The organism is Streptomyces sp. NBC_01190 (assembly GCF_045039895.1).
In the GTDB taxonomy this organism is placed as follows: domain Bacteria; phylum Actinomycetota; class Actinomycetes; order Streptomycetales; family Streptomycetaceae; genus Actinacidiphila.
The window spans coordinates 977660-1035330 of sequence record NZ_CP108580.1 but is presented as its reverse complement, the minus strand read 5'-3'; the positions used below and the strand labels follow the sequence as shown (position 1 = coordinate 1035330).

Here is a 57671-nt window from a genome sequence, read left to right as displayed (position 1 = left end):
CCTCGACGGTATGGTGGTGCCGCATCCAGAACCGCAACTCCGGCAAGGTGCTCGCGGTCTCCGGCATGTCGCTCGCCGACTCCGCCGAGGTCACCCAGTACACCGACAACGGCACCCCCGACCACGTGTGGACGCTGCTCGACAACGGCGACGGCACCGTCCGGATCGTCAACCGCAACAGCGGCAAGGTGCTGGCCGTGCACGACCAGAGCCTGGACGACGGCGCCCATGTCCAGCAGTACCAGGACAACGGGACCCCCGACCACCTCTGGCGGCTGGTGGACAACGGCGACGGCTGGTCCAAGATCGTCAATGTCCGCTCGGGCAAACTGCTCGCCGTGGACGGCGCCTCCCAGAGCGACGGGGCGCAGGCCACCCAGTGGAGCGACAACGGGACGAGCGATCATCTCTGGCGACTGATCTGATCCCGCTCCCGGCCGGACCCCGGAGGTACGGGCGAGCTGTCAGCCGGTCCTGGCGGCGGCCCGCTCCGGGGCGGCGGCCGCCGCGCGCCACAGCGCGATGAGCGCCTCGTGCAGGGTGCGGGCCGGCCGCCAGCCGAGGGTCCGGGCGGCGAGGGAGATGTCGGCCCGCTGCCAGTCGAGGGCGGCCGACCGGGCGGCCGGCGCGCCTGATTCCTCGATCCGGCCGCTGAATCCGGCGACCACGGCGAGCGCTTCGGCGAGCGTACGGGCCCGGGTCGCCCGCCCCGAGCCGACGTTGACGACCGGCGGGAGCGGGCCCGGCGTGGTGGCGGCCAGGGCCACCGCCTCGGCCACATCGGTGACATGGACGAAGTCCCGGTAGGCGGTGAGGCCGCCGGTCCGTACCGCGCCGTGCGGCGGTGTCTCACGGAGCGCCGCCGCGAGCCGCCCCGGCAGCCCGGTCGGCGGGGCTCCCGCGCCCACCGGGTTGAACACCCGCAGCACCACCGCGTCCAGCCCCGAGCCGGTGACCGCCAGCGTGCCCGCCAGCTTGGCGGCGCCGTAGAGCCCGGTGGGCCGGGCCGGCGCGTCCTCGGAGAGCGTTGTCCCCGGGGCGGCCGAGCCGTATTCGGCCGCCGACCCGAGGTGCACCAGCCGGGCCCAGGGCGCGGCCAGGGCCATCGCCTCGACGAGCACGGCGGGACCGCGAGCGTCGGCCCCGGACACCTCACTGGCCGGACCCGCGAGCGCGCCGGCGCAGTTGACCACCGCGTCGGGCGCGAGCCGGTCCAGCCCACGGGCGAGGGCGTCGACCGAGGTGCGCGCGAGATCCACGGTGAGGTCGTATCCGGTGGAGCGCTCTCCCCGCAGCACCCGGAACTCCATCGGGCAGTCCGACCGGCCCGGCCCGGCCGGTACCGCCTCCGCCCAGCCGGTCACCGCACTGCCGGACAGCCGAGTCCGTACCGCCGTGCCGAGGAAACCGCCCCCGCCCAGCACCAGAATCCGCCGCACCTCGGTCACGCCCCCGTAAGCGGGGGCGCTGCGTAACACCGGGTCCATCACTGCTGTCCTCCCCCGGAAGCGCCGCGTTCTCGGCGCGCGCGCTTCCCGACCTCCGGCCCGGACGGGCCGCCTTTTCCGGGGACCATCGTGGGCTATTCCGGACAGGTGCGAGGACCGGTGCGCGGCGGAACGGGACGGGTCTCCTCGCCGGGGCGGGGGTCGGGAGAGCGCTCCACCAGCGGCTTTGTCCGCTCGATGGATGATCGGTGCGAGATGATCATCGACCTGAATGATGAAAGATCGCCCGAAGGTACGGATACGAAGGTACGGACATGGAGTGACCCCACCGGCCCGCCGGACCGCTGTCCGGTCCGGCGGGCGCCGGGACGCGCCGGTCTCAGTCGATCGGCGGCGTGGGAAGCGGGGCGGGTCCCGGTGTGGGCGGGACGGGATCCGGAGCCGGTGAGGGCGGTGTGGGCTCGGGCCCGGGCGTCGGCGGTACCGGATCGGGTGCGGGGCCCGGCACCGGTCGCGGCTCGGGCGTCGGCAGGGGCGGACCCGGTGCCGGTTCCCCGGGGCGCGGCGGCGGCGTCGGCGCGGGGAACGGGTCCGGGTAGGGCTGGGTCATCGGACACTCCCGTGATCGTCGGTGCGGGGACTCGGACAGCCCCCGGCTGAGCACCGCGCCTACCCCCTCGGCCGGTGCCCATGCGTCGCGCCCGGGCAGCTTTCCCGATTTTCCCGCGTTTCCCGGGTTCCCGGGTTTCCCGATCCCAACGCCGCCGCTGCCGGGCCTCCCTTGGGTGCCGCGCGCCACCCTCCATCGCGCTGTGTGACGGATGATTTCCCACCGTGCCCGCTTCGGACGGGATGGTCCACGAATCGGAGTAATGGCGCACAGGGGCGATAATGGAAGTGATGTGCGTCGGTATCGCGTGGCGGCGCATGTGTCCATGACCGCAGATCCGAACCTCCGGAGACCGCGCATGGCAACTCGCAATCGGCCGGTAAGCGGTCGTCCCCACGAGCCCCGGGTGAGTCTGCCCGCAGGTGCCCGCCCGGTCGCCCCGGCCCCGGCCGACCTGGCCGAACGGCTGGCGATCAACAGCGTCGGCAGCTTTGACTGGGATCTCGACCAGGGGCGTTTCGACCTGGACCGGACCGGCCTCGACGTCTTCGACTTCCGGCCGGGGGAGTTCGACGGCCGCCCCGAGTCCCTGGTGCTCCGGATCGCCCCCGAGGAGAGCGCCCGGATCGGCGCCGCCCTGCGCCGGGCCCTGGAATCCGGTGAGCCCGGCTACGGCGGCTACTTCCAGGTCACCCGGCGTGACGGCGCCAAGCAACTGACCCATACCCAGGGCACGATCCTGCGGGACCGGCGGGGCAACGCCTACCGGGTCGTCGGCATCGTCAGGGACGCCAGCCGGGAGCTGGTCGATCTGCCCCCGCTCAGCTGGCCGGGCGACGACACGACGGGGCGGCGCACCCTCGCCTCCGTCCTGCGCAGCACCACCGAGGCGGTGTCGAGCGCGCTCACCGTCGAGGACGTCAAGGCGGTGCTCACCGGCGCCGGCGGGCTGGAGCGGTTCGGCGCCGACGGCCTCGCCCTCGGCCTGGTGGAGAGCGGCAGCCTGAAGTTCGTGGCGGCCGGCGGTCCGTCGGTGGAGACCATCGAGGGAGTCGCGCCCAGCAGCCTGCTCGAATCGCTGCCGCTGGCCGAGTCGGTACTCACCCAGCAGCCGCGCTACTCCAGCGACTACCCGGATCTCGAAGAGCGCTTTCCGCTGCTGGTCTCCTATCTGCGCGGGATCGGCATGGCGTCGGTCGCCTTCCTGCCGCTGATCGCGCAGGCCAGAAGCATCGGCGGCCTCGCGCTCTTCTACCGGGAGCACAAGACCTTCGGCCAGGAGGACCGTGAACTGGCCGGCGCGCTGGCCGGCATCCTCGCCCAGTCGCTCCAGCGGGCGATCCTCTTCGACCAGGAACGTGAGTTCGCCACCGCGCTCCAGGCGTCGATGCTGCCCCGGCACCTGCCCCGGTTCGAGAGCGCCGACATCGCGGTGCGCTACCACGCCGCGCGGAGCGGCCGGGAGGTCGGCGGCGACTGGTACGACGTGGTGGCGCTGCCCCGGAACCGGGTCGGCCTGGTGATCGGGGACGTCCAGGGACACGACACGCATGCCGCCGCCATCATGGGCCAGCTCCGGATAGCACTGCGGGCCTACGCCGCCGAGGGCCATCCGCCGGCCACCGTGCTGGCCCGGGCCTCCCGCTTCCTCGCCGAACTCGACACCGACCGCTTCGCCACCTGTGCCTACGCCCAACTCGACCTGGAGAGCGGCACGGTGTGGGCGGCGCGGGCCGGACACCTCGGCCCGCTCGTCCGGCACACCGACGGCCGCACCGGCTGGCCGCATGTCCGGGGCGGTGTGCCGCTCGGGGTGGCCACCACCTTCGAGCAACTCGGCTTCCCCGAGACCCGGGTCGACCTGGTACCGGGCGAGAGCTTCGTGTTCTGCACCGACGGCCTGGTCGAGGAGCGGGGACTGGACATCACCATCGGCATGGAGTCGCTCGCCGAGACGGTCGGGCACGGTCCGCCGGGCGCCGAGGAGTTGGCCGATCACATCGCCGAGAGCCTCTGGACCCGCTGGGGTTCGGAGGACGACGTGGCGCTGCTGGTGCTGCGCCGGGCGCCCGACAACGGCTCGGCCTGCGTGCCGCGCATCCATCAGTACGTCCATCAGGCCGACCCCGAGGGACTGGTGGAGGCGCGGGTCGCGCTGCGGCAGGCGCTGGACGACTGGGGCCTTTCCACCCTCGCCGACGATGTCGAGGCCGCGGCCGGCGAGCTGCTGGTGAACGTGCTGCTGCACACCGACGGCGGCGCGGTGCTCACCCTTGAGGTGGTGCCCGCGTCGGCCGGCCGGGTACGGCTGTCCGTGCAGGACCGCTCCAGCGTCCCGCTGCGCCGCAGGTCGCCGGGCGAGGCGGCCACCTCCGGCCGGGGACTGATGATGATCGACGCGATGGCGGCGCGCTGGGGCGTCGAGCCGCGCGGTGACGGCAAGGCGGTCTGGTGCGAGTTCGGCTCCGCGACCGGTGAGACCGACCGAGCCGGCGAGGCCGCCAGAGCCGGGAAAGCCGCCGAAGCCGCCGAACCTGACGAGGCCGGCGAAGAAGCGGCCGGCCCGGCGTGACGCCGGACCGGCCGCGAGGTCACGCGGTCCGCGCTCAGGTCACGTTGAGCGCGGTGTCGTCCAGGACGAACGACGTCTGGAGCTTGCTGCCCTCGACACCGGTGAACTTGATCGTCACCGTCTGCCCGGCGTACGCGGACAGGTCGAAGCTGCGCTGGGTGTACCCGGAGGCGGCGTTGACGTTGGAGTACGTCGCCAAGGTGCTCAGTACGGTGCCCGAGGAGTTCAGCACCTGCGCCTTGAGGGTGTCGTACGCCGTCGAGCCGGTCTCCGCGGTGTCGACGTGCAGATAGAAGCTGAGGCTCGCCGCGCAGCCGGACGGGATGGCGACCGACTGGGAGACGGTGTCGGTGGTGGCGGTGCCGTATCCGTCGAGCCACGCCTTGTAGGAGCCGCTGTGCGCCGCCTCCGAGGAGGAGCTGTTGATCACGCCGCTGCTCGCGGTCCACGACGAACTGCCCGACTCGAAGCCGGGGTTGGCGAGCAACTGCCGGTCGGTGCAGGAGCCGCCACCGCCGCCGGTGGTGGTGCCGCCCGTGGTCGTACCACCGGTCGTCGTGCCACCGGTGGTGGTGCCGCCCGTGGTCGTACCGCCGGAGCCGCCGCTGCCGGCCAGCCACGCGCTGGCGTTGAGCGCGAGCGCGGCGTCGGTGCCCGCCGGGTCGTTCCAGCCGTCGTAGAGGGTGTTGCCCGACTGGCCGGTGCCGTCGTCGACCGGTGAGCTGTCGCCCCATATGGCCACCCGGCCGGTGCCGAAGGTGCTGGTGACGAAGAACGCCCCGGTGTTGCCGGAGGCACCGGCCTTGTACAGCAGGCCCTTGACGTTGGGGTTGTCGTTGGGCTTCAGGGTGAAGGTGGTGCCGTCCCGCAGGATGCTGCCGGTGACGGTGCCGAACGGGCCGTGCAGCACCGGGTCCGAACCGCTGCTGATCGCGCGGGGGTTGTCGGTGCTGATGTCGAGCAGGTCGACGGAGAAGCCGAACGGGTCGGTGTTGTCGACCCCGTTGCTGGTCAGCAGATCGTTGATGACGGCCGGTGAGTCGTAACCGTCGTTGTTGCGGTCGCTGTTGTCGTGGTCGGAGATGAGGAACAGACCGCCGCCGTTCTGCACGAACTTCAGCACCGCGGTCTTCTCCGCCGTGCTCAGCCGCACATTGGGCTCGTCCAGCACGAACTCGTCGAAGTTGCCGAGGTCCTGGGCGTTGGAGGTGTTGCCGTAGGTGATCGTCTTGCCCGAGGGCAGGGTGTCGAGCTGGTAGCCGCCGGCCTTCTGGAGCGCCACTCCCCAGGACGAGAGCGCGCCGGTCCAGTCGGTCTCCGAGTTGGGGGTGGAGTCCTGGCCGAGCGGGTCGGGCTGGCTGGTGCTGATGATCCAGTCGGCGTTGCCCGCTGTCTCGGCCTTGGTGTTGTCGAAGAGGATCCGGTGGGTCGCGGCGGCGGCCGGGGCCGCCTTCGCGGCGGGCGCGGCCTGCGCGCTGCCGGTGGCGATACCGGCGGCGCCCAGGGCGAGAGTGCCCAGTGCGGCGACCGAGCCGATCAGTACACGACTTCTGGGCATACGGGGACGAAGCATCCGTCAACCTCCTGGTGGGGGCGGTCAGTGGGGGACTGCGTCGGGAGAACCACGGAAGGGCGGGGACAGTCTGCGCGCGTAGAATCGGGGATTTATGTGCCTCGGGTTACCTTCTGGTGAACGCTGCCGGTCGGATCCGTTGCCGGTGTTACCGGGCCTGCCGCCCACCGGGCGGCGGGACCCACCGCCGGGGTGTCCCGGCGGAGTCGGGGGGCCGGTCCGGGAGCGGACCGGCCGGTGACCGGCCGCCGCCCCGCGGCGACCCGCATGGGGGGCGTGCTGTCGCGGGCCCATGGCGCCGGGCGCAGGATGGGCCTGGAGCCGCATGGACCGGTGGGGTGCGGGTAGGCGGCCTGGTCGGACCACCCGTGCGGACGCCGGGCCGGCGTCCGGTGCCGCCCTCCGGGTGGCTGCGGCCGCCGGGCTCCGGTACGAGGAGGAGCAGAGCATGCCCATCGCCACCGTGAACCCCGCCACCGGGGAGACCCTGCGGACCTTCGAGGCGCTCGGGGCGGACGAGATCGAGGAACGGATCGCCCGGGCCGCGCGCACCTTCCGCGAGTACCGCACCACCGACTTCGCCACCCGGGCCGCGCTGCTCACCGGCGCCGCGGACCTGCTGGACAAGGAGCGGGACGAGATCGCCCGCGTCATGACGGTCGAGATGGGCAAGACGCTGGCCGCCGCCAAGGCGGAGGCCGCCAAGTGCGCCAAGGCGATGCGCTGGTATGCCGCCCGTGCCGAGCGGCTGCTCGCCGACGAGCACCCCGACGAGGCCGACGTGGCGGACAGCGGGGCGCACCGGGCGTATGTCCGCTACCGGCCGTTGGGCGTGGTGCTGGCCGTCATGCCGTGGAACTTCCCGCTGTGGCAGGTGGTCAGGTTCGCCGCCCCGGCGCTGATGGCCGGCAACGTCGGGCTGCTCAAGCACGCCTCCAACGTCCCGCAGACCGCCCTCTATCTCGGCGACCTCTTCCACCGGGCCGGTTTTCCCGAAGGCTGCTTCCAGACCCTGCTGGTCGGCTCGGACGCCATCGAGCGGGTGCTGCGCGACCCCCGCGTGGCCGCCGCCACCCTCACCGGCAGCGAGGGCGCCGGGCGCGCGGTCGCCTCGGTGGCCGGCGCGGAGATCAAGCCGACCGTGCTTGAACTCGGCGGCAGCGACCCCTTCGTGGTGATGCCCTCCGCCCGGGACGAACTGGACCACGCGGTGCACACCGCGGTCACCGCCCGGGTGCAGAACAACGGCCAGTCCTGCATCGCCGCCAAGCGCTTCATCGTGCACGAGGAGGTCTACCAGGCCTTCGCCGACGCCTTCGGCCGGGCGATGAGCGCCCTGAACGTCGGGGACCCGCTGGACGACGCCACCGACATCGGCCCGCTCGCCACCGAGCAGGGCCGCGCCGATCTGGAGGAGCTGGTCGAGGACGCGGTGGCGCGCGGCGCCCGGGTGCTGTGCGGCGGGCGCCGGCCGCCGGCCCGCGGCGCCGGCTGGTTCTACGAGCCGACCGTGCTGACCGGCGTCACCGAGGAGGTGCGGATCCACCGCGAGGAGGCGTTCGGCCCGGTCGCCACCCTGTACCGGGTGCCGGACCTGGACGCGGCCGTGGCGCTCGCCAACGACACGCCCTTCGGCCTGAGTTCCAACGTGTGGACCCGTGACGCGGCGGAACAGGGGCGCTTCGTCCGCGACCTGGAGGCCGGAGGTGTCTACTTCAACGGCATGACCGCCTCGCACCCGGCACTCCCCTTCGGCGGCGTCAAGAACTCCGGCTACGGTCGCGAGCTCTCCGCCCAGGGTATCCGTGCTTTCTGCAACGCCACCACTGTCTGGTACGGCCGCTGAGCGTCCGGCCGCCGATTTCAGCGCGCCGCCCTCGGCGGCGCCGGCGACCGCCGGCCGAAGCCGCCGCCCGCCGCCGTTCACCGCCGCGCACCGCCACCCCGTGTCGCCGGTTGTGGCCAGACGGTGGCGGGTGAAGCTAGTGTGATCCGCGCTGTGCGTCGACGCGGATCACCATGGGGGCCTCACACCGTATGAACGACTCTCCCGAGGTCTCGGGCGCCGTGCTCCCGGGATACCCGGAGCCCTTGTGGATCCAGGCGGTCAACGTCATCCGCGGTGAGATCGACCGGGGCGTGCTGCGGCCCGGCGGCCGGCTGCCGCCCGAGCGCGAGCTCTGCCGCCAACTGGGCATCAGCCGGGTGACGCTGCGCAAGGCGCTGGGCAGCCTGGTCGAGGCGGGTGTGCTCAGCCCCTCGCACGGCCGCGGCTGGTACGTCGCCCAGACCGTGCAGCAGAAGGAGTGGCCCAACAGCCTGGAGTCGTTCAGCGAGACGGCGTCCCGGATGGGTCTGACACCGCACTCGAAGGTGCTGCGGGCCGAGGCGAACCCGGCCACCATCGACGAGGCGGAGCGGCTGGGCATCGCCCCGGGGACACCGCTGTTCCGCCTGGAGCGGGTGCGGCTGCTCGAAGGCGTACCGATAGCGCTGGACCTGACCCGGCTGAGGCTGGCGCTCGTCCCGGAGATCGAGCGGGTCGACTTCAGCACCAGGTCGCTCTACTCGACGCTCGCCGACGCCGGGGTCGAACCGGTGCGCGCCGACAGCACCATCGAGGCCACCAAGGCCGACGGGCAGGCGGCCGAGCACCTCGGTCTCGCGCCCGGCGACCCGGTCCTGGTCATGCGCCAGCTCGCCCTGAGCGCCCAGCAGGAGCCGCTCTTCGTCTCGACCATCCAGTACGCGGGGGACCGCTACCGGCTGCGTACGTCGTTCGCGCGCTCGTACGGCTGAGGGTCAGAGCAGCAGCACGCCCTTGACGAAGTCCGGGCCGCCCGCCGTCATGGCGCCGAACGCCTCGTCCACCTGGTCGAGTCCGAACCGGTGGGTGATCAGCGGCGCGTAGCTGAACCGCCGGTCGGCGACGAGGCCGAGCGCCTCGCGCATCGCGACCATCAGCCGGGTCCGGTCCGGGCAGAAGCCGTTGACGACGGTGACCGCCTTGTACCAGAGGTCCATGTCCATCATCGCGTCGCCGGTGTGGTGGTAGCCCACCACACACAGGGTGCCGAACGGCCGGACCAGGCTGCCGGCCGTCTTCAGGCCGCCCGTCGTCCCGGTCGCCTCCAGTACGATGGCGAGCCGCGCGTCCGTGGTCCGGCTGGTCTCGGCGCGGTACTCCTCGGGCAGTTCGTCGGGGGCGAAGACCAGGTCGGCGCCGAGCGCCAGGGCCCGCCCCCTGCGGGCCGGGTCGGGATCCACGCCCACCAGCAGCCCGGGCGCGTGCCGCTTGGCCAGTTGGACGAGTCCGAGCCCCATGAAGCCGAGTCCCACCACCGCGACCCGGTCGCCCGCGCGTATGCCCGTACGGGACAGCGCCTCCTCCAGGTCGGCGACCGGTTCGCCGATGGCGTGGGCCGGCTCCACGCCCGCCGGTACCGGCAGTATGGCGTTGGCGTCCAGCACCGCGAGGGTCGCGAACCCCTCGCCGCCCAGCCCGGTCACCAGGTCGCCCGGCAGCCAGCGCCCGGCGTCCCGCCCGGTGGCGACGACCCGCCCCACCATCTCGTGGCCGAGCCGCAGCGGCGGCTTCGCCGGATCGTGGCCGAGCCAGGGCCCGACATCCGAGGTGCACACCCCGGACGCCACCACTTCCACCAGCACCTGGTCGTCGCCCGGGACCGGATCGTCCGCCGTGACGACTTCGGAGGTACGCGGGCCGACAAGCTGACTGATCTTCATACGAGTCTCCTGTCTCAGTGGTGCGGGTCAGTGTAGTCATGTGGTTCTAAGTGGTAAGTAGTGGTAGGCGGTGAGCCATCTGTGATGGTGATGGACCACTGGCTGAATCTGCGCCACGAGTGTCCTATTTTGTAACGAAAATGGCTGATGGAGGGGCGAATTTCCGCCGCGTTCTCTGCTTCTCCACCTCTAGACAGGATCGCTGTTCGTATTAAGATGTCGGCAAGTGGTATGCGTTTGGCACACCATCAGATGAGGCCGGGGAGGAGACCGCCATGGAGGGTGCTACCGGAAACCCCGCCGAGAACCTTTCGGCCGCGGTCGTCGGAGCGGGTTCGCAGGGCCGGGTCCACGGCCTCGGCTACCTCGCGGCTCCAGGGGTGACGCTCACCGCGCTCGCCGACGTGAACCGGGAGTCCGCCGAGGATCTCGCCGGTGAACTGAACGTGCCGGGGGTCTACCGCGACTACCGCGAGATGCTCGCCGACCGGCGCCCCGACATCGTCAGCGTCTGCACCCCGCCCGCGCTCCACCCCGAAGTGGTACGGGCGGCCATCGCCGCCGGTGCCCGCGCGGTCCACTGCGAGAAGCCGATCGCGCTCAGCTACGGCGAGGCCCGGGAGATGGCGGCCATCGCCGCGCAAGCCGGGGTCCAGCTCACCTTCAACCTCCAGCGCCGCTTCGACCCCGTGCAGCGCCAGGCCAGGGAGTGGACGGCTCAAGGTGAGATCGGTGAGGTGACCACCATCGAGGGCTACTGTCCCAACCTCTTCGACTGGGGCACCCACATCCTCGACCTCATCCTCTTCCACCGGCAGGACGCCGCTCCGCAGTGGGTGTTCGGCCAGATCGACGCCTCGGTGGACCGCTATGTCTACGGAGTGTTCACCGAGACCGCCTCACTCACCCAGTTCGGCTGGCCGGACGGGGTGCGGGCGGTCGTCTCCACCGGGCGCGAACCGCACACCCCGGTGCTCAACCTGGAGAACAACCTCGGCCTGATCGTCCAGGGCACCCGGGGACGGGTCGACGTGCGCGGCGCCCGCTGCCGGGTGCGCCGCTTCGGCAAGTCCGATCTGGTGCTGGAGTCGCCGTACGACACCGACCCGGAGCACTGGGACCGAGGAGTGGACCCGGCGATCACGGCCGGGACCGCGGCGGCCATCGGCGACCTGGCCGACGCGCTGCGCACCGGCCGGCGGCCGCGGTCGCACGCGGAGCACGGAGTGCGGGGCGCCGAACTGGTCTTCGCCACCTACGAGAGCAGCCGGTCCCGGCGGCGGGTGCCGCTGCCGCTCGACCGATTGGACAACGCCCTGATCAGCGGGCTAGCGGAGGGCTACTGGAGCCCTTCCGGTGAACTGCGCTCCACCTACTGAATCGAGCCGCCGCATGCCGATATCCCAGCACCGCCATGTCCTCGAAGCGCCCGAAGCCCCCGCCGCGTACGCCGCAAACCGCGTCGCACCGGCCGCCCGCGGCCGCGCCGGCCGGTCCGCCGCCACCCGGGCCACCGCCCTCGCGGTGATCAGCGGCGACGACGTCTACGAGGACCTCTTCACCGCCGCCTCCGCGATGCAGAGCGCGCTGACCGAGGAGGGCTTCGCGACCCGCACCAGCCTGGGCACCGCCCCGCTGGACGGCGCCGCCGACGCCGATGTGATCGTGCTCTACACCGCGCTCGGCCGGTTCACCACCGAACAGCGCGAGCGGCTGGCGGCGGCGGTCCGCGGCGGCTGCGGCCTGGTCGCCCTGCACTCCACCACCGTACTGGCCTCGCCCCCGGACCAGCTCGACGAGGCCGACCGGCTGCTCGCCGAACTGATCGGCAGCCGCTACGTCTCGCACGGACCGCCGCCGCACGAGAGCCGCTTCGAGGTGCGGCTCGACCCCGACCACGAAGTGACCGCGGGCATCGCGTCCTTCGAGGTGACCCACGAGCACTACCGGCTCGCGACGGCGTCCGATGTGCGGGTCGTCGGCTGGCGCGACACGGAGTCGGGCACCGAACCGCTCGTCCATGTGCGGCAGTACGGCGACGGCCGGGTCTGCTACCTCCAGTTGGGCCACGACCTGCGGATCTGGGGCGAGCCCGCCATGCGGCTGCTCGTCCGGCGCGCGGCCCGCTGGGCGTGCCGCCCCGACCACGAAGGGGCCTGACCGGTGCGCGTACTCCTCAGGAAGATCGCTTTCTACCTGCTCACCGCCTGGGCGGCGATCAGCCTCAACTTCGTCATCCCGCGCATCATGCCGGGCAACCCCGCGGACAACCTGATCAACCAGTTCCACGGGAAGATCAGCCCGGCCGCGGTGCACGCGCTGCGGGTGCTCTTCGGCGGGTCCGACCAGAACCTCTGGCAGCAGTACGTCAGTTACTGGCACAGCGTCTTCACCGGCGACTTCGGCATCTCCTACGCCTACTACCCGTCCAAGGTGAGCACCGTCCTCGGCCAGAGCATGTACTGGACGCTGATCCTGGTCACCATCTGCACCGTGCTCGGCTTTGTGATCGGCACCTCGCTCGGCATGCTGGCCGGCTGGAAACGCGGTTCCTGGTTCGACTCCTGGCTGGTGCCGATCACCACCTTCCTGTCGTCCATCCCGTACTTCTGGTTCGCGATCATCATCGTCTACGTCTTCGCGATCAGCCTGAAGTGGTTCCCGCTGTCCGGCGGTTACGCGATCGACCAGTCGATCGGCCTCAACTCCGGCTTCATCGGCAGCGCGGTCAACTACGCGATCCTGCCCGCCGCGACCATCACCGTCGCCTCCATCGGCGGCTGGCTGATCGGCATGCGCAACATGATGGTCACCACCCTCAGCGAGGACTACGTCCGGCTCGCCGAGGCGAAGGGGCTCCCCAAGCGCCGGGTGATGTACACCTACGCCGCCCGCAACGCGATGCTGCCCTCCCTGTCGGGCTTCGCGATGTCGCTCGGCTTCGTCGTCGGCGGCTCCATCGTCACCGAGGTGGTCTTCAACTACCCGGGCATCGGGTCCGTCCTGTTCAAGGCCGCCCAGGCCGCCGACTACCCGCTGATGTCGGCGATCTTCCTGCTCATCACCGTTCTGGTGCTGCTGGCCAACCTGGTCGCGGACATCGCGTACGTGTTCCTCGACCCGAGGACAAGGGAGAGCTGATCCATGGCCCTGCAAGCCACCGTCCTCGCCGAGCCGGACACCGTACCGGAGAGCTCCGAGCGGCCGGCCCGCCTCTGGCGCCGCCTGCTGCGCTCGCCGCTGACCCTCACCGGCCTGGTGATCACCCTCGTCTTCATCGTCCTCGCGGTGATCGCGCCGTGGATCTCGCCGTACGACCCCTCGGCCGTCAGCGACGCGGCCCTGGTCGGGCCGTCCGGCGCGCACTGGCTCGGCACCACCCAGAACGGGCAGGACGTCCTCTCCCAGATGCTCTACGGAGCGCGGGCCTCGATGCTCGTCGGCATCGGCGCCGCCGTCCTCACCACCGCGCTCTCGGTCCTGGTCGGCGTCACGGCCGGCTACATCGGCGGGATCGGCGACGAACTGCTGTCACTGCTCGCCAACGTCTTCCTGGTGCTGCCCAGCCTGCCGCTGACCATCATCCTGGCCGCTTACCTGCCGCACAGCGGCTCCTGGGGCATCATCCTCGTCATCACCGTCACCGGCTGGGCGTGGGGCGCCCGGGTGCTGCGGGCGCAGACCCTCTCGCTGCGCAAACGGGACTTCGTGGAAGCGGCGCGGGCCACCGGCGACACCACCTGGCGGATCATCCTCAAGGACATCCTGCCGAACCAGCTCGCGGTGATCGCCGCCTCCTTCCTCGGCACCGTCATCTTCGCCATCCTCACCCAGGCGAGCCTGGCGTTCCTCGGCCTCGCCGACGTCACCCAGTGGTCCTGGGGGACGATCCTGTACTGGGCGCAGACCGGCAGCGCCCTGCTCACCGGCGCCTGGTGGTGGTTCGTGCCCGCCGGCCTGGCGATCGCCGTGCTCGGCACCGCGCTGTCGCTGGTCAACTTCGGCATCGACGAGTTCATCAACCCGCGGCTGCGGCAGGCCGGCATCGGCACCAAGAAGGCCCAGCGCGGCCAGGTCAGCGCGCGCCGCGGGGCACGGGCGCCGAGGAGGCGCGGCCCGGCGGCCGAGCGCCCGGCGACCGTCCCCTTCACCCAGGAGAGTACCGACGTCATCCTCGACGTGCGGAACCTCAAGGTGGACTACGTCAGCGGCGGCGGACGCACCCCGGCGGTCAGCGACGTGTCGTTCACCCTGCGCCGCGGCGAAGTGCTCGGCATCGCCGGTGAGTCCGGCTCGGGCAAGTCCACCCTGGCGTACGCCATCACCCGGCTGCACAAGCCGCCCGCCGAGATCTCGCAAGGGCAGATCCGCTACACCCGGCCGGACGGCAGCACCGTCGACGTACTCGGCCTCGACGAGCACGAACTGCGCGCCTTCCGCTGGGAGGAGCTCTCCATCGTCTTCCAGTCGGCGATGCACGCGCTCAACCCGATCCTGCGGATCGGCGCCCAGATCGAGGACGTCATCGTCGCCCACCGGCCGCAGATGAACGCCCAGCAGCGGGCCGCCCGGGTGATCGAACTGCTCGGCATCGTCGGCATCCCGGCCGACCGGGCGGGCTCCTACCCGCACGAGCTGTCCGGCGGTATGCGGCAGCGCGCGATGATCGCGGTCGGCCTCGCCCTCGACCCCGAGATCATCGTCATGGACGAGCCGACCACCGCCCTCGACGTGGTGATCCAGCGCCAGATCATCGAGAAGATCATGGAGCTGAAGGACCGGCTCGGCTTCTCGGTGGTCTTCATCACCCACGACCTGTCGCTGCTGATCGAACTCTCCGACACCATCGCCGTGATGTACGGCGGCAAGATCGTCGAGCAGGGCTCGGCGGACGACTTCTACCGCCGGCCGCAGCACCCCTACAGCCGGGGACTGCTCTCCTCGTTCCCGACCCTCGGCGGCCCCAAGCGGGAGCTGACCGGCATCGTCGGCTCCCCGCCCGACCTGCGCAAGCTGCCCAGCGGCTGCTCCTTCCGGCCGCGCTGCCCGCTCGCCTTCGACGAGTGCGCGACGAAGGTGCCACCGCTCTACCGGATCCAGGCGCCCGGCGGTGGCGTCTCGCAGGCGGCCTGCCTGCTGCACGAGAAGGCCGACGCGGCGGCCGGGACCAGCACCGACCAACTGGCGACAGGTGAGACCCGATGAGTGACGAGACGACGGGCGGCGCGGCCGCCGGAGCCGAACCGGTGCTCCAGGCCGTGCACGTGACCAAGCACTTCGCGGTACGCGGCGGACTGCCCCGGCGCGGCGCCACCAAGCGGGTGGTGCACGCGGTGGAGGACGTCTCGCTCGACCTCTACGCGGGCCGGATCACCGCGCTGGTCGGCGAGTCGGGATCCGGCAAGTCGACGCTGGCCAGGCTGCTGGCGCAGCTCCACCCGCTCACCGGCGGGGAGATCCGGCTGCACGGCAAGCCGGTGCGGGCGCTGCGCGGCAAGGCGTTCCGTGAACACGTCCGCACCGTCCAGCTCATCCTCCAGGACCCGTTCTCCTCCTTCAACCCGGTCGCTTCCATCGCCGGCACCCTCGGGCGGGCCGTCGCCCTGCACCACCGGGGCAAGAGCGGCAAGGAGCGGGCCGCCGTCATCGACGACCTGCTGACGCAGATCAACCTGGTGCCGCCCCGGCAGTTCACCGAGAAGTTCCCGCACGAGCTCTCCGGCGGACAGTTGCAGCGGCTCTCGATCGCCCGCGCGCTCGCCGCCGACCCCGAGGTCTTCCTCGCCGACGAACCCGTCTCCAGCCTCGACGTCTCCATCCGGCTCGGCATCCTCAACCTGCTGCGCCACCTCACCGAGGACCGCAACGCGGCGATGCTCTACGTCACCCACGACATCGCCTCCGCCCGGTACTTCGCGGCCGACACCGCGGTGATGTACGCCGGCCAGGTGGTGGAGCAGGGCCCGTCGGAAGCGGTCACCCAGCAGGCCGCCCACCCGTACACCCAACTGCTGATCGCCTCCGCGCCCGACCCGTCCCGGGCCGGCGCCGACCGGGTTCGGGACATCGGGCAGCCGCCCAGCCTCATCGACCCGCCGGCCGGCTGCCGCTTCCACCCGCGCTGTCCGTTCGCCATGGAACGGTGCCGCACCGAGGGGCCGCGGAGCTTCGAGATCTCCGTCGGCCACACCGCCCGGTGCTGGCTGTACGCCGACGACCCGGAGGCCCGCGCCCGGCGGGCCGAGAACGCCGCGGCCGTGGAGGACCTGACCGCCCCGGCCTCCTGATTCCCCGCCCTTCCTTCTCTCCCAAGGAGCAGACGCCCGTGACCACATCGCAGTCGCCCATCGCGTCAGGCATGACGAGACGCGGCCTCCTCGCCGGCGCCCTCGCGGGCGCGGGCACCCTCGCCCTCTACGGCTGCGGGCCGTCCGGCGGCGCCGCCTCCGGCGGCGGCAGCGGCACCCTCACCGTGGCCGGCCAGTCCGACAACCTGACCAAGGTCTTCAACCCCTTCCTCGCCAACACCGCGCAGGGGCTGACCTACACCTCCCAGGGGTCCGGCGGCTTCATCTACGAGCCGCTCGTCCAGATCAACACCGTGAACATCGGGCACGACATCCCGTGGCTGGCCAAGGCGTGGCGCTGGTCGGACGGCAACAAGACGCTCACCCTCGACCTCCAGTCCGGGGTGAAGTGGACCGACGGCCAGCCGTTCTCCGCCGACGACGTGGTGTTCACCTACACCATGCTCAAGAAGAACGCCGGACTGAACCTGCTGGGCGTGGAGTTCACCGGCGTCACCGCCCCCACCCCCACCCAGGTGGTCTTCAGCTTCCCGCAGCCGTCCGAGCAGTTCTTCACCAACATCGTCTCGGCGCCGATCGTGTCGCAGCACATCTGGTCCAAGGTCAAGGACCCGACCAAGTACACCGACGACGACCCGATCGGCACCGGCCCCTTCAAGCTCTCCCAGTTCTCCGCGCAGAGCTTCCTGCTGGTCCGCAACGAGGAGTACTGGCAGCCGATGGCGCAGATCAAGGCGCTGCGGTTCGTCGCGTACAAGGACAACGAGAGCATGACCAACGCGCTCGTGCAGGGCCAGGCGGACTGGGGCGGGACGTACATCGCCAACGCCGACAAGACCTATCTCAGCCGCAGCAAGAACAACAACTACTGGGCCCCGCTGGCGGGCACCGACGGACTGATCCCCAACCTGGAGCGCTGGCCGCTCAGCGACATCGCGGTGCGCCGCGCGATCAGCCTCGGGGTCAACCGCAAGCAGGTCGGCGCGGCCACCGACTCCCCGCCGGCCACCAGCGTGACCGGGCTGCCGATGCCCGCCTACACCTCCTCGATAGCCCCGGCCTACCAGGGCGCCGACTTCGAGCAGGACGTGACCAAGGCCCACCAGACGCTGACCGACGCCGGCTACACCAAGGCCGGCGACGGCTATTACCACAAGGGCGGCAAGCGGGTGGAGTTCTCCATCAGCTTCCCGTCCGCGTACACCGACATCGCCTCGCGCGTGCAGGTGCTGGTGTCACAGCTCAAGGACATCGGCATCAAGCTGAACATCGACACCACCACCGTCAACGACATCAACGGGATCACCGCCAAGGGCGACTTCGACTCGACGATGGGCTACCCGGTCAACTCGGCGCCGCGCGCTTTCTCGTACTACAACGACACGATCAACCCCAATCTGTACTACCCGATCGGCAAGGCGACGCCGACCTTCCAGAACATCGAGCGCTTCCAGAACGCGGAGGCGGCGCAGCTCTTCAAGGAGTACCCGAACGCCACCACGGACGCCCAGCGGCAGCAGATCCTCGACGGCATCGAGAAGATCTTCGTCGACAACCTGCCGTGGATCCCGATGTTCTACTGGGGCAGCTACGGCAACTGGAGCACCGCGAAGGCCACCGGGTTCCCCACGCCGCAGAACCCCTACTTCAGCCCGGTGCCCAACCCCGTGGTCGCGCTGCGGCTCAAGCCGGTGTGATCCCCCTTTTGACCCCGCAGACCCCTGGTCCCGTTGGTCCGGTCGGGCCTGTTCATCGCGTTTGTCCCGTTGCCACGCCACCCCCGTGAGGAGAGCCATGCCACACCTCCCGACGCCGAGAGCCATGGTCGTCGTGAACGGCGACGACATCCACCACGACCTGCTCAGCGCCGCCGGCGTCTTCCAGCAACTGGGCGTCGAGGCCGGATTCGCCACCCGCAAGGCGATGGGCACCAGCCGCTTCAGCGACCCGCGGCCCGAGACGGCCGAGGCGGACGTCTACCTCTTCTACACCGCGGGCGGGCACTTCGCGACGGACCAGCAGCAGGCGCTGGCCGACGCGGTACGGGCCGGCAAGGGGCTGGTGGGGGTGCACGGCGCCAACATCATGGGCTGGCATGGGGACGGACTCGACCCCGCCGACCGCCCGCTCTTCGAACTGCTCGGCAACCGCTATCTCTCGCACGGCCCCGGCCACCACGAGGGGCGGCACACCATCGAGATCGTCGCCGACCACCCGATCACCCGCGGGCTGACCGACTTCGAACTCTTCGACGAGTACTACGAGTTCGAGACGGCGGACGAGAACATCCAGGTGCTCGCCCAGCGGCACCGGGTGGACGGCGTCGTCATCCCGGTGCTCTACGCCCGCGAGGTGGGCGCGGGCCGGGTGGTGTATCTGGCCCTCGGCCACGACATGCGCTCGTGGGGCGAGCCACCGGTCCGGAGCCTGGTCCGGCAGGCCCTGCTCTGGGCGGCCGGCCGTGACTGATCCGACGAGTGCCGGCCCGCAGGGGCCGGCTGGAGGAGAAGAGATGACAGCCGGCCTCGGCGTCATGATGTACACCGTGCTCGACCAGGCACGGGCCGATCTCGAAGGCACCCTGGCCCGGCTCGCCGGGCTCGGCTACCTCGGCATCGAGACCTACGGCCTGGTCGAGCACTTCGGCCCGGCCCGGGTCAGGGACGCCATCGCCTCGGCCGGGCTCACCCTGACCAGCGCGCACACCCCCTTCCCGGCGGGGCCCGACGCCGAGGCGCTGCTCGACCAGAACGAGGAACTCGGCGCCGAGATCCTGGTGTGGAGCATGGAGCGCGAGGAGTTCGACTCGCCGGACGCGATCCGGCGGGGCGTGGCGCGGGTCAACGAGGCCGCCGAGCGGGCCGCCGGACGCGGCATGCGGATCGCCTACCACAACCACTTCGCCGAGTTCTCGCAGGAGTTCGGCGGGCGGCAGGCCTACGACCTGCTGCTCGAACGGCTCGATGACCGGGTGGTCGTCGAACTCGACGCCTACTGGGCGCAGCTGGGCGGCGCCGACCCGGCCGAGGTGCTGACCCGGCTCGGCGACCGGGTGCGCCTCGTGCACGTCAAGGACGGACCCGCGGTCGACTACGAGCAGGACGTCATGGTGCCGATCGGCGAGGGCACGATCGACTGGGCCCGCACCCTGACCACACCGTCCGGTCTGCGCTGGCACATCGTCGAGCTGGAGCGGCTGCACATCGACACCTTCGAGGCGCTGCGGCGCTCGTACGACCATCTGGTCGGCCGCGGACTGTCCCGCGGCGCACACGTCCCGGCGCCGAGCGAGGAGCGGTCATGAGGGTGCTGTTTCTCGGCGGTGCCGGGATGATCGGTTCGACGGCGGCGGCCGAGGCGGCCGCCCGGGGCCACGACGTCACCGTGGTGACCCGGTCGGCGCCCGCCCGGCCCCTTGCCGACGGGGTCCGGCCGCTGCGCGCCGACGTCCGCGACCCGGCGGCGCTCCGGACCGCGCTCGGCGGCGAGGAGTTCGACGCGGTCGTCAACTGGGTCGGCTACACCCCGGACGACGTCCGCGAACACGCCGCGCTCTTCGGCGGCAGGACCGGGCAGTACGTCTTCATCAGCACCTGCTCGGTCTTCGCCCGGCCGGTGCCCAGCCTGCCCATCACCGAGTCCAGTCCCCGCCGCCAGCCGGTCTTCGGCTACGCGCGGGACAAGGTCGCCTGTGAGCTGTTCCTGGAGGACGCCTACCGCACCGGCGACTTCCCGCTCACCATCGCCCGTCCCTCCCATGTCTACGACCGCACGGTGATCCCGGTCCTCGCCGGGTGGACCGCGATCGACCGGATGCGGGCGGGGCGGCCGGTGGTGGTGCACGGGGACGGCACCTCGCTGTGGTCGCTGACGCACGCGCGGGACTTCGCCCGCGCCTTCGTCCCGTTGCTCGGCCTGGACCACGCGGTGGGCGAGAGCGTCAATGTGACCAGCGGCGACATCCTGACCTGGGACCAGATCCATCTGACGCTGGCCGCCGCGGCCGGGGTCCGCGCGCCCCTGCTGCGGCACCGGGCCAGCGAGTCGATCGCCGAGCAGGTACCCGGCTGGGCCGAGGTGCTGGAACACGACTTCCGGCACACGATGCTCTTCGACACGTCCAAACTGCGGGCACTGGTGCCCGGTTTCGCGCCCGAGGTGTCCTTCGCCGAGGGGGCCCGCGAGGTGCTGGCCCACTACGACGCCCATCCGGAGCTGCGGTCGGTCGACGAGGACCTCTCCCGCGCTTTCGACGCGCTGCTGGCGAACTGATGGCCGGCTGCCGGCGGCGGGCAGTGGTCTGATGTGGTCTTTGTTACCTGTACCTATCTAATACCAATGCATAACCACCTTGCTATCATGGGAGATCCGGACCGGACCCGGTCAGCGGGGCGCCCGGAGAAGTCGGCGGTCAGCAGAAAGCCGACGCGACAGAGAGATGGGGAACGAGTGATCGGCGTCGGTCTCATGGGTTCGGGGTTCATCGGCGACACGTACGCGGACGCACTCCAGGACGTACGGAACGCGACGCTGGTCGCCACCTGTTCGCGCGACCTCGCCCGGGCCGAGGCACTGGCCCGTAGGTGGGCGCCGCAGGCGCGCGGCTACGACGACATGGCGGCGCTGTGCGCCGACCCGGCCGTCGACCTGGTGGTGGTCGCCGTCCCCAACGAGGCCCATCTGGCCGCGGTCCGGGCGGTCGCCGCGGCCGGCAAGGGCGTGGTGTGCACCAAGCCGCTGGCCAGGACCGGCGCCGAGGCGGAGCGGATCCTCCAGGTGGTGACGGAGGCCGGCATCTGGCACGGCTACGCCGAGAGCTCGGTCTTCTCGCCGAACATCGCCAAGGCGTACGAGATGGTCGCGGCCGGCGCCATCGGCGACCTGCTCACCATGCGGGCGCGCGAGGCCCACTCGGGACCGCACGCCCCGCACTTCTGGGACGCGGAGACGGCCGGCGGCGGCGCCCTGCTCGACATGGGCTGCCACACCGTGGAATCCGCCCGGCACTTCTTCGGCAAGGACAACCCGATCACCGAGGTCTTCGCCTGGGGCGCCACCCTCGCCCACGCCGACCGCACCACCGGCGAGGACACCGCCATCGCCCTGCTCAAGTTCGCCGGCGGCCAGCTCGCCACCGTCGAGTCGTCCTGGATCGAGAAGGGCGGCATGCAGCTCCGCCACGAACTCGTCGGCAGCGCGGGCCGGCTCGTCACCGACACCTCCGCCACCCCGGTGTGGGGCTTCATCGAGCACCCGGCCGGCTACCTGGTGGAGAAGGCCGACGCCGAGACCGGCTGGGTCTACCCGGTACCCGAGGAGGCCCGCGCCTACGGCTTCAGCCAGCAGATGCGCCATTTCGTCGACTGCTTCGCCCGCGGCGAGACGCCGCGCGAGACCTTCGAGGACGGCGTGGTCGTCAACCACGTACTGGACGCCTGCTACACCGCCATGCGCTCGGGCACGTGGGAGAGGGTCCAGGTCCCCGCATGAGTACGGATCATCTCAGCCGGCCCAGTCAGCCCAGCCGGCCCAGCCGGCTCGGCGCCGGCCGCCCCGGCACCGGACTCGCCCCGCCGAGCCTCACCGGCGGCTACCCGGAACCGCTGTGGATGCAGGCGAAGGCCGCGCTGCGGGCCCGGATCGCCGTCGGCGAGGTGCGGCCCGGATCCCGGCTGCCGCCCGAGCGCGAGCTGTGCGAGATGCTCGGCATCTCCCGGGTCACCCTGCGCAAGGCGCTGACCGCGCTGGTCGAGGAGGGCGTGCTGCGCGCCGCCCAGGGCCGCGGCTGGTACGTGGCCGCGCCCGAGCGCAACGACTGGCCCAACACCCTGGAGTCGTTCTCCGAGACGGCCCGGCGGATGGGTCTTGTCGCCACCTCCCGGGTGCTGCGCCGGGAGCCGGGCCCCGCCACCTTCGACGAGGCCGAGGCGTTCCAGATCGCGCCCGGCACCCCCCTGTACCGGCTCGAACGGGTCCGGATGCTCGACGGGGTGCCGATCGCCGTCGACCGGTCCCTCGTCCCGGCCGACATCGCGGCCGGCTTCGACGCGGTCGACTTCACCAGCCGCTCGCTCTACGACACCATCGCGGGCCTCGGCTTCGAGCTCGCCCAGGCCGACACCACCATCGAGGCGCGCCCCGCCGACGCGGCGCTCGCCGGCCACCTGGCCATCCCGGCCGGCACCCCGGTCCTCGAAATGCGGCAGATCGTCCGCGATCGCGCGCAGCGCCCGCTGCTCTCCTCGGCGATCCGCTACGCCGGCGACCGCTACCGGCTGCGCACGTCCTTCACGCGGGGCGCGGGCGCATGAATCCGCGCCACCTGAGCCTCCCGTACTTCCCGTACGCCGCGTTTTCCGGCGCCGACCCCGCCGACCCCACCGACTCTGCCAACCCAGCCGCCCCCCTCGCAGAAGCGGAGCCCTCGTGACCACACCACACCACGATCCCGCCCCCCACCACGGCGCTCCCACGCCGCCCGCCACCCGGGCCCGCGCCCTCGCCTCGCCGCGCCCCGACGAGATCACCGCGGGCCAGGCGCTCCTGCGGCGGGCGGGGCTGCTCGGCCCCGACACCCATGTCTCCTACTTCGGCCTGGCCGAGCAGGACCGGCGCGAACTGCTGGCCGGCGCCATCGCCCCCCGCCGCTTCCGCGCGATGCTGATCGACCTGCGGACCGGTCGCTCGCACGACGCCGTCGTCTGCCCCGCCGAGGACCGGATCGTCTCCGCCCGCGAACTGGACGTGGTGACCGACGGCCATGTGCCGGTGGTGCTCGCCGAGTTCTCCCTCGTCGAGGAGATCGTGCACCAGGACGAGCGCTGGCTCGCCGCGATGCGCAAGCGCGGCCTGACCGACCTCGCGCAGCTCCGCGTCAACCCGCTGTCGGCCGGGGCCGCCGGCGACGGCGAGGCGGGCCGCCGTCTCCAGCGCTGCTTCACCTTCGTCCAGAAGACCCCGGACGACCTCGGCTGGGCCCACCCGGTCGACGGTGTCACCGTCATCGTGGACGTCGTCACCCGTGAGGTGCTCGACGTCATCGACTACGCGGATCTGCCGGTGCCCGCCGAGGACGGCAACTTCCACGACCCCGAGTGGGTCGGCCGCCCGCCCCGGGCCGGGCTGAAGCCGATCGAGATCACCCAGCCGGAGGGCCCCAGCTTCACCATCGACGAGGACGGCGTCATCGACTGGCTCGGCTGGTCGCTCCAGGTCGGGTTCGACCAGCGCGAGGGCCTGGTCCTGCACGACATCGCCATCGACGACGCCGGCCGGCGGCGCACCGTGCTGCACCGCGCCTCCATCGCGGAGATGATGGTGCCCTACGGCGACCCCAGCCCGCAGCGCTGGTTCCAGAACTTCTTCGACTGCGGCGAGTACCTGCTCGGCGGCTTCGCCAACTCCCTGGAACTGGGCTGCGACTGCGTCGGCGACATCACCTACCTCGACGCGGTGCTCGCCGACAGTGCGGGGGACGTCCGGGTCGTACCGCAGGCGATCTGCGTCCACGAGGAGGACACCGGCATCCTCTGGAAGCACACCGACAACTGGAACGGCTCCTCGGAGTCCCGCCGCAACCGGCGGCTGGTCGTCTCGTTCTTCGTCACCGTCGGCAACTACGACTACGGCTTCTACTGGTACTTCTCGCTCGACGGCGCCATCGCACTGGAGGTGAAGGCGACCGGGGTCGTCTTCACCTCCGCCTACCCGGGCCCCGGCTACGCCTATGCCTCCGAACTCGCCCCCGGCCTCGGCGCGCCCTACCACCAGCACCTGTTCAGCGCCCGGCTGGACATGGCGGTGGACGGCACCGACAACGCCGTGGACGAACTGGAGTCGGCCTTCGTGCCGCGCGGGCCCGCCAACCCGACCGGCACCGGTTTCACCCAGACGGTCACCCGGCTGCGCACCGAGTCCGGGGCGCGGCGGCTCGCCGACAACACCCGCAACCGCTCCTGGCTGGTCACCAACCCCTCGGTGGTCAACCGGCTGGGCCACCCGGTGGGTTACATGCTCTACCCCGAGGGCAAGCCGGTGCTCCTCGCCGACCAGGAGTCCGACATCCACCGCCGGGCCACCTACGCCACCAAGCACCTGTGGGTCACGCCCTACGCGCCGGACGAGAACTATCCGGCCGGCGACCTGGTCAACATGCACACCGGCGGGGCCGGGCTGCCGGCCTGGACCGCAGCCGACCGGGACGTGGAGAACACCGCGATCGTGCTGTGGCACACCTTCGGCCTCACCCACTTCCCGCGTCCTGAGGACTGGCCGATCATGCCGGTCGACTCGGCGGGCTTCGTCCTCAAGCCGCACGGCTTCTTCGACCGCAATCCGACCCTCGACATCCCGCCGGCCGCGGGCGACCACTGCCACCCCGGCGGCCCGCACCCGGACCACCACGAGCACCAGAACGAGCCGCACCAGCCCGACCACGACCACGACCACCACGACCACGGAAAGGCCGGGGCATGACGGCCGGAAAGCCGCTGGGCATCCAGCTCTACAGCGTGCGCGACGACATCGGACCCGCGGACCTCGACGGCACCCTCGCGCGCCTGGCGGCCCTCGGCTTCACACACGCGGAACCGTACGACATCCTCACCGACACCGACCGGCTCGGCGCCGCCCTGCGGAACGCCGGCCTGCGTGCCACCACCGCCCACGCGTCGGTCGTCCGGCACGACGAGACGGCCGTCCTCGACGCCGCCGAGGCGCTCGGCATCGGCACCGTCATCACGCCCTACGTCGACCCGGCCACCATCGCCGACCGGGCCGGGGTGGAACGGCTCGCCGCCACGCTCAACGGCGCCGCCGAGCGGGCCGCGGGGCGCGGCATCCGGATCGGCTACCACAACCACGACTTCGAGTTCGCGCAGCAGGTGGACCGCACCGCCGGGGTCGCCGGGGTCGCGGGGGCCGCCGGGGTCTCCGCCTACGAGTCGCTGGTCTCCCTGCTGGACCCGGCGGTCGTCCTCGAAGTGGACGTGTACTGGGCCGGCGTCGGCGGCGCCGACGTCTTCGAACTGCTGCCGCGCCTGGGCGACCGGGTACGGTTCCTGCACGTCGTGCACGAGCGGGAGCCGGGCAACGACCGGCCCGTCCTCGGCGTCGACACGGCCGGCCGGATGGCCGAGGTGCTCGCGCTGGCCCCCGCGGTCGAACTGCCGGTCGTCGAGGTCGTCGCCCACCACAGCGACGTATGGCCGCTCGTCGAGCGCAACGCCGCCTACTTCCTTGAGCGGGTGAACGCGTGAACGGCCCCACCCGAGTCGCCGTCGTCGGCGCCGGCGACATCTCCGGCCAGTATCTGAAGGCCCTCACCGGCTACCCCGACCTGACCGTCACCGCCGTCGCCGACCTGGTGCCCGAACGGGCCCGGGCGCAGGCCGACGCCTACGGCATCGTCGGCTGGGGCAGCACCGAGGAGGTGCTGGGCCGCGACGACGTCGACCTCGTGGTCAACCTGACGATCCCCGCCGCCCACGCCGAGGTGGCGCTCGCCGCGGTCCGGGCCGGCAAGCACGTATGGGGAGAGAAGCCGCTCGCGCTCGACCGGGCGAGCGCCCGCGCCGTCCTCGACGCGGCGGACGCCGCCGGGGTCGTGGTCGGCAACGCCCCCGACACCGTGCTCGGCCCCGGCATCCAGACCGCCCACCGGCTGCTGGCCGAGGGCGCGGTGGGCGCACCCCGCACCGTACTGACCCTCATGCAGGGCCCTGGACCCGATGTCTGGCACCCGCGGCCGCAGTTCCTCTTCGCCAAGGGCGCGGGACCGCTCTTCGACATCGGCCCCTACTACCTGACCGCACTGGTGCAACTGCTCGGCCCGGTGGCCTCGGTGACCGCCGCCGGCCAGATCCCGCGCCCGCGGCGGACCATCGGCTCGGGACCGGACGCGGGCACCGAGTTCCCGGTCGAAGTGCCCACCCACGTCAGCGTGGTGACCGAGTTCGCCTCCGGGGTGGTCGGCACCTCCGTCTACAGCTTCGACTCGCCGGTACGCCGCCAGCTCTTCGAGGTCACCGGCGCCGACGGCGTCCTGGAGGTGCCGGTGAGCGGATTCGACGGGCCCACCCGGCTGCTGACCGGCACCGCCCCCGACACCCCCTGGCGCACCCGGCCGGCGGCCGGTGCGCCGAGCGACCGCGGGGTCGGCGTACTGGAGCTGGCCCGCGCCGTCCGGGCCGGTCGACAGCCGCGCGCCAGCGGCGAGTTGGCGTATCACGTGCTCGACATCATGCTCAGTGTCGAGGAGTCCATCGACCGCGGAGCACCGGTGCGGGTGGCGAGCACCGCGCCGGCCGTCCCCCCGATCCCGCCGCACTGGGATCCGACCACACGGACCTACGACGGAACGGAGCAGAAATGAGCGAGGGCTACCTGTCCTACGCCACCGCCCGCGCGACCCAGGCGGCCGAACTGGAGGCGGCGATCGGCCGGTTGACCGGCTCGGTGGCGTCGCTCGCCGCGGCCGGCCGGCTCACCGGTCCAGGACCCGTCTTCGTCGGCATCGGCGCCAGCCTGGCCGCCGCGTGCGCCCCGGTGTGGGCGCTGCGCAGCCGGGGCATCCACTCCTGGCGGCTGGGCGCGGGCGACCACCCGCTGCCCTATCCGGCGAGCGCCCACCCGGTGTTCGGCGTCTCGCAGAGCGGCCGCAGCGCGGAGACCCTCGCGGTGCTTGAGTCCGTGGAACCGGCGCTGCGGCACGCGGTGGTCAACATGGTGCCCTCGCCGATCGCCGAGGCCGCCACCGACCTGCTCGACCTCGGCAGCATCCCCGACAGTTACGCCTCGACCATCGGCTACACCGGGACGGTCGCCGCGCTCGGCATGCTCGCCGACGCCTGGGACGGCGGCACGGTCGACGCGGGCTGGGCCGGGCTCGGCGCCGCCTTCGCCACCGCGGAGAAGGAACTGGACGAGCAGGTGCGGGCGTTGGCACCGCTGTTCGCCGGCGCCACCTCCGCGGACTTCGTCGGCGCGGGCCCCGCGGTCGGCTCGGCCGAGGCGGGGGCGCTGCTCTTCCGCGAGGTCGCCCGTATCCCGTCGACCGGTATGAGCACCCGCCAGTATCTGCACGGCGCGATGGAGTCGGCCGGCGGCGGTGTGCACATCCTCTTCGGCGACGAACGCGAGCACGCGGCCGCCGCCACCCTGTCCTCGGCGGGCCACCCCGTCGTACTGGTCACCGCGGAACCGGTCGAGGCCACCGCGCTGCTGCGCCCGGTGCGGGTGCCCCGGCTGCCCGCGGCCCAGCGCGCCGTCATCGAGATCCTGGTCGCCCAGATCCTCGTCGAGGCGGTCGCCGAGGTCCGGGGCGTCGACATCGAGGAGTTCGTCTTCCACAACTCCGACATCAAGGTCACCACCGAGGGGCAGGCCACGTGAGGGTCCTCGTCGGCGCCGATGTCGGCGGTACCAAGCTCGCCGTCCGGGTGGAGACACCCGGGGGCGTGGTCCGCGCCGATCTCGAAGTCCCGGCCACCGGCTGGGAGGCCGCCCCGGTCGACCGCGCCGCGCGCTGGCTGCTCGACCACCTCGGCCGGGCGCTGCCCGCCGGGGACCAGATCGCGGCGATCGGCGTCGGGGCCCAGGGCTGCGACACCCAGGAGCACTGCGTCCACCTGGCGGCGGCCCTCGAAGGGCTCGGGGTGCCCGCGACCGTGGTCAACGACGCGGCCCTGCTGGTGCCCGCCGCCGGCCTCGACCAGGGGATCGGGGTCATCGCCGGCACCGGCTCCATCGCGGTCGGCGCCGACGCCGAAGGCCGGGTGCTCTTCGCCGGCGGCTGGGGGTGGGTGCTCGGCGACGAGGGCAGCGCGCCGGCGATCGTCCGGGAGGCCGTGAAAGCGGCGCTCGGCGCGTACGACGCGGGCTGCCTCGACGACGGGCTGCTGTCCGCGCTGCTCGCCCACTACGGCGACCCGGACCCGCAGACCCTGGCCCGTACCGTCAACGACGAGCCCACCACGGGCAACTGGGGACCCGCGGCGCCCGCCGTCTTCCGCGCCGCCACCGCGGGATCCCCGCTCGCCCTCGGCGTGGTGGACGGGGCCGCCGCCCAACTCACCACCCTCGTCAGCCGGCTGCGGACCCGCGGCGCCCGCGGCCGTACCGTCGTGGCGGCCGGCGGTGTCCTCGTCGGGCAGCCCCTGCTCGCCGACCGGCTGGCCGCGCACCTCGGCGCCGCCCACCCCGACCTCACCCTGCGGCTGCTGGGCGTCGCCCCCGTCACCGGCGCCGTCGCGCTGGCCCGCGCCCGCCACCGGTCGGCCCCGGCCCGCACGGGAGAGTGAGCGCGGTGGGCCGATCGGGTGGCGTCGGGTGCTTTGCCGCCGCGCGGGGGGCATCGGCCGCCGCGACCGCTGAAGGATGCGGGGATGCCGCCCTTTCCGCACCCAGCCGCCACCGCGTTGCGGACCCTGGCGTCGGCCGGTGATCCGTCGCAACTCCTCCCGGCCCGCGAGCAGATGGCCTTCACCCTCGGCTTCCACATCGTGCTGGTGCCGTTCGGAGTGGCGCTGACCACCCTGATGCTCGTCGCCAACTACCGCGGGCTGCGGCACGGCGACGACCAGGCCATGCTGCTCGCCCAGCGCTGGTCGAAGGTGGCGGCGGTGCTCTTCGCGGTGGGCGCGGTCTCCGGCACCGTGCTCACCTTCGAACTCGGCATCCTCTGGCCGGGACTGATGGGCAAGTACGGCGCGGCCTTCGGCTTTCCCTTCACCATCGAGGGCATCTTCTTCTTCCTCGAAGCGATCTTCGTCTCGATCTACATCTACGGCTGGAAGCACCTGCCGCCGTGGGCGCACTTCTGGACCGGCGTCCCCGTCGTCCTGTCGGGCGTCGGCGGCACCGCCTCCGTCATCGCGGCCAACAGCTGGATGAACCAGCCCGGCGGATTCACCCTGCGCGGCGGCCGGGTGGTGGACATCTCGCCGGCCCGGGTGTTCTTCAACGGCGCCTTCTGGCTGGAGGCCATCCACATGCTCTTCGCGGCCTACATCGTGGCCGGACTCATGGTGGCCGGCGTCTACGCGGTGGGGCTGCTCAGAGGGCGGCGCGACCGCTACCACCGCAACGGGTTCCTGATCGGGTTCCTGGTCGGCGGCGCGGCCGTGCCGGCCCAGATCGTCATCGGGGACTTCATCGCCCGCGCCGTCTTCAACGACGAGCCGCGGAAGTTCGCCGCGCTCGAGATGGTCCCGGCCACCGACACCCATGTCCCGGAGACCCTGCTCGGGGTGCTGATCGACAACCGGGTGCGCTACGGCCTCCAGATCCCCGACGCGGCCTCGCTGCTCGCCGGCTTCAGCCCCGCCACCCGGATCACCGGCCTTGGCGCCATCCCCGCCGACGTACGGCCCGACGGCCCGACGGTCAGCGTCGTCCACCTCGCCTTCGACATCATGGTCGGGCTCTCCTTCGCCCTGCTCGCCCTGGTGGCGTGGTACGCCTGGCTGTGGTGGCGCCGGCGCGAGGCGGTGCCGGCCAACCGCTGGTTCCTGGGCTGCTCGGCGGTGAGCGGGCTCGCCGCGCTGACCAGTCTGGAGTGCGGCTGGGTGGTCACCGAGGTCGGCAGGCAGCCCTGGACGGTGGTGCGGGTGCTGCTGACCAGGGACGCGGTCACCACCCAGGGCAACCTCTGGCCGTTCTTCGCCGCCTCCCTCGCCATCTACACCGCCGTCGGCACCGGCGCCGTGCTCGTCCTGCTCTCGATGCGCAGGCGCTGGCACTCCGGGGGCGACGAACGCGTCGACGTCCCGTACGGCGGTCCCGACCGGCCACCGGCCGGCGCGGACCCCGCGCACGCCGGGGACCCCGGAATCGCCGGGCACACCGGGAAGACGGCGGAGGGGCGGTAGACATGGCCAACGCGGTCGCGGTCATCATGTTCGTCGGTGTCGTCGCCTACGCCGTCTTCGGGGGCGCGGACTTCGGCGCCGGATTCTGGGACCTGACAGCCGGCGGCGCCGAGCGGGGCAAAGAGCCGCGGCACGCGATCGACCTGTCGATCGGACCGGTCTGGGAGGCCAACCACACCTGGCTGATCTACTGCCTCGTCCTGCTGTGGACCGGGTTCCCGCGGGCCTTCGTCGCGATCACCACGACGCTCTACGTCCCGCTCGGCCTGGCCGTCCTCGGCATCGTGCTGCGCGGCGCCGGATTCGCCTTCCGGAAGGTCACCGAACACACGCCCCACCGGCGGCTGTTCGGGGTGGCGTTCGCGGCCTCCTCGGCGGTGACGCCCTACTGCTTCGGCAGCATCGCCGGCGGCATCGCGTCCGGCCGGGTGCCCTCGCGCGGGGACGGCGACCCGGTGACGAGCTGGCTCAACCCCACCTCGGCGCTCGGCGGGGTGCTCGCCGTGCTGGTCTGCGCCTATCTGGCCGCGGTCTTCCTCACCGCCGACACCCAGCGCGACGGGGACGCCCACCTTTCCGAGTACTTCCGCCGGCGGGCGCTGGCCACCGCGGCCTGCGCCGGTCTGCTCAGCGTGGCGGGCGTCTTCGTCCTGCGCGCCGACGCCCGGCGGCTGTTCGACGGGCTCGCCTCGCGCGGTCTCGGGCTGCTCGTCCTCGCCGCGCTCGGCGGTCTCACCATGATCTGGCTGCTGCTCACCGGCGCGTACCGTCCGCTGCGGCCCGCCGCGATCCTCACGGTGGCGGCCGTCGTCGGCGGCTGGGGCGTGGCGCAGTACCCCCTCCTGCTGGGGACCCATCTGTCCATCAACGACGCCGCGTCACCCGACGCCACCTTGTGGGTGCTGATCGGGGTGGCGATCGCGGCGCTGGTACTGATCGCCCCCTCGCTGGCGCTGCTCTTCCTGCTCTTCGAACGCGGACGGCTGACCGCCGGGCCCTGAGCCGGCCGAGGATCGGTGCGGGCTCACTGCTCCATGCCGGGTCCGGCCGGCAGCGGGAAGCGCAGCATCGCGGCGGTGACCTGCCCGTTCAGCCGGGTGTCAGCCGCCACATGGTTGACGCTGCCGCCCTCGGCGATGACCGCGGCCACCAGTTCGTCGATGACGTCAGGCGTCTTGCGTACGGCCTGGCCGCAGAAGGGGCAGGTCTCGCCGGTCAGGGCCAGCCAGCCGTCCTGGTCGCAGACCACACCGGGCGCCACCTCGCCCTCCTGAACCAGCAGGGTGCGCGCCGCCGCCACCGAGCCGGCCCACAGCCCGGCCGGCAGCCCCAGCGCGACCGGCCGGCCGGTCGCCGCCGCCTCCATCGCCTCGTCGACCAGCCGCCGTTCCTCGGCGCGATCGAACCGGCCGACGATCGCCGACACCTGCTCGCGCACCTCGGCCGGGGTGGCGCTGTCCATATCGACGGTGAACGTACCGGCGATCCGGCTCCGCACCTCACGGGAGAGGCACGCGGCGAAAGCGGGCACCTCGAACGCGGGGCCACCGACCACCAGCAGTTCGAATCCGCCGTCCCGGAACAGGTCGTCCAGCATGGCCGCGACCCGCCGGTAGTGGCGTTTGCTCAACTCGTCCGCCTTATTGCGGACATGACTCTCGACCAGGGTGGCCGCGGTACGGTGGTGCGGTTTCCGCAACCGCGGGTCACGGGATTTCTCGATCTCGCGCATCTCGTCCAGATGGAATTCCCAGACGCGCACCCGGCTCTTGTCGATCAATACGGCGCAGGTGCGGTGGTATTCGTCCAGCGTGGCGACCAGCGGGCGTATCCACGGGGTCGCGTCGAGGAATATTCCGTCCCGCACCGGGCGGGGCAGCGCGACCTCCTCGAAGAAGTCCCGGCCGGCGCAGGAGAAGAAGGCGACGGTGCCGGGGTCGGGGCGTTCCCGCCCGGCCGCCTCCTCGATCCTCACCATGTCCGCGCGCAGCGACATGCGGATGTCGTGGTCGACCGAGGTGTCATCGGCCTTCGCCCGGACCTCGTTGAGCAGACCGTTGAGACGGGTGCGGAAGCCATTGCGGCGAGAGGGATCGACTTCGACCCGCGCATAGACCGACACCACCGGAAATCGGGAATCCTCGAAATGCCTGATCCGGTCGACCGTCTCCTGAGTGATCATCTCTGCTCCTCGCCGTTCCGGTATCCGGGCGCTACGATGGCCGAGGGCCGTCCACAATCCAGGGCACCGTATACCGCCGAATGCGCGGAACACCCCCCAAGACCTCTTTCAAGTCTCGGCCCGGGTATCGGTCCAGTCAAGGCAGGGCCGGGTCGGGTCGGGACCTGGCGTGCGGGCGTGCGGGGCGCTCAGCGGCGGCGGGCGGGCAGCGGCGGCAGCGCGGTGTTCCGTACCCACGTGTCGAAGAAACCGTCGAGCGGGCGCGCGGTGTACTGCTGGGCGTGCGCGGCGAGACCGGCGGTGGTCACGGTCCCATGGCGGTATATGACCGTCCAGCCCTTGAGCATCCGGAAGAACGCGCCCTCGCCGAGCGCCAGGCGCAGGGCGTGCACCGCCAGCCCGCCCCGCTCGTAGACCCGGTCGTCGAACATCAGCCGGCGTCCCGGGTCGTCGAGCCGCAGATCCTGCCGCTGCCGGGTCAGCCAGGCGTGCGCGGCGGCGGCGTGCGCGGCGGCGGTGGGGCCGCCGGCATGCTCCGACCAGAGCCACTCGGCGTACTTGGCGAAGCCCTCGTTGAGCCAGATGTGCCGCCAGTCGGCGATCGACAGACTGTTGCCGAACCACTGATGGGCCAGCTCATGGGCGACCAGCCGCTCGGAGCGGCGCTCACCGCCGAGGTGGTTGGTGCCGAAGGTGGCAAGGCCCTGCGCCTCGACCGGTACGTCCAACTCCTCGTCGGCGACCACCACCGCGTACTCCTCGAAGGGATATGGACCGAACACATCTTCGAAGAAGTCCATGATGCGGGTCTGCCGGCCGAAGTCGGTGGCGAACTCCGACAGCAGCGGCACCGGCACATAGGCGGTCTGCGGCACCGGCCGTCGCGGATCGAAGCCGGAGGTGCGGCCGGTGAGCCGGACGGTCTCGTACCGGCCGATGGAGACGGTCACCAGATAGCTGGAGGTGGGGGCCGGCTGCTCGTACACCCAGGTGGTGCTGCTCGCCCGGACGGTGCTGGCCAGCAGCCGGCCCCCGACCACCACGGTGTACGACGAGGGCGCGGTGACCGAGATCAGATAGGACGCCTTGTCCGCCGGACGGTCGTTGCACGGGTACCAGGACGGCGCGCCGACGGGCTGGCTGGCCACAAGCGCGCCATCGGTCAGCTCCTCCCAGCCGAGACCGCCCCACTGGCTGCGGACCGGCTGCGGATTGCCGGTGTACCGCACCTCCACGGTGAACGCCGCGCCCGGCTCCAGCGCCTTCGCCGGCCGGATCCGCAGCTTGCCCGCCCGGTGGGCGTAGTGCGCGTCCCGGCCGTCCACCGACACCCCGCCGAGCCGGAAACCGGCCGCCAGGTCCAGCGAGAACTCCCGCAGCGCCGCCTCGCCCGCCACCGCGCCGAGCCGGGCGGTGCCCTTGAGCCGGTTGGAGGCCGGCCGGTAGTCCAGCGCCAGCTCATAGCGGTGGACCCGGTAGCGGACATCGCCGCTGCCGGGGAAGTACGGATCCACGCCCGGCGCCGCCGCCTGCTTCTGACTCAACGGTGCACCCGCCTGCTTCGGTCGCTCATCCCTGGTCCGGCCACGCCTCCGCCGGATTGCCCAGCCACCGGGTGTCCGGCGGAATGGACTCCCCGCGCATCACCAGCGAGGCGGGTCCCAGCGTGCTGCGCGCCCCGAGCTCGCTACCCGGCAGCACGATGCCGCCAGGACCCAGCGTCGAGCCCTGGTGGAGCACCACCGTATCCATCCGCATGATCCGGTCGTGAAAGAGGTGCGTCTGGAGCACACAGCCCCGGTTGACGCTCACCCCGTCACCCAGGGTGACCAGGTCCGCCTCCGGCAGCCAGTAGCTCTCGCACCACACACCCCGGCCCACCTTCGCGCCCAGACCCCGCAGCCACCCGTTCATCACCGGGGTGCCCGGCACCGAACCGACCAGCCACGGCACCGCGAGCACCTCCACAAAGGTGTCGGCCAGCTCGTTGCGCCAGACGAAGCCGCTCCACAGTGGCCGCTCCACCGCCCGGAACCGCCCCACCAGCAGCCACTTGGCGGCGATGGACACCACGGCGGCCACCGCCCCCGCGCCCAGCAGCACCGGGCCGGACAGCAGCGCCGCCCAGACCGGCGGCACGGCCTCGGCCAGCCGCGCCAGCACGGCCAGGGTCAGTACGGCCAGGCCCGCGGAGGCGAGCACCGGCACCCCCCGGCACACCTCGACCAGCCCGCGGGCGAGGACCAGCCGGGTCGGCGGCTCGTAGGTACGGCTCTGGTCTCCGTCGTCGGCCGACCGCGGCAGCCGCACCGGCGGCATCCCCAGGTAGGAGCGGCCCTCCTTGGCCTTCTTCGGGGTGGCGGACAGCACACCGACCAGGCCCCGGTCCGGCACCGCGCGGCCCGGCGCGGTCATCCCGGAGTTGCCGAGGAACGCCCGCTCGCCGATCTCGGCCGGGCCGATCCGCAGCCACCCGCCGCCGAGCTGGTACGGGGCGACCAGCACATCGTCGGCGAGGAACGCGCCGTCACCGACGGTGGTGAGGCTCGGCAGCGCGAGCACCGTGGAGACCTCCGCCCCGCTGCCCACCTTCATGCCGAGCGCGCGCAGCCACACCGGGGTGATCAGCCCCGCGTAGAGCGGGAAGAGCATCTCCCGGGCGGCGTCCATCAACTGGCTCACCGTCCACGACTGCCAGCCGACCCGGCTGTGCAGCGGATGCCAGCCCGGCCGCAGCCCCAGACTCAGCAGCCGGACCGCGATCAGCAGCAGCGTCGCGTACGCGACACCGAACGCCAGGGTGGCCGGCACCAGCGCGATGAGCGCGCCCCGTACGGCGGCGCCGAGGCCGCCGCCCGCGGGCACCACACAGCCCGCGACCAGCACCGCCGCCAGCCCGGCCACCGCCGGCAGCAGGCTGAGACCGAGGCCGCTGGCGCCGTAGGCCAGCGCCCAGCCGGTCCGGCGGGCCGGGCGCTGCTTCGGCCACCGGCCCTCGGCCCGGCCCAGCTTCACCGCGGGCGCGCCCGCCCAGCGCTGTCCCGTCGGCACCTGCCCGGTGACGCTGGAGCCCGCCACCACCTGGGCCCGCTTGCCGACCCGGGCGCCGGGGAGCAGGGTGCTGCGGGTTCCGACCACCGCGCCCGAGCCGACCCGCACCGAGCCGATCTCCAGCCGGTCGCCGTCCAGCCAGTAGCCGGACAGGTCCACCTCGGCCTCGATGGCGCACCCCCGGCCCAGCTTGAGCAGACCGGTGACCGGCGGCAGCGCGTGCAGGTCGACGTCCGCCCCGATCCGGGCGCCGAGCGCGCGCCCGTAGCGGATCAGCCACGCCCCGGACAGCGTCGTCGCCCCGCTGAACTCCGCCAGCCGCTCGGCCGCCCACAGGCGCAGATGGACGCTGCCGCCCCGCGGGTAGCTGCCGGGGCGCACCCCCCGCAGCAGCAGCCGCGCCCCGCCGGCGGCGATGGCGAGCCGGCCCGGCGGGCTGAAGAGCAGCGCCGCGCCCGCCGCCACCAGCCACCAGGAGGCGGTGGGCGCCCACGGGTAGCCGCCGAACCAGCGCAGGACGTTGCCCAGGGCCAGCAGCCCGACCGTCCAGCGCAGCCCGGCGAGGGTGAACAGCGGCAGCAGCGCCAGCAGTTGGACGACCTTGGCCCGGGCCGGGACCGGCGCGACGGTGCGCGGCTCGCGCTGCTCGCCGACCGAGGCGTCCAGCAGCCGGGCCAGCTTGCGGACGGTCGGCTGCTGATAGATGTCGAGGACCGAGACCCCGGGGTAGCGGGTCCGCAGCAGGGTGGTGAGCTGGGCGGCGGCGAGGCTGCCGCCGCCGACCGCGAAGAAGTCGTCCCGGGCGTCGAGGACCGGCGCGCCGAGGATCTCGGCCCACTGTCCGGCCAGCCACGCCTCGGTCCCGGTGAGCCGCTCGGCCGGCTCGGCGCCGTCCTGGCCGCCGGCCGGCTCGGCGCTCTTCGGCAGCGGCCAGGGCAGCGCGGCCCGGTCCACCTTGCCCGAGGTCCTGGTGGGCAGCGCGTCGACCGGGGCGAGCAGCGGCACCAGCGCGGCGGGGAGCTGTGCCCGGAGCTGCGCCACCGAGGCGGCCCGGTCCCACTCCCCGGTGGTCACCACGTAGCCCACCAGGAGCTGGTTGCCGCGCTTGGCCGTCCGCACGGCCGCCGCCGCGCCGGCCACGCCGGGCAGCGCCTGGAGCGCGGCGTCCACCTCGCCCAGCTCGATCCGCCGGCCGCCGAGTTTGATCTGCTCGTCGGCCCGGCCGAGGAAGACCAGTCCCTCGGGGTCGGCCCGCACCAGGTCGCCGCTGCGGTAGGCGCGCTGCCAGCCGAGCGATTCCAGCGGCGCGTACTTCTCGGCGTCCTTCGCCGGGTCCAGATAGCGGGCGAGGCCGGCCCCGCCGATGATGAGCTGGCCGGTGCCGCCCATCGCCACCGGCATCCCCGCGTCGTCCACCACGGCGAGCTGCCAGCCGTCCAGCGGCAGGCCGATCCTGACCGGGCCCTCGCCGGTCAGCAGGGCGGCGCAGGCCACCACGGTCGCTTCGGTGGGCCCGTAGGTGTTCCAGACCTCCCGCCCCTCGGTGACCAGCCGCTCGACCAGCTCCGGCGGGCACGCCTCGCCGCCGAAGATCAGCAGCCGGACCTCGATGAGCGCCTCGGCCGGCCAGAGCGCGGCCAGCGTGGGGACGGTGGAGACCACGGTGATCTCCTGCTCGGCGAGCCACAGGCCCAGGTCGCCGCCCTCGCGGACCTGGGAGCGCGGCACCGGGACCAGGCACGCGCCGTTGCGCCAGGCGAGCCACATCTCCTCGCAGGACGCGTCGAAGGCGACCGAGAGGCCGGCCATCACGCGGTCGCCGGGGCCGATCGGCTCCTCGCGGAGGAAGAGCGCGGCCTCGGCGTCGACGAAGGCCGCCGCGTTGCGGTGGGTGACGGCGACGCCCTTGGGCCGCCCGGTGGAGCCGGAGGTGAAGATGATCCAGGCGTCGTCCCCGGGGACCGGGCGCCGGGGGGCGGCGTGGGCGGTGGGAGTCCGCCGGGCGGCGGTGACGGTGAGGGCGCGGTCCGCGCCGAGCACGGCGCCGACCGCCGCCTCGCCGAAGACGAGGTCCGCGCGCTCGTCGGGGTCCTCGGCGTCCACCGGTACGTAGGCGGCGCCCACCGCCAGGACGGCCAGGATCGCGATGTAGAGGTCGTTGGTGCCCGACGGCACCCGGACCCCCACCCGGTCGCCCGCCCCGATCCCGGCCGCGGAAAGACGGCGGCGCAGCGCCTCGACCTCGCCGGCCAGCGCCCGGTAGCTGAGCGCGGTGCGGCCGTCGTCGAGGGCCGGCTCGTGCGGGTGGGTCCGTACGGTGGCGTCCAGGACGTCGAGCAGCGTGCGGGGGGCGGCGGCGGGTTGTCCGGGGAAGTGGGCGCGCGGCGCGTCGGCCGGTCGGTCGGCGCCGGGCCGGTCCGTGTCGGCCCGGTCCGCGCCAAGCCCGGCGAGCTCTTCCGACGGCCCGGCGAGCCCTTCTGCTGGACGGCCCTCGTCCCGTATCGTGCCGGTCCGCACCGTCACCCTCATGCGCTCCCCTCTCGTCGTTCCCCGGCCGCCGCACGCGCCAGCAGAAACAAGACAACCGGTCAATATTAAGGGCTGTCCATCGGAGAGTCGTTCTGCCGCCGTGGCCGGCCGGTCCGGCAGGAGCGCCGCCTGACGGGCCCATAGCCGCGCTGACCTGCGCCGATCCGCCGTTCGGCCGACCCGTTCCGATGGCCCCGCGCGAGCCCGCCGGGAGCCGGGGGGTGCCGCCGAACGGGCCTGGGCGGACATGGGGCGGACATGCGCCTGCCTCCCCGTGGGGAGCCGTCATCACTCACGGGGAGGCAGACATCTGTGCGGTGCGCGGGCCGGCCGGAGCCGGCCCGCACACCTCGTCACCGGGTGTCCGGCGCGGTCACCCCGGGCTCAGGTGACCGTCCAGACGAAGGTGGCCGTGTCGCTCGCGCCGCGGCCGTTGGTGGCGGTCACGCTCACCGTGCTGGTACCGGTGGCCGTGGCCGTACCCGAGATGACCCCGGAGGAGCTGATGGACAGACCCGCCGGCAGCCCCGTCGCGGTGAAGGCCAGCTGCTGGCCCGTCACCGACGTCCGCGCGCTGATCGGCAGTTGGACCGCCCGACGGGCCGGGCTGCTCATACCGTGCGGGTTGGCCACCGTCACGGAAGCGGCCTGGGTGGCCGCCGCGTCCACCGTCTTGGCGGTCATGGCGGTGGACACGGTGAGCGTTCCGGTCAGCGGCAGGTTCCGCGAGGAGTCGCCGACCATGATCTGGTAAGCGCCCGCCGCCGTCGTCCAGTTGCTGCCCGAGGTGTTCCAGTACGCCAGGTCGTGCGCGCTCACGGTGAAGGTCACCTTCGCGCTCGCGCCCGGCTGGAGGTCGACCCGCTGGAACCCCTTGAGCTGTTTGGCGGGTTCACCGGTGGCGGCGGGGTCGCCCACGTAGAGCTGGGCGATCTCCGCTCCCGCCCGGCCGCCGGTGTTGGTGACGGTCGCGCTCACCGTGGCGTTGCCGCTGCCGTCCAAGCCGCCGACCTGGAGTCCGGAGAAGGAGAACGAGGTGTACGACAGGCCGAACCCGAAGGGGAACAGCGGGGTGATGTTCTGCGCGTCGTACCAGCGGTAGCCGACCTTGAGCCCCTCGCTGTACTGCACGTTGGTGCCGTTGCCCGGGAACTGGGCGGTGGTGTGCGCCGGCACGTCGTTCAGGGAGCTGGGGAAGGTCACCGGCAGCTTGCCGGACGGGTTGACGTCGCCGAAGAGCAGCGCGGCGAGGGAGTTGCCGACCTCCTGGCCGCCGTACCACTCCTCCAGCACCCCCTTGACCTGGCCGAGCCAGGGCATGGTGACCGCGGAGCCGGTGTTGAGCACCACGATCGTGTTGGGGTTGGCCGCCGCGACCTGCTGGACCAACTGGTTCTGCTGGGACGACAGATCGATGGTGCTGAGGTCGGAGCCCTCGTTCTCGCCGTAACCGACGCAGACGACGGCCACGTTGGCGTTGCGGGCGGCGGTGACGGCCGCGTTGATGTCGGTGCCGTCGTTGTACGTGACGGTGGCGCCGGTGCCCGCCACCCGGTTCTGCAGCGCGGTCAGCGGCGAGACCGTGCCGGAGCTGGTCGCGGTGGCGCTGCCGCCGCCGACACTGCGGACACCCGCGCCGCCGTCCGGGCCGAGCAGCGCGATCGAGTGGGTGCTCGCGGTGGACAGCGGCAGGATCCCGGTGTTCTTCAGCAGCACACTGCCCTGCTCGGCGACCTGACGGGCGGTCGCCTGGTGCGCGGCGGAGGTCACCACCGCGTTGCGGTCACCGGTCTTGGCGTGGTCGAAGAGACCGAAGGCGAACATCTGCGTCAGCACCCGGCTGACCATGGTGTTGAGCGTCGCCTGGCTGACCGAGCCGTTGGCGAGCGCCTGGGAGAGGAAGTCGGCGTAGAAGTAGCCGCCGGGCATCTCGATGGTCATGCCGTTGTTGGCCGAGTCGACGGTGGAGTGCGCGCCGCCCCAGTCGCTGGTGACGAAGCCGCCGAAACCGGCCTGCTGGTAGAGGGCGTTGTTGAGCAGATAGGCGTTCTGGCAGGCGTAGACGCCGTTGACCGTGCTGTAGGCGCACATCACCGAGGCCGACGCGCCCTTGCTCACCGCCGCCTGGAAGGCCGGCAGATAGATCTCCTGCAAGGTGCGGTTGTCGACGATCGCGTTGTCCGCCGGGCCGTTGCGGTTGGTCTCCTGGTTGTAGACCGCCACATGCTTGGCCTGCGCCATCACGCCCTGGCTCTGGATGCCCTGGATGCTCGCGGTGGCCATCTGGGCGCTCAGATACGGGTCCTCGCTGTACGTCTCGAAGGCCCGGCCCCAGCGCGGGTCGCGCACGATGTTCATCGTCGGGCCGAGCGCCACATCCGCGCCCTTGCCCTTGAACTCGGCGCCGGCCACCGTGCCGTAGCTCTTCTGGAGGCCGGTGTCCCAGGTCGCCGCCGAGGAGACCGCGGCCGGCAGCTGGGTGACCCCGCCGAGGCCGTCACCGACGCCGCTCGGGCCGTCCTGGAAGCCCATCGCCGGAATGCACAGCGACGCGATCGCCGACATGTCCCCGATGTACGGCTGGGTGCCGCCGTTGCCGTGCAGCATCTGGATCTTCTGGTCCTGCGTCATCTGCGCGAGCAGCTGGGAGACCCGGGTGGCCACCGGCGCGGTCGAGTTCACCCACGGGCAGCTCCCGTTGCCGCCGCCCGGCGGAGTGGTGGTGCTGCCGCCCGGGGTGAGGACGGTGAACTCCCAGAGCGAGTAACCGTACGCGGTGGCCCGCGCGGTGCCGTACAGGCGTACGTAGCGGCCGGTCGCGGTGAAGTTGTGCGTCTCGGTGCCGCCGGTCCCGGTGGTGGTCGCGTAGACGGTGTTCCAGGTCGTGCCGTTGTCCGAGGTCTGGATCTGGAACGCCTTGCCGTACGCGGTCTCCCAGTTGAGCGTCACTCCGCAGACGGACTGCGAGGTGCCGAGGTCGACCTGGAGCCACTGCGGGTCGGCGGCGGCGCTCGACCAGCGGGTGCCGGTGTTGCCGTCGAAGGCGGCGGAGGCCGGGGTGCCGGCGTTCTCGGTGGAGGAGGCGGTGGCCGGTTTGCCGACCGCCGCGGTGGTGGTGCCGCAGGTGGTGGGGGACGTGGTGCCGGAGCCGCCGTAGACCTGGAACTCCCACAGGGAGTCGCCGTAGGCCGTCGCGCGGGCGGTGGCGTACAGGCGTACGTAGCGGCCGGTGCCGGTGACGTTCAGCGTCTGGGTGCCGCCGGTGGCGGTGGTGGTCGAGTAGACGCTTCCCCAGGTGGCGGCGTCGGCGGAGGTCTGGATCTGGAAGGACGTGGCGTAGGCCGTCTCCCAGTTCAGCACCACCTGGGATATCGACTGGCTGGAACCGAGGTCCACCTGGAGCCACTGCGGGTCGCCGAAGCCGCTGGACCAGCGGGTGCCCGGGTCGCCGTCGACCGCGGCCGAGGCGGGGGTGCCGGCGTTCTCGGTGGAGGAGGCGGTGGCGGGCTTGCCCTGCGAGAGCAGCACGGGGTTGGCGGCGCCGGCCAGGTGCGGGGTCGCCACCAGGGCGAGCGCCACCACCAGGACGAAGCCGACGAGCGCGGCGACCCGGGAGCGCCGGGTCGCGGCCTGCCGCCGGGGCCGGCCGGGGGGCCGGGCGGGCGGGCTGAAGGGGAGGTGCCGAGCGAAACTCATCAAATCGCCTCTCGGGTACGGCCGACGGGCCGGATGAGGACGGTGGGGGGTCGTGGGGGGTGCGAGAGGTGCGGGGTGTGTGCGTGGTGTGCGGGGCCCTGCCGGTGGTGCGGGTGCGGGTGGTGCGGGGGCGCCCCGGACCCCTGGCGGGGTCCGGGGCGCCCTGCTGAGCGCGTCGGCTACTGCGAGACCCGCACGTAGTCGATGAGCATCCGCTGCGGGAAGACGGTGGTGGCGTCCGGGGCGCCGGGCCAGTCACCGCCCACCGCGTTGTTGAGGATGATGTAGAACGGGTGGTCGTAGACCCAGGGACCCCTGGTCGACTCCACCGTCGCCTTGTCCGCGGTGAAGAAGGCGTGGCCGTCCACCGAGAACGTCATGTGGCTGGAGTCCCAGTCCACGGCGTAGGTGTGGAAGGCGTTGGCGAAGTCGCTGCCCGCGACGGTGTACGGCGACCCGTAGCCGTTGCCGCCGTTGTAGGCGGGGGCGTGCAGGGTGGAGTACACCGAGTCCGCGACCTTGCCCACGTGCTCCATGATGTCGATCTCACCGGAGTTGGGCCACGGCGTGCCGGTCTTGAAGTTCGAGCCCAGCATCCAGAACGCGGGCCACAGACCCTGCGTGCCGCTCACCTTGATCCGGGCCTCGACGTGCCCGTAGGTGAAGTTGAAGTGGTCCGAGGTGTTGATCCGGCCCGAGGTGTACTGGCCGTTGCTCTCCTTGCGCGCCTCGATGACGAGATCGCCGTTGCCGTCCATGGTGGTGTTGTCACCGTTGGTGTAGGTCTCCAGCTCGCCGTTCTGGCCGTTGCCGGTGTCCTGGGTCCACTTGCTCGTGTCCGGCTTGGTGCCGGCCGCGCCGTTGAACTCGTCGCTCCACACCAGGTGTTCGGGGTTGCCCGGGTTCGGCGGCAGAGCGGGCGGCGTGGTGGGGTTGCCGCCGGTGCCGTAGACGTCGAAGGTCCACAGCGAGTAGCCGTAGCCGTTGCTGCGGGCGGTGCCGTACATCCGGACGTAGCGGCCGTTGCCGTTGACGTTGAGGGTCTCCTTGAAGCCCTTGGCGGTGGTGGTGGAGTAGATGCTCGTCCAGTTGGTGCCGTCGGCCGAGGTCTGGATCTGGTACGCGACGGCGTAGGCCGGGTCCCACTGCAGGACGACCTGGGTGATGTGCGCGGTCGCGCCGAGGTCCACCGAGATCCAGCCGGGGTCGACCCAGCCGTTGGTGTCGCTGGTGGCCCAGCGGGTCGCCGGGTCCTCGTCGAACGCCTTGGCGGGGGTGCAGCCGACGCAGCTGTTGGCGTTCTGGTAAGTCGAGGCGGTGGCGGGCTTGTTGTACGACAGCAGGACCGAGCCGCTGGGCGGCGGTGTCGTGCCGCCGCTGGTGCCGCCGGTGGTGCCGCCGCTGGGCGGGGGAGTGGTACCGCCGGTCGTGGAACCGCCGTTGCCGCCGCTGCCCCCGGTGAACACCTGGAACTCCCAGAGCGAGTAGCCGTACTGGGTGGCGCGCTGGGTGCCGTACACCCGGATGTAGCGGCCGGTGCCGGTGAGCGTGATCAGTTCGGTGCCGCCGGGACCGGTCGTCGAGGAGTAGGCCGTGGTCCAGTTGGTGCCGTCGGCCGAGACCTGGATCTGGTACGCCTTGGCGTAGGCGGACTCCCAACTGAGCTGCGCGCCGCAGATGTTCTGCGAGGAGCCGAGGTCGACCTGGAGCCACTGCGGGTCGGCTGCCGCGCTGGACCAGCGGGTGCCGGTGTTGCCGTCCACCGCGGCCGAGGCGGGGGTGCCGGCGTTCTCGGTGGAGGAGGCGGTGGCCGTCTTGTTGAGCGCGGCGTTGGTGGTGGAGCAGCCCCCGCCGCCGGTGCCCAGCACGCCGTACACCTGGAACTCCCAGAGCGAGACGCCGTACTGGGTCGCGCGCTGGGTGGTGTAGAGGCGGACGTAGCGCCCGGAACCGTTTACGGAGAGGGTCTGCGTACCACCGGTGGCGGTGGTGGTCGAGTAGACGCTGGTCCAGTTCTGGGCGTCGGCCGAGGTCTGGATCTGGTACGCCTTCGCGTACGCCGTCTCCCAGTTGACCGTGACCTGGACGATGCTGGAGGTGGCGCCGAGGTCGACCTGGAGCCACTGCGGGTCGGCTGCCGCGCTCGACCAGCGGGTGCCGGTGTTGCCGTCCACCGCGGCGCTCGCCGGGGTGCCCGCGTTCTCGGTGGACGAGGCGGTCACCGGCTTGCCCTGCGAGAGCAGCGCGTTGGCGGCCTTGGCGGGGGACTGGAGGATCACCAGTGCGAAGGCCGCGATCAGCGCCGCGACGGAGGCGAGGACGAGCGATCGGGTATATCGGGTGTATCTGCCGGACGTACGTGGGGGGTTGCCAGTCACGGCGTCTCCTGGGGGTGTCGCCGACGGGAGAGAGAGCGCTCTCTGGGATGCTGTGATGATTACGGCGCTGTTGCTGACACGTCAAGAAAGTGAACAGGATTCGCCCCACTGCTTCACAGGGTTGTGGGCGCGGCGTCGACAACCGAAGTCTTCCTGAGGCTCTTGTCCGGGTAGCGGAGATATGCCGGTTCTCGCTGTGTGCAAGATCTTGACACGCTGTCGGCCTGGTGCCGCGGCTCGCTCCTGGGCGTTCCGGAGGGCTCTCGGGCCGCTCGCCGGTTGAGCCGGTCCGGTTCGGCCGGCCGGCGGCGGTCCGCGTCCGTTCAGCCGGTCGGCGGCAGGCCGCGTCCGCCCGGGGCCACCCGGTACATCACCGTGCCGTGGGCCGGCACCGAGGCGCTGATCGCGCCGGAGCTGGTGGACCAGGTCTTCGTCCACAGGTCCCTGAGCAGGTAGGAGCGCGCCGCGCCGAGCCCGACCCGCTGGGCGGTGGTGGACACCGTCCGCGCGGTGGCGTTCTCGTTGGTGAGCGTCACCGCCCGGCCGCCGTCGGCCAGCGGCTTGGACATCACCACCAGGCCGGCCGCGGCCGAGACCACCGTGCCCGGCCGGCCCAGCGGGTCCTGGTCCACCGCGATCACATCGGTGTTCCGCAGGATGGCCAGCGTCGCCGCGTCGGCCGTGCGCAGATCACTGCCGATCAGCAGCGGCGCGGCCATCTGCGACCAGAGGCTGAAGTGGGTGCGGTACTCGGTGTCGGTCATGCCGCCGTTGCCGATCTCCAGCATGTCCGGGTCGTTCCAGGCGCCGGGGCCCGCGTACGGGGCGAGTGGCTGGTTCTGGTGGACGATGCCGATCATGCTCGACCAGGAGTCGCGGATGTCGGCGGTGGTGCGCCAGGAGTTGCCGAGCTCCGGCGCCCAGGTCCACGGCTGGGTGGAGCCCCATTCGCAGACGCTGTAGAGGATGGGCCGCCCGGTGGCCCGCAGCGCGTCGCCCATCGCCCGGTAGCGGGTCCGGGTGTCGGTGCCGGTGTTGTTGCAGTTGTCGTACTTGAGGTAGTCGACGCCCCAGGACGCCCACTGGTCCGCGTCCTGCCGCTCGTGGCCGAGGCTGCCGGGAAAGCCCTTGCTGTCGCAGGTCTTGGTGCCCGCGCTGGAGTAGAGGCCGAACTTCAGGCCTCTGGCGTGCACGTAGTCGGCGACCGCCTTGACGCCGTGCGGGAAGCGCGCCGGGTCGGGCACCAGGTTCCCCTGCGCGTCCCGGGCCGGGCGGGCCCAGCAGTCGTCGATGTTCACATAGGTGTATCCGGCGGCTTTGAGGCCCCGCGAGACGAAGAGGTCGGCGATGTCCTCGACCATGGCCTCGTTGAACTCGGCCCGGCACTGGGTGGAGTTCCAGTTGTTGAAGCCCATCTGCGGGGTGGCGGCCAGGCCGTTGTCGAGCGCGGCGGCCGGCGGCGCGGCCAGTGCGGTGGTGACGGTGGCGCCCGCGGCCAGCGTGGCCGCTCCGGAGAGGCTGCTCGCCGCGAGCGCGGCGGAGGAGAACGCGGCGGTCAGCCGGCGCCTGAGGGCCGACCCGTGGCGGGGGTGGGGCGGGCGGTGCGGCATGTGCGGCTCCGGCGGGGTCGAGGGGGCGCACCGTCCGACGGTGACGGACGAAAGCACCCACATCACAACGAAACAGGCCGAACATGTCAACGACCGCCGGGGGTCGACGCGCCGCGCGCCGCGCGGGTGGGGGCGCGGGTCCGGGTGCGGGGTGGCGGCCGCTGGGCCGCGGGGGTGGCCGGCCGCCGGGCCGCGCGCCGCGCGGGCGAACGAGTGGCCGGTGGGGGGCGCCGGGCCGCGCCGCCGGCCCTCGGGGCGCGGATCGACCCTAGGGTGGGCCCGAGCGGGGTGAGGGAGTGGTTGGTACGGCTTCGCGGCGAGCGGAGCCGCGGCAGGAGGCGTGTCGCAGCCCACGGTGCGCCGGAGCAGTCGGATCGCCCAGAGCGGGAAAGGGCATGAGATGCCCGAAGTACCAGAACCCATGGTCAAGGCCGTTCGATGGACCACCGAGCCGGCCGCGGCCCAGATCGCCCGGTCCACCGCCGCCGCCGTCATCGCCTATCAGGTCGCCGTCTGGCTCACCCCGCAGCCGGCCCCGCTGACCGCGCCGCTGACCGCCCTGCTGGTGGTCCAGGTGACCCTCTACTCCACCCTGACCACCGGCATCCGGCGGGTGAACTCGGTGGTGATCGGCGTACTGATCGCCACCGCCTTCAGCTCGCTCGTCGGGCTGAGCTGGTGGAGCCTGGGGCTGATCATCTTCACCGCCCTCACGGTGGGCAGGGTGGTCCGGGTCGGCGAGTTCGTCGTCGAGGTGGCGATCAGCGCGATGCTCGTACTCGGTGTCCAGCAGGTGGCCCACACGGCGTGGGACCGGGTGGACGAGACGCTGATCGGCGCCGCCGTCGGCCTGCTCTTCAATCTGCTGTTCGCGCCGCCGGTGTGGGTGCAGTCGGCCGGCGGCTCGATCGACTCGCTGGCCCGCCGGATGGCCCGGCTCTTCCGCGACCTCGGCAACGAGGTGGCCGGCCATCTCTCGGTGGAGAGCGCCGCGGCCCGGCTGCACGAGGCGCGCGCGGTGGACCACGCGATCTCGGAGGTGGACGGCTCCTTGCGGCAGGCGGAGGACAGCCTGCGCTGGAATCCGCGGGTCCGGGAGGGCGCGCTCTACCGGATCGTGCTGCGCACCGGCCTGGACACCCTGGAGATCTGCGCGGTGGTGCTGCGGGTGCTGTCCCGTACGCTCACCGACCTGGCCAAGAAGCGCACCGAGGAGCCGCTCTTCACCGACGAGGTGGCCGAGGAGCTGGAGAAGCTGTTCAACCAGGTGGCCAACGCGATCCTGAACTTCGCCGAACTGATCACCAGCCAGGTGGCGAGCAACGCGGAGGAGGCGGAGGAGCGGCTGGGCCACGCACTGGCGGAGAGCAAGGCCAGCAGGGACCGGGTCGCCGACATGCTGCTCGCCGGGGTGCGGCGGCACCCGCGGCAGTGGCAGCTCCACGGCGCGCTGCTCGCCGAGATGGACCGGATCCTGGACGAGCTGGCGGTCGACAAGCGCTCGCAGCGGCTCGTGGAAGAGCTCGACCGCTACTCCCGCGAGCTGAACGAACGCCACCCCCGGCTGCAGCTCATCCGCCGCCGCCTGGCCGGCAGCCGCGTGTACCAGCGCGCCGCCACCCCGGCCCGCGACCTCTTCCGCTGAGCCGCCGGCCAAGCCGACCGTCCCCGCGCCGACCCGTGCGGCCCCACGCGGCCCCGCGCCGCCCCGCTTGAGGGCCCCGCGCCCCGCCCATCCCGGCGGGGCGGCGTTTTTTGATGTTTTAGATGTTCGTGACGTTCGTGACGTTTCCGGCGTTTCTGATGTTTCTGACGTTTCTGGCGCTCCGAACGGGAATGCCCGGGGGTGGCGTCCGGGGGGCCGCGGCGGGCGGCCCGACTTCCTTTGCCGAGACATGAATCGTTGCCTTCCGAGGCGTAGACGCCGCCGTAGCGCGTCTGTAACACTCTGCCAACACGCGCGCAAATTATGAGCAGAATAACGATGGATCTGTATGGGAAGAGCGCAACTTCATCTGCTCAACCCGCACGTTCCAGATTGTCGAGTAGTTCGTCTCCTGATCTTCCGGACAACGACATAGAGGGACGCTATGAGATTGAAGCGCTCCGTACCACGGCTGACGGCAGGGGTGATCGCTGCCAGCCTGCTGTTCCTGGGCGGGCAGGCGCTCCCCGCCGCGGCCGCGGGGGGAACGAATCCGGCGGCCGGCACGACCGACAAGGCGGTCTCGGCCAGCAGCACCGACGGCGGCAACTCCGCCGCCCATCTCAACGACGGCAACCAGAACTCCTACTGGCAGAGCTCGGGCAAGAGCCTCCCGCAGTGGGCGCAGCTCGATCTGGGCAAGGTCACCCGCATCGACCAGGTGCAGCTCAAGGTGCCGGCCTCCTGGAGCAGCCGCACCGAGACCCTCTCGCTCCAGACGAGTGTGGACGGCGCGAGCTTCGAGACACTGACCAGCTCGGCGAAGTACACCTTCAAGCCGTCGTCGGGCAATACGGTCAAGATCTCCTTCCCGGCCTCCAGGGCGCGCTTCGTGCGGGCCGACGTCACGGCCAACTCCGCGGCCAAGACGGCGCAGCTCTCCGAGATCACCGTCAAGGCCGCCGCCGCCTCGACCGTCAATCTCGCCCTCAACCGCTCGACCCTCGACTCGGGCCACTCCGACGTCTACACCTCGGGCAACGCCGTCGACGGTGACGCGAACACCTACTGGGAGAGCGTCAACAGCGCCTTCCCGCAGACCCTTCGCGTCGACCTCGGCAGCGCGGTGCCGGTCAACCAGGTGGTGCTGAAGCTGCCGCCGGCCACCGCTTGGGCGACCCGGACGCAGACCCTCGCCGTGCAGGGCAGCACCGACGGGACCAACTTCACCACCATCGTCGCCTCGGCGGGTTACGTCTTCAACCCGTCGTCGGCGAACACCGTGACGATCCCGTTCAACACCGTCACCACCCGATACGTCCGGCTCAACATCACCGGGAACACGGGCTGGCCGGCCGGCCAGATATCCGAGTTCGAGGTGTACGGGCCGACCACCGGTGACACCACCGCGCCGAGCGCGCCGAGCAACCTGGCGTACACCCAGCCGGCCTCCGGCCAGATCAAGCTGACCTGGAGCGCGTCGACCGACAACGTCGGCGTCACCGGCTACGACATCTACGCCAACGGCACCCTGCGCACCTCGGTCGGCAACGTGCTGACGTACACCGACAGCCAGTCGGACGGCGCCACGGTCACCTACACGGTGAAGGCCAGAGACGCGGCGGGCAACCAGTCGTCGGCCAGCAACAGCGTGACCCGCACCGGCACCTCGGGCGACACGCAGGCGCCGTCCGCGCCGAGCAACCTGGCGTACACCCAGCCGGCCTCCGGCCAGATCAAGCTGACCTGGAGCGCGGCCAGCGACAACGTCGCCGTCACCGGCTACGAGGTCTTCGCCAACGGCGCCCTGGTCACCACCACCGCGGGCAACGTGCTGACGTACACCGACAGCCAGTCGGACAGCACCACGGTCACCTACACCGTGAAGGCGAAGGACGCGGCCGGCAACGAGTCGTCCAGCAGCAACGCGGTCACCCGCACCGGCAGCACGCCCACCGGGGGCACCAACCAGGCGGTCGGCAAGCCGATCACCGCCAACAACGTGGTGCAGACCTTCGTCGCGGCCAACGCCAACGACGGCAGCACCTCGACCTACTGGGAGGGCAGCGGCTACCCCGGCACGCTGACCGTGTCCCTGGGCGCCAACGTGGACACCAGCTCCGTGGTGGTCAAGCTGAACCCGGACGCCTCGTGGGGCAACCGCACCCAGACCATCGCGGTCTCCGGCCGGGAGCAGAGCTCCAGCACCTTCACCCAGCTCTCGCCCGCGACCGCGTACACCTTCAACCCGTCCACCGGTAACTCCATCACCATCCCGGTCTCCGGCCGGGTCGCGGACGTCCGCCTGACCTTCACCTCGAACACCGGGGCCGGCGGCGGACAGGTCGCGGAGTTCCAGGTCATCGGCGTACCGGGACCGAACCCGGACCTGACGGTCACCGGGCTCACCGCGTCCCCGACGGCGCCCATCGAGACCGACCCGATCACCCTCAACGCCACGGTGAAGAACATCGGCACCAACGCGTCGGCGGCGACCAACGTCAACTTCTACCTCGGCACCACCAAGGTCGGCACCGCGAACGTCGGCGCGCTCGCGGCCGGCGCCAGCACCACCGCCTCGCTCAACATCGGGGCCAAGGACGCGGCGACCTACCAGCTCACCGCCAAGGTCGACGAGGCCAACACGGTCGTCGAGCAGAACGAGACCAACAACAGCTACACCAGCTCGACCGGTCTCGTGGTCAAGCCGGTCGACACCTCCGACCTGGTCGCCTCGCCGGTCGCCTGGTCGCCGGGCAACCCGTCGGCGGGCAACAACGTCACCTTCACGGTGGCGATCAAGAACCAGGGCACCGTCGCCTCGGCGGGCGGCTCGCACGGCATCACGCTGTCGATCCTCGACGCCACCAGCGGCAGCGTCGTCAAGACGCTCACCGGCTCCTACAGCGGCACCCTGGCCCCCGGAGCCACCAGCGCACCGGTCAGCCTGGGCAGTTGGACGGCGGTCAACGGCAAGTACACCGTCAAGACGGTGATCGCCGTGGACACCAACGAGGTCTCCACCAAGCAGGCCAACAACACCAGCAACCTCTCCTTCTTCGTGGGTCGCGGCGCCAACATGCCGTACGACAACTACGAGGCGGAGGACGGCGTGCTCGGCGGCGGCGCGACGGTCCTCGGGCCGAACCGCACCATCGGCGACCCCGCCGGTGAGGCGTCGGGACGCAAGGCCGTGAATCTGTCGGCCAACGGCTCCTCGGTGTCCTTCACCACCCGCTCCAGCACCAACACCCTGGTGACACGCTTCAACATCCCGGACGGCACCAGCTCCTCGACGCTGGACATCTATGTCGACGGCACCCTGCTGAAGGCGATCACCCTCAACCCGAAGTACGAGTGGCTCTACGGCGACGAGACCAGCCCGGGCAACTCGGCCGGCTCCGGCGCCCCCCGCCACATCTACGACGAGGCCAACGTGCTGCTCGGGACGACCGTCCCGGCCGGCCATGTCATCAAGTTGCAGAAGGACTCGGCGAACACCGCCTCCTACTACAACATCGACTTCGTGCAGTTCGAGCAGGCGACCGCGGTCGCCAACCCGGACGCGACCAAGTACGTCGTGCCGGCCGGCTTCACCCAGCAGGACGTGCAGAACGCGCTGGACACCGCACGGCAGGACACCACCAAGCTCGGTGTCTACCTGCCGGCCGGTGACTACTCGACGGCCAACAAGTTCACCGTCTACGGACGGGCGATCAAGGTGGTCGGCGCCGGTCCCTGGTTCACCCGCTTCTACACCCCGCAGACCCAGGAGAACACCGACGGCGGCTTCTCGCTCCAGTCGGGCTCCGACGGGTCGAGCTTCACCGGGTTCGCCTTCTTCGGCAACTACACCAGCCGGATCGACGGTCCCGGCAAGGTGTTCGACCTCACCGGGGTCTCCAACCTCACCATCGACAACCTGTGGATCGAGCACACCATCTGCGGTGTCTGGGCCACGAACGTCGACAACTCGACGATCACCAACCTCCGGATCCGGGACACCTTCGCGGACGGTGTCAACCTCACCAACGGCAGCAGTGGCAACCTGGTCAGCAACGACGAGGCCAGGACGACCGGTGACGACAGCTTCGCGCTGTTCCCCGCCACCGACCACTCCTCGGATCAGGAAGTGAACAACACCTTCCAGAACCTCACGGTGGAGACCACGTGGCGTGCCGCGGGTCTGGCCGTATACGGCGGTGGCGGCAACAAGTTCAGCAACCTGTACATCGCGGACACGCTGACGTACTCCGGTATCACCATCGGTTCGCTCCAGTTCGGCGGGATCCCGGCCCTCGGGTTCGAGTCCTCGCCGCAGACCACCTTCGACAACATCTCGCTGGTGCGGGACGGCGGTCACTTCTGGGGCGGTCAGACGTTCCCGGGGCTGTGGATCTACTCCGCGGAGTTCAAGCTCCAGGGGCTGCGGATCAGCAACGTGGACATCTCGGATCCGACCTACTCCGGGATCATGTTCCAGACCAAGTGGAACGGCAGCACCTCGCTCAACCCGATCACGGACACGGTGTTCACCAACATCACCGTCACCGGCGCCCACAAGAGCGGTGACGCCTACGACGCCAAGTCCGGCTTCGGTCTGTGGGCCAACCCGCAGCCCGAGGCGGGCCAGGGCCCGGCGGTCGGCTCGGTCACCTTCAACGGGCTGCACGAGAGCGACAACGCGGTGGACATCCAGAACACCGCGCCCAACTTCACCATCACCGTCAACAACTAGCCTCATCTGACCGCAGGTGAGCGGTAGTGCCCGGTGCGCCCGCGTTCGACTTCTGAACGCGGGCGCACCTCGTGTGTTACCGGCGGGACAACACGCCGAAACCCAGGTTCAGTTGCTGAAACCGGGGGGGTTGACGCGGCATTGGTCTAGTCCTACGGTCCTCTCGGACGCAGACAGTCACGTCGGCGTTCCTCGTTCATTCATCTGAATGTGACGGGCAAGGCTGTCCGCTACCGGAAGGCCCATCCCCCCATGAGACAACCGCGTCTCCGGCTCAAGGCGCTCGGCGCCCTGATCGCCGCCCCGGCGCTCGCCGCCGGCGTCCTGCTGGCCACCGGCGGTACGGCCCAGGCCGCCGCCAACCCCGGCTCCGGCTTCCCCGCACACTACGCGGCCCCCTACGCCGAAGTGTGGAACTCGCCGTCGGCCCTGGCCACCGTCAAGAACGCCACCGGCCTGAAGTACTTCACCCTCGCCTTCGTCATCGACGGCGGCGGCTGCAACGCCACCTTCAACGGTGACACCTCGATCACCGACGCCAGCTGGACCTCGGCGATCAACAGCCTGCGCAGCGGCGGCGGCGACGTCATCGCCTCCTTCGGCGGTGCGTCCGGCACGGAGATCGGCATCTCCTGTACCTCGGTCTCCGCGCTGGAGACCCAGTACAAGCGGGTCATCGACGGGCTGAACCTGACCCGGCTCGACTTCGACATCGAAGGCAGCGCGCTGAACAACACCGCCGCCAACGACCGGCGCAACCAGGCGCTCGCCGACCTCCAGGCGCAGTACGCGGCGGCCGGCAAGCGGCTCGACGTGGACTACACCCTGCCGGTCGACCCGACCGGCCTGGAGTCCAACTCGATCAGCCTGCTGAACAACGCCAAGAGCCACGGTCTGAACGTCAACCTCGTCAACATCATGACGATGGACTACGGATCGGCGATGGACATGGGCAACGCCGCGATCAGCGCGGCACAGGGTCTGCACACCCAGCTCGGCCAGATATGGAACACCAAGACCTCCGCCCAGCTCTGGGCGATGGAGGGCAACACGCCGATGATCGGCGTGAACGACACCTCCAGCGAGATCTTCTCCACCTCCGATGCCACGGACCTGACCAACTTCGCCAAGACCAACGGCATCCAGGAACTGTCCTTCTGGTCGCTCGGCCGCGACAAGGCCTGCGCCACCAACGGCGGCAGCGCGCAGGACGGTTGCAGCGGCACCTCGCAGTCGCAGTACCAGTTCTCCAGCATCGAGAACGGCATCACCGGCGGCACCACCACCCCGCCGCCCACCGGCGGCGCCACCGGCCCGATCCTCTCCGGCTACGCCGGCAAGTGTGTCGACGTCAACGCCGCCTCCACCGCCAACGGCACCGCGGTCCAGCTCTACGACTGCAACGGCACCACCGCGCAGTCGTGGACCGTGGGCAGCGACGGGACGCTCCGCTCGCTCGGCAAGTGCATGGACGTGACCTCGGCCGGCACCGCCAACGGCACCAAGGTGGACCTGTACGACTGCAACGGCACGGGCTCGCAGGTCTGGCAGAAGTCCGGCCTCACGCTGGTCAACCCGCAGTCCGGCAAGTGCCTGGACGCCACCGGGCCCAGCTCGGCGAACCTGACCAGGCTCCAGATCTGGACCTGTGCGGGCGCCGCCAACCAGCAGTGGACGCTGCCTTCCTGACAGCTCCCGCGGCGCACCCCTGAACAGCGACCGGTCCCGGGCGGGAAGATCGACACCCGCCCGGGACCGGACGTTGTGCGGCAGGAGGCCGGCGGCCGATCATGGACCGACCACTGATCCGGCACGGATCGGCCACCGATCGACCCGGACCAACGACCCGATCGCCCCAGGAGCGCCATGAACACCGCGGAACTGCTCAGCGACGCCTTCGGCCGGATCCAGGAGGCGGTGCACGCCGCCGTCGACGGCCTGACCGCCGAGGAACTCGCCGAACGCGTCGACCCCGGCGCCAATTCGGTCGCCTGGCTGGTCTGGCACCTCGCCCGGGTCCAGGACGACCATGTCGCGGACGTCGCGGGCGACGAGCAGATCTGGACCGCGCAGGGCTGGTACGACCGCTTCGACCTGCCCTTCCCCGCCGACTCCATCGGCTACGGCGACACCGCCGAGGACGTGGCCCGGGTGGACGTCGCCGACCCCGCGCTGCTCACCGGCTACTACGACGCCGTGCACCGGCGGACGCTCACCTATGTGGCCGCTCTGCGCGACGCCGATCTCGACCGGATCGTGGACCGCCGCTGGAACCCGCCGGTCACCCTCGGGGTCCGGCTGGTCAGCGTGCTCGACGACGACCTCGAGCACGCGGGGCAGGCGGCCTTCGTACGCGGCGTGCTGCTGCGGCGCCGGGCGTGACGCCTCCTACCCGGTCGGCGGCCGCGGCCGGGCGATGTTAGAGTTTTACTTAACCTAAGTTAAGTAACTGCTCTCCGGGTGGGGTGTGAACCGTCCAATGGCGACCGAAGACGCGACACGTATACCGCGGCGTACACCGCGGATCGACGCCGATCATCCGCACTACAAGTGGGTCGCGCTGTCCAACACCACGCTGGGCATGCTCATCGCGACCATCAACTCGTCGATCGTGCTCATCTCGCTGCCGGCGATCTTCACCGGGATCCGGCTCGACCCCCTGCAACCCGGCAACGTCAGCTATCTGCTGTGGATGCTGATGGGCTACATGCTGGTCACCGCGGTGCTGGTGGTGACCCTCGGCCGGCTCGGCGACATCCTCGGCCGGGTGAAGATCTACAACTCCGGCTTCCTGATCTTCACCGTCACCTCGGTGATCCTCTCGGTCGACCCGATGCACGGCGGCGGCGGCGCGCTCTGGCTGATCGGCTGGCGCGTCGCGCAGGCGGTCGGCGGCTCCATGCTGATGGCCAACTCGGCGGCGATCATCACCGACGCCTTCCCGGCCCGCCAGCGCGGTATGGCGCTCGGCGTCAACATGGTGGCCGGTATCGCCGGCTCCTTCATCGGGCTGGTCCTCGGTGGCCTGCTCGCCGAGTGGAACTGGCGCTCCATCTTCTGGGTGAACGTGCCGATCGGCCTGGTCGGCACCGTCTGGGCCTACCGCTCGCTGCACGACACCGGCGTCCGCCGCCCGGCCAAGATGGACTGGTGGGGCAACATCAGCTTCGCCGTCGGTCTGACCGCGCTGCTCGCCGGCATCACCTACGGCATCCAGCCCTACGGCGGCCACACCATGGGCTGGACCAACCCCTGGGTGCTCGCGGGACTGATCGGCGGCGTCGTCATGCTGGTGGCGTTCTGCCTGATCGAGTCCAAGGTCGCCCAGCCGATGTTCCCGCTCGCGCTCTTCCGCAACCGGACCTTCGCCGGCGGCAACGCGGCCACCCTGCTGGGCTCCATCGCCCGAGGCGGCCTCCAGTTCATGCTGATCATCTGGCTCCAGGGCATCTGGCTGCCGCTGCACGGCTACGACTACGCCGACACCCCGCTGTGGGCGGGCATCTATCTGCTGCCGCTGACCATCGGCTTCCTCGCCGCCGGCCCGATCGCCGGTTATCTGTCGGACCGGTACGGCGCCCGGCTCTTCGCCGCCGCGGGCTTCGTGGTGATGGCGATCTCCTTCGGCGGCCTGCTGCTGCTGCCCACCGACTTCAACTACTGGGTCTTCGCCCTGGTGATCTTCCTCAACGGGCTCGGCGGCGGCCTGTTCGCCGCGCCGAACACCTCGATCATCATGGCGAGCGTGCCGGCCGAGGCCCGGGGCGCCGCCTCCGGGATGCGGGCCACCTTCCAGAACGCCGGCATGGTGCTGTCCATCGGTGTGTTCTTCTCGCTGATGGTGGCCGGCCTCGCCCGCTCCCTGCCGCACACCCTCAGCACCGGTCTGGCCGCTCAGGGCGTGCCCGCGGCCAACGCCCACCAGGTCGCGGCGCTGCCACCGGTCGGCACCCTCTTCGCCGCCTTCCTCGGCTACAACCCGATCCAGCAGCTGCTCGGCCCGGACATCCTCGGCAAACTCCCGTCGGTCAACGCGCACACCCTCACCGGCCGGGAGTTCTTCCCGCACCTGATCTCCGGACCCTTCCACGACGGCCTGGTCGTGGTGTTCGGACTGGCGATCGTGATGTCCCTCGTCGCGGCGGCCGCTTCGCTGATCCGGGCCAGGCCCACCCGCGCGGCCGCCGTGGTCGCCACGGATGGGACGATCGCTGAAACACCGGGCGCGACACCCGGCGCGGCACCCGGCACGACGGCGGGCACGCCGGCCGGCGCCGCCAAGGAGAACTGACCGCGCGGTACGCGGTACCGCATCGAGGAGGACGCCCCGCCATGACCCGCGAGACCCACGGGGGCGGGGCGTCCGCCGCCGCGCAGCCGCCGGCGCCAGGACCCGACGCCCCGGCCGACACCCCATCGGAGCGGTCACCCGGCCCCTCGTCCCCCGACGTGGCCCGGCTGCGGCTGCTCATCGCCCGGCTCTACCGGCAGATGGCCCAGGCGTCGGGCGACGACCTCAACCTCACCTACGCGCAACTGTCCGCGCTCGCCCGGGTCGAGGAGCACGGCCCGCTGCGACTCGGCGAACTCGCCGCGTACGAACAGGTCGCCGCGCCGTCGCTGACCCGTACCGTAGGACCGCTCGCCGCCGCCGGGCTGATCAGCAAGGCGCCCGACCCGTCGGACGGCCGCTCCTGGCTGGTCAGCATCGCCCCGGCCGGCTCCGATCTGCTGGTCCGGATCCGCCGCGAGCGGTCCGAACTGCTCGCCCGCCGGATGTCCCGGCTCACCCCGCGGCAGAGCGCCGCGCTCCAGGCCGCCCTGCCCGTACTGGAACAACTGCTCACCGAACCGGACGACCGTACGCCCTGAGCGGCCGGTCGGCCCGTCGGGCGGCCGGCTCAGGGCCAGGGCGGCCGGCTCAGCGCGCCGCCTTGTGGGCCCCCGGTTCCAGCGGCGGGGTCGGATAGGCGCAGTGCGCGCGGCACTCGGGCGCGGCCCGCGGCGGCTCGTCCTCGTCCACGCCCACCTCGCGCAGCGGCCCGGCCGGCACCAGCACCGCGGCCAGCAGCCCGGTGATCCCACACAGCCCGGCGCAGATGTACATCGCCTTGCCGAAGGCGACATCCACCTTGTGCGGCGAACGGTAGGCCTGGTTCGACAGGCCGATCGCCAGCGGCAGCGCGGCCACCACCAGCAGTTGGGCCACCCGCGCGGCGGCGTTGTTGACCCCGCTGGCGACACCCGAGTGGTCCACCCGCACCGAGGCCAGCACCGTCGCGGTCAGCGGCGCCACGAACATGCTCATGCCCAGACCCTGGACCACCACGGCCGGCAGCACCTCCGTGAAGTACCCGGCGGAGCCCGGCGAGATCCGGGTGAGCAGCAGCAGCCCCACTCCGGTGATCAGCGGCCCCAGGGTCAGCAGCGGACGCGGCCCGATCCGCTGGGCGAGTCCGCCGGCCGGCGCGGACAGCACCAGCAGCAGCACGGTCACCGGCAGCGTGGCGACGCCGGCCCGCAGCGCGCTGTAGCCGGCCGCGATCTGCAACTCCACCGGCAGCAGGAAGAACACCCCGCCGATCGCCGCGTACAGACACACCGTCAGTACGTTCATCGAGGTGAACAGCTTGGAGGAGAACACCGACAGCGGCAGCATCGGATGCTCGCGCCGGCCCTCGACCCGGACGAACACCACCCCGCAGACCACGCCCAG

At 71.6% G+C, this 57671-nt stretch carries 37 protein-coding genes and 2 pseudogenes (2 of these 39 running past the window's edge); 29 read left to right on the top strand and 10 right to left on the bottom strand.

Going from position 1 to position 57671, the window contains the following annotated elements:
* A protein-coding gene (locus OG519_RS04400; protein WP_405578904.1) for a glutaminase domain-containing protein crosses the window boundary here: on the top strand, window positions 1-425 show its final stretch. It extends 2191 nt beyond the left edge of the window; the window shows 425 of its 2616 coding nt (coding positions 2192-2616); the start codon falls outside the window, past its left edge; its stop codon occupies window positions 423-425.
* A 39-nt stretch (window positions 426-464) separates the two neighbouring features.
* On the opposite strand, the gene OG519_RS04395 is transcribed toward OG519_RS04400, so the two are convergent.
* The gene (locus OG519_RS04395) at window positions 465-1487 is read right to left on the bottom strand and encodes an NAD-dependent epimerase/dehydratase family protein (protein WP_405578902.1); all 1023 of its coding nucleotides are present in this window, start codon (window positions 1485-1487) and stop codon (window positions 465-467) included.
* 977 nt (window positions 1488-2464) lie between these two features.
* Here OG519_RS04395 and OG519_RS04390 point away from each other — a divergent pair.
* Window positions 2465-4630, top strand: a complete 2166-nt coding sequence (locus OG519_RS04390) for a SpoIIE family protein phosphatase (RefSeq protein WP_405578899.1) — start codon at window positions 2465-2467, stop codon at window positions 4628-4630.
* A gap of 34 nt (window positions 4631-4664) precedes the next feature.
* Here the strand turns inward: OG519_RS04390 and OG519_RS04385 are convergent, their stop codons facing one another.
* A complete protein-coding gene (locus OG519_RS04385) occupies window positions 4665-6188 on the bottom strand; it encodes a hydrolase (RefSeq protein WP_405578896.1) in 1524 nt (507 codons plus the stop codon).
* A gap of 463 nt (window positions 6189-6651) precedes the next feature.
* On the opposite strand from OG519_RS04385, the gene OG519_RS04380 reads away from it, so the two are divergent.
* Window positions 6652-8049, top strand: coding sequence for an NADP-dependent succinic semialdehyde dehydrogenase (locus tag OG519_RS04380; protein ID WP_405578894.1), 1398 nt, complete (start codon window positions 6652-6654; stop codon window positions 8047-8049).
* Between the two features lie 191 nt (window positions 8050-8240).
* Window positions 8241-9002, top strand: coding sequence for a GntR family transcriptional regulator (locus tag OG519_RS04375; protein WP_405578891.1), 762 nt, complete (start codon window positions 8241-8243; stop codon window positions 9000-9002).
* A 3-nt stretch (window positions 9003-9005) separates the two neighbouring features.
* On the opposite strand, the gene OG519_RS04370 is transcribed toward OG519_RS04375, so the two are convergent.
* Window positions 9006-9950, bottom strand: a complete 945-nt coding sequence (locus OG519_RS04370; protein ID WP_405578888.1) for a zinc-binding dehydrogenase — start codon at window positions 9948-9950, stop codon at window positions 9006-9008.
* A gap of 275 nt (window positions 9951-10225) precedes the next feature.
* Between OG519_RS04370 and OG519_RS04365 the strand changes: the two genes are divergently transcribed.
* The 19 genes and pseudogenes from OG519_RS04365 to OG519_RS04275 all read left to right on the top strand — a co-directional run bounded on the left by OG519_RS04365 (window position 10226) and on the right by OG519_RS04275 (window position 31127).
* Window positions 10226-11329, top strand: coding sequence for a Gfo/Idh/MocA family protein (locus OG519_RS04365; protein WP_405578886.1), 1104 nt, complete (start codon window positions 10226-10228; stop codon window positions 11327-11329).
* Between the two features lie 13 nt (window positions 11330-11342).
* Window positions 11343-12110, top strand: coding sequence for a ThuA domain-containing protein (locus OG519_RS04360; protein ID WP_405578883.1), 768 nt, complete (start codon window positions 11343-11345; stop codon window positions 12108-12110).
* Window positions 12111-12113: 3 nt separating this feature from the next.
* On the top strand, window positions 12114-13091 hold the full coding sequence (locus OG519_RS04355; RefSeq protein ID WP_405578880.1) for an ABC transporter permease: 978 nt from the start codon (window positions 12114-12116) through the stop codon (window positions 13089-13091).
* Between the two features lie 3 nt (window positions 13092-13094).
* Window positions 13095-13925 (top strand): annotated as a pseudogene (locus OG519_RS04350) (ABC transporter permease); the annotation flags it as partial.
* 195 nt (window positions 13926-14120) lie between these two features.
* Window positions 14121-15155: an ABC transporter ATP-binding protein gene (locus OG519_RS04345; RefSeq protein WP_405592448.1), complete on the top strand. Its 1035-nt coding sequence runs from the start codon at window positions 14121-14123 to the stop codon at window positions 15153-15155.
* Window positions 15152-16237 carry an ABC transporter ATP-binding protein gene (locus tag OG519_RS04340; RefSeq protein ID WP_405578877.1) on the top strand — a complete coding sequence of 362 codons (1086 nt, stop codon included), beginning with the start codon at window positions 15152-15154 and terminating at the stop codon, window positions 16235-16237. Before OG519_RS04345 ends, OG519_RS04340 begins: the two co-directional genes overlap by 4 nt.
* Before the next feature lie 38 nt (window positions 16238-16275).
* Complete coding sequence (locus OG519_RS04335; RefSeq protein ID WP_405578874.1) at window positions 16276-17955, top strand: ABC transporter substrate-binding protein; 1680 nt, start codon at window positions 16276-16278, stop codon at window positions 17953-17955.
* A 97-nt stretch (window positions 17956-18052) separates the two neighbouring features.
* Complete coding sequence (locus tag OG519_RS04330) at window positions 18053-18727, top strand: ThuA domain-containing protein (RefSeq protein WP_405578871.1); 675 nt, start codon at window positions 18053-18055, stop codon at window positions 18725-18727.
* 43 nt (window positions 18728-18770) lie between these two features.
* Window positions 18771-19562: a sugar phosphate isomerase/epimerase family protein gene (locus OG519_RS04325; RefSeq protein WP_405578868.1), complete on the top strand. Its 792-nt coding sequence runs from the start codon at window positions 18771-18773 to the stop codon at window positions 19560-19562.
* Window positions 19559-20530 (top strand): NAD-dependent epimerase/dehydratase family protein, encoded by a 972-nt coding sequence (locus OG519_RS04320; protein ID WP_405578865.1) that lies wholly within the window; start codon window positions 19559-19561, stop codon window positions 20528-20530. Before OG519_RS04325 ends, OG519_RS04320 begins: the two co-directional genes overlap by 4 nt.
* Before the next feature lie 177 nt (window positions 20531-20707).
* A complete protein-coding gene (locus OG519_RS04315; RefSeq protein WP_405578862.1) occupies window positions 20708-21748 on the top strand; it encodes a Gfo/Idh/MocA family protein in 1041 nt (346 codons plus the stop codon).
* Window positions 21745-22569, top strand: a complete 825-nt coding sequence (locus OG519_RS04310; RefSeq protein ID WP_405578859.1) for a GntR family transcriptional regulator — start codon at window positions 21745-21747, stop codon at window positions 22567-22569. Before OG519_RS04315 ends, OG519_RS04310 begins: the two co-directional genes overlap by 4 nt.
* Before the next feature lie 115 nt (window positions 22570-22684).
* Complete coding sequence (locus OG519_RS04305; RefSeq protein ID WP_405578856.1) at window positions 22685-24733, top strand: primary-amine oxidase; 2049 nt, start codon at window positions 22685-22687, stop codon at window positions 24731-24733.
* Window positions 24730-25515, top strand: a complete 786-nt coding sequence (locus OG519_RS04300; RefSeq protein ID WP_405578853.1) for a sugar phosphate isomerase/epimerase family protein — start codon at window positions 24730-24732, stop codon at window positions 25513-25515. The genes OG519_RS04305 and OG519_RS04300 overlap by 4 nt, the downstream gene beginning before the upstream one ends.
* Window positions 25512-26630, top strand: coding sequence for a Gfo/Idh/MocA family protein (locus OG519_RS04295; protein WP_405578850.1), 1119 nt, complete (start codon window positions 25512-25514; stop codon window positions 26628-26630). Before OG519_RS04300 ends, OG519_RS04295 begins: the two co-directional genes overlap by 4 nt.
* Window positions 26627-27649 (top strand): SIS domain-containing protein, encoded by a 1023-nt coding sequence (locus tag OG519_RS04290; protein WP_405578847.1) that lies wholly within the window; start codon window positions 26627-26629, stop codon window positions 27647-27649. Before OG519_RS04295 ends, OG519_RS04290 begins: the two co-directional genes overlap by 4 nt.
* Entirely contained in the window at window positions 27646-28557 is a 912-nt protein-coding gene (locus OG519_RS04285; protein ID WP_405578844.1) for an N-acetylglucosamine kinase, read from the top strand. Before OG519_RS04290 ends, OG519_RS04285 begins: the two co-directional genes overlap by 4 nt.
* An 84-nt stretch (window positions 28558-28641) precedes the next feature.
* Window positions 28642-30126, top strand: a complete 1485-nt coding sequence (locus tag OG519_RS04280) for a cytochrome ubiquinol oxidase subunit I (RefSeq protein WP_405578841.1) — start codon at window positions 28642-28644, stop codon at window positions 30124-30126.
* A 2-nt stretch (window positions 30127-30128) separates the two neighbouring features.
* Window positions 30129-31127, top strand: a complete 999-nt coding sequence (locus OG519_RS04275; RefSeq protein ID WP_405578838.1) for a cytochrome d ubiquinol oxidase subunit II — start codon at window positions 30129-30131, stop codon at window positions 31125-31127.
* Between the two features lie 23 nt (window positions 31128-31150).
* Here OG519_RS04275 and OG519_RS04270 read toward each other — a convergent pair whose 3' ends face one another.
* The 6 genes and pseudogenes from OG519_RS04270 to OG519_RS04245 form a co-directional block, all read right to left on the bottom strand.
* A complete protein-coding gene (locus tag OG519_RS04270) occupies window positions 31151-32308 on the bottom strand; it encodes a hypothetical protein (protein ID WP_405578836.1) in 1158 nt (385 codons plus the stop codon).
* 188 nt (window positions 32309-32496) lie between these two features.
* Window positions 32497-33852, bottom strand: coding sequence for a M1 family metallopeptidase (locus tag OG519_RS04265; RefSeq protein WP_405578834.1), 1356 nt, complete (start codon window positions 33850-33852; stop codon window positions 32497-32499).
* 25 nt (window positions 33853-33877) lie between these two features.
* A complete protein-coding gene (locus tag OG519_RS04260) occupies window positions 33878-37888 on the bottom strand; it encodes a Pls/PosA family non-ribosomal peptide synthetase (RefSeq protein ID WP_405578831.1) in 4011 nt (1336 codons plus the stop codon).
* Window positions 37889-38272: 384 nt separating this feature from the next.
* Window positions 38273-41584, bottom strand: a complete 3312-nt coding sequence (locus OG519_RS04255; RefSeq protein ID WP_405578829.1) for a glycoside hydrolase family 3 C-terminal domain-containing protein — start codon at window positions 41582-41584, stop codon at window positions 38273-38275.
* 179 nt (window positions 41585-41763) lie between these two features.
* Window positions 41764-43962: a discoidin domain-containing protein gene (locus OG519_RS04250; RefSeq protein ID WP_405578826.1), complete on the bottom strand. Its 2199-nt coding sequence runs from the start codon at window positions 43960-43962 to the stop codon at window positions 41764-41766.
* A 344-nt stretch (window positions 43963-44306) separates the two neighbouring features.
* Window positions 44307-45572, bottom strand: a pseudogene (locus OG519_RS04245) (glycoside hydrolase family 27 protein); the annotation flags it as partial.
* A gap of 400 nt (window positions 45573-45972) precedes the next feature.
* On the opposite strand from OG519_RS04245, the gene OG519_RS04240 reads away from it, so the two are divergent.
* The 6 genes from OG519_RS04240 (at window position 45973) to OG519_RS04215 (ending at window position 56827) form a co-directional block, all read left to right on the top strand.
* Window positions 45973-47217, top strand: coding sequence for an FUSC family protein (locus OG519_RS04240; protein ID WP_405578823.1), 1245 nt, complete (start codon window positions 45973-45975; stop codon window positions 47215-47217).
* A 445-nt stretch (window positions 47218-47662) separates the two neighbouring features.
* Entirely contained in the window at window positions 47663-51955 is a 4293-nt protein-coding gene (locus tag OG519_RS04235; RefSeq protein WP_405578820.1) for a discoidin domain-containing protein, read from the top strand.
* Window positions 51956-52207: 252 nt separating this feature from the next.
* A complete protein-coding gene (locus OG519_RS04230; protein ID WP_405578818.1) occupies window positions 52208-53644 on the top strand; it encodes a ricin-type beta-trefoil lectin domain protein in 1437 nt (478 codons plus the stop codon).
* Window positions 53645-53821: 177 nt separating this feature from the next.
* Window positions 53822-54337: a DUF664 domain-containing protein gene (locus tag OG519_RS04225; protein WP_405578815.1), complete on the top strand. Its 516-nt coding sequence runs from the start codon at window positions 53822-53824 to the stop codon at window positions 54335-54337.
* A gap of 97 nt (window positions 54338-54434) precedes the next feature.
* Window positions 54435-56246, top strand: a complete 1812-nt coding sequence (locus tag OG519_RS04220) for an MFS transporter (RefSeq protein WP_405578813.1) — start codon at window positions 54435-54437, stop codon at window positions 56244-56246.
* A gap of 41 nt (window positions 56247-56287) precedes the next feature.
* Complete coding sequence (locus OG519_RS04215) at window positions 56288-56827, top strand: MarR family winged helix-turn-helix transcriptional regulator (RefSeq protein ID WP_405578810.1); 540 nt, start codon at window positions 56288-56290, stop codon at window positions 56825-56827.
* A 49-nt stretch (window positions 56828-56876) separates the two neighbouring features.
* Here the strand turns inward: OG519_RS04215 and OG519_RS04210 are convergent, their stop codons facing one another.
* Window positions 56877-57671 carry the 3' portion of an MFS transporter gene (locus OG519_RS04210; RefSeq protein WP_405578808.1) on the bottom strand. Its footprint extends 741 nt past the window's final position, so only the last 795 of its 1536 coding nucleotides appear in the window; the start codon falls outside the window, past its right edge — the gene reads right to left on this strand; the stop codon is at window positions 56877-56879.

Excerpts from the sequence above, each read along its gene's own strand:
- OG519_RS04360 (WP_405578883.1), top strand. The coding sequence starts at position 11,343 with ATGCCGATATCCCAGCACCGCCATGTCCTCGAAGCGCCCGAAGCCCCC.
- OG519_RS04215 (WP_405578810.1), top strand. The coding sequence starts at position 56,288 with ATGACCCGCGAGACCCACGGGGGCGGGGCGTCCGCCGCCGCGCAGCCG.
- OG519_RS04375 (WP_405578891.1), top strand. The coding sequence starts at position 8,241 with ATGAACGACTCTCCCGAGGTCTCGGGCGCCGTGCTCCCGGGATACCCG.
- OG519_RS04365 (WP_405578886.1), top strand. The coding sequence starts at position 10,226 with ATGGAGGGTGCTACCGGAAACCCCGCCGAGAACCTTTCGGCCGCGGTC.
- OG519_RS04325 (WP_405578868.1), top strand. The coding sequence starts at position 18,771 with ATGACAGCCGGCCTCGGCGTCATGATGTACACCGTGCTCGACCAGGCA.
- OG519_RS04370 (WP_405578888.1), bottom strand. The coding sequence starts at position 9,950 with ATGAAGATCAGTCAGCTTGTCGGCCCGCGTACCTCCGAAGTCGTCACG.
- OG519_RS04240 (WP_405578823.1), top strand. The coding sequence starts at position 45,973 with ATGCCCGAAGTACCAGAACCCATGGTCAAGGCCGTTCGATGGACCACC.
- OG519_RS04255 (WP_405578829.1), bottom strand. The coding sequence starts at position 41,584 with ATGAGTTTCGCTCGGCACCTCCCCTTCAGCCCGCCCGCCCGGCCCCCC.
- OG519_RS04220 (WP_405578813.1), top strand. The coding sequence starts at position 54,435 with ATGGCGACCGAAGACGCGACACGTATACCGCGGCGTACACCGCGGATC.
- OG519_RS04340 (WP_405578877.1), top strand. The coding sequence starts at position 15,152 with ATGAGTGACGAGACGACGGGCGGCGCGGCCGCCGGAGCCGAACCGGTG.
- OG519_RS04230 (WP_405578818.1), top strand. The coding sequence starts at position 52,208 with ATGAGACAACCGCGTCTCCGGCTCAAGGCGCTCGGCGCCCTGATCGCC.
- OG519_RS04320 (WP_405578865.1), top strand. The coding sequence starts at position 19,559 with ATGAGGGTGCTGTTTCTCGGCGGTGCCGGGATGATCGGTTCGACGGCG.
- OG519_RS04235 (WP_405578820.1), top strand. The coding sequence starts at position 47,663 with ATGAGATTGAAGCGCTCCGTACCACGGCTGACGGCAGGGGTGATCGCT.
- OG519_RS04310 (WP_405578859.1), top strand. The coding sequence starts at position 21,745 with ATGAGTACGGATCATCTCAGCCGGCCCAGTCAGCCCAGCCGGCCCAGC.
- OG519_RS04300 (WP_405578853.1), top strand. The coding sequence starts at position 24,730 with ATGACGGCCGGAAAGCCGCTGGGCATCCAGCTCTACAGCGTGCGCGAC.
- OG519_RS04395 (WP_405578902.1), bottom strand. The coding sequence starts at position 1,487 with ATGGACCCGGTGTTACGCAGCGCCCCCGCTTACGGGGGCGTGACCGAG.
- OG519_RS04225 (WP_405578815.1), top strand. The coding sequence starts at position 53,822 with ATGAACACCGCGGAACTGCTCAGCGACGCCTTCGGCCGGATCCAGGAG.
- OG519_RS04290 (WP_405578847.1), top strand. The coding sequence starts at position 26,627 with ATGAGCGAGGGCTACCTGTCCTACGCCACCGCCCGCGCGACCCAGGCG.
- OG519_RS04385 (WP_405578896.1), bottom strand. The coding sequence starts at position 6,188 with ATGCCCAGAAGTCGTGTACTGATCGGCTCGGTCGCCGCACTGGGCACT.
- OG519_RS04260 (WP_405578831.1), bottom strand. The coding sequence starts at position 37,888 with ATGAGGGTGACGGTGCGGACCGGCACGATACGGGACGAGGGCCGTCCA.
- OG519_RS04280 (WP_405578841.1), top strand. The coding sequence starts at position 28,642 with ATGCCGCCCTTTCCGCACCCAGCCGCCACCGCGTTGCGGACCCTGGCG.
- OG519_RS04270 (WP_405578836.1), bottom strand. The coding sequence starts at position 32,308 with ATGATCACTCAGGAGACGGTCGACCGGATCAGGCATTTCGAGGATTCC.
- OG519_RS04275 (WP_405578838.1), top strand. The coding sequence starts at position 30,129 with ATGGCCAACGCGGTCGCGGTCATCATGTTCGTCGGTGTCGTCGCCTAC.
- OG519_RS04380 (WP_405578894.1), top strand. The coding sequence starts at position 6,652 with ATGCCCATCGCCACCGTGAACCCCGCCACCGGGGAGACCCTGCGGACC.
- OG519_RS04330 (WP_405578871.1), top strand. The coding sequence starts at position 18,053 with ATGCCACACCTCCCGACGCCGAGAGCCATGGTCGTCGTGAACGGCGAC.